Consider the following 57,671-nt stretch of genomic DNA (forward strand, 5'->3'; position numbering starts at 1 on the left):
GCGCCTCAGGCCTGGCAAGGGCAGCACCGATCGCCGCCGGCGGGCCATAGCCGAGCGCGCCGAAGCCGGTAGCGGCGTTGAACCAGCCGCCCGGCCGGTCGTGATCGTAATAGAGGTTGGCGGCGTAGACCGGCTGGGTCGAATCGCCGACGATGATCGAGCCAGGCAGCGCATCACGGATCGTCTCGACGGCGCGCAATTGCGCCTGCATAGCTGGGCCAATCTCGGCAAAGGCCGCTTGCCGCGTCGCGGCCGCGCGAGCGGCGCCGTCGCCTGATTGCGCCTGGCCCATGCCGAGTTCGGCATGCAGCGCCTCGAGCGCTGCGCCACAATCGGCCTGGATCGAAATCCGGGCCGGCCGCCTGGTAAGTTGGTCGGCGCCGATGTCGATGCGGATCAGATTGGCGGGCAGGACAAAACCGCCGTCGCCATAGCCGTCATAATCGGTCGGACCGAATTCGGTACCGGCGGCGATGACCAGGTCGGCATCGGCCATCAGCGCACGCACCGCCTTCAGGCTGGGGCTGGCCGGCACGCCAAGCGGATGGCGATAGAGCAGGCCGCGCGCATTGGCGGTCTGGACGACCGGCGCTCCCAACCTCTCGGCCAGGCGCTGCAACGGCGCTTCGGCAGCTTTGGCGCCGCCGCCGGCCAGGATAAGCGGCCGGCGGGCGGCAGCGCAAAGCCTGGCTGCCTCAGCGATCACCGCGGCGCCCGGCTCGGGCGGGGCCGAATTCCGCAGCAGCGCCACGATGCCGGTGGCGGGCATGGTCATGACATCGGTCGGGATCTCGATATGCACTGGCCCCGGACGCGAGGATGAAAAAAGTGCAAAAGCGCGGGCGAGCACGCCGGGCAATTCGCCGGCCTCGGTGACACGGTGCGAAAACAGCGCCACCTTCTCCATCATGCCGCGCTGGTCCGGCAGTTCATGCAGATGGCCAAGGCCCTTGCCCAGCGTCGGCGTGGCGTTGACGCCCGAGATTACCAGCATCGGCACCGAATCGGCGCGCGCCTGGCCCATGGCGGTGATGGTGTTGGTCAGCCCCGGCCCGGTGATGACGAAGGCGACACCCGGCTTGCCGCTGGCGCGCGCATAGCCGTCAGCCATGAAGCCGGCGCCCTGCTCGTGGCGCGGCGTGACGTGACGGATCTTCGACCGCGCAAGCCCGCGGTAGAGCTCGACCGTGTGCACGCCGGGAATGCCGAAGACGGTGTCGACGCCGTGCGCTTCCAGCAAGGTGATGAGCGCTTCGCCGATCGTCGTCATTGTCTTAGCACCGGGCGCGTGAGGCAGGTTGGGCCGCCCTCGCAGGCAATGCACAGCGCATCGGCCTCGAATGTCGAGACCGTACAGCCGGCGGCCTGCATGGCAGCCGCCGTCTTCGGAAAACCGGCAACGGCGATAACCTGGCGCGGCGCGGTCGGCAGGACGTTCAGGCTGAGCCCGCTCGAGGCGAAGAATTCGTCGGCGTCGCCCTCGACCAGGCGAATGCCATGCGCACGCAGCATCTGGTGGAAGGCGACCGGCAGGAGCGGCCCATAGACCAGCGCCAGATCGTCGGCGAGCGGGCTGATCACCGACATCAGATGCAGGCAGGCGTCCTCGCCTTGCCAGAGCGGCAGGTCGAAGCCATAGACCTGGATGCCTTTGGGTGAAAGCAGGTTGGAGAGCTGCTGGATGCCGTGCTGATTGGTGCGTACGCCGCGGCCGACCGCCAGTGTGTTTGCATCCATCCACACGCAGTCGCCGCCCTCGACCTGGCCGGGAGTCTCGATACGGCCGAGGACAGGTATGCCCATGCGCCCATAAGCTGCCTCGTGCAGGCCGGGCTCGGGCCGGCGCAGCGCCTTGCCCATGGCAAGGATGACCGCGCCATGGTCGGTCATCAGCGAGGGATCGTGGGTAAAGACAGAATCGGCAAGCCCGTCATCGGCGTCGCTCAGCCATTCGATCTCGGCGCCTGAGCCGGAAATCAGCCCGGCCAGCGCTTCATGCTGGGCCGCCGCTTTTTGCGGATCGAAGCCGGGACCGTAGTGCCATTCCAGTGCTTCGGCCCGATGCATGGCGCTGGCGGCGGAGCGCATCAGCACGCGCTGCAGCGGCCCGGCCATCGACTGCGACCCGTATGCTTTGCCCACTAAATTCTCCTGAAACGCGCTCCCTCCTGCCAATAGCCACTCGGCAGGCCGTGATCAATGGTCCAAAAACTGCGGTTGACGGAGGCAAGCGGAACGGTCCATCTTGAGAATCGGAACGCTGTCCAGTGACGGGTAATGGGTAATAAATTCCAGCAAGGACTGCCTCGGCTGCTCCGCGGGGCACCGCGACGATGACAGCGCCGGCCACCGCCCTGAAGCATACGGTGCAGAACGGCGCCGCCGAAGCCATCCACGTCGAGAACCTGCACAAGAATTTCGGCAAGCTGCACGTATTGAAGGGCGTTTCGCTGTCGGCGCGCGATGGCGAGGTGATCGCCATCATCGGCGGCAGCGGCTCGGGCAAGTCGACGCTGCTGCGCTGCATCAATTGCCTGGAGAACCCGACCAGCGGCATCATCCGCGTCAATGGCGAAGAGATAAAGCTGAAGGCCGACAGCCACGGCCACACCGTGCCCGCCGACCGCAAGCAGATCGAACGCATCCGCTCCAAGCTCGGCATGGTCTTCCAGAACTTCAATCTTTGGAGCCACATGACGTTGATCGAGAACGTCATCGAGGTTCCCGTGCATGTGCTCGGCGTCAAGCGCGATGTAGCGATCGGCGAGGCGGAAAAGCTGCTCGCCCGCGTCGGCCTGGCCGAAAAACGCGACGTCTACCCCGCCTATCTGTCGGGCGGCCAACAGCAGCGCGCAGCGATAGCCAGGGCGCTGGCCATCAATCCGCGCGTCATGCTGTTCGATGAGCCGACCTCGGCGCTCGACCCGGAGTTGGTCGGCGAAGTGCTGAAGGTGATCGGCGACCTGGCGCGCGAAGGCCGCACCATGGTGCTGGTCACGCATGAGATGAAGTTTGCCCGCGAGGTGGCGACGCATGTCGTCTATCTCCATAACGGGCTGGTCGAGGAAGAAGGGCCGCCGGAACAGATCTTCGGCGCACCAAAATCCGAAAGGCTGAAGCAGTTTCTGCGCAATGTTGGATGACTTGCGAGAAAAGCAGACGGGAACGTCAAAACCAAAAAACGGGAGAACTGAAAAATGAAACCTTTTCTCAAAACGGCGCTCGCGGCCACGCTGATCGCATTGTCGGGCGCATTTTCGGCAAGCGCCGAACAGATCAAGGTGGGTTTTTCGCCGGAAGCCTATCCGCCGTTTTACTCGCAGGATGCTTCCGGCAAGTGGGGTGGCTGGGAAGTCGACATCGTCAACGCCATTTGCGGCGAAGCCAAGCTGGATTGCGCATTGACGCCAGTCCCGTGGGACGGCCTCATCCCGGCGCTTAAAACCAAGAAGATCGATGCGATCATGAATTCGATGTCCATTACCGACGAGCGCAAGAAGGAAATCGACTTCTCCGACAAATACTATAACACGCCGACTGCGGTGATCGGCGCCAAGGATCAGAAATTCGATGCGACGCCAGAGGGGTTGAAAGCCAAGATAGTCGGCGTTCAGGCGTCTACGGTGCACGCCGCCTACGCCAAGAAGCACTTCACCGACGCTGCGGAAATCAAGGAATACCAGACGCAGGACGAGGCAAATCAGGATCTCGCCGCCGGCCGGATCGATGCCACTCAGGCCGATTCGATCGCGCTCGACGCGTTTTTGAAGTCGGACCAAGGCAAGGCGTGCTGCGACCTCAAGGGTTATGTCGCGCCGGACCGTGAAGTGCTCGGGCCGGGCGTCGGCGCCGGCATGCGCCAAGGCGACACCGAGCTCAAGGACAAGATCAATGCCGCCATCAAGGCCATTCGGGCCAATGGCAAATATGCCGAAATCACCAAGAAGTACTTCGATTTCGACATCTACGGCGAAGCGTCGCAGTCCAACTGACGGCAACGGCGTCAAGCCGGGCATGCCTAGCCGCCGTCGTCGCGGTGGGCATGTCCGGCTTGACGCATCATTGGCGCCTCAACCCGCAAGTCCAGGGGACATAAGCTGAGCGACGTTCTCGCCACCATGTTCGGAGCCAGTTCGCTGGAATTGCTGTCCTTCGAACCGCCGAACGGCAGGGGTCTCAGCCTTCTGCATGGGCTGGCAAACTCCGTCGGAATTGCTTTCGGTTCCTTTGGGGTTGGTCTTTTGATCGGCGTCGGCGGCGCCTATGGCAAGCTCTATGGCGGGCCGGTGGTCCGTGACCTGCTGGAAGTTTACACCACAGTGGTCCGCGCCGTGCCCGAGCTGGTGCTGATCCTGCTGCTTTATTTCGCTGGTACCGACCTCATCAACCAGTTGCTTACCGCGCTCGGCTATGCCGCGATCGACATCAACGGGGTTGTCGCCGGCATAGGCGTGCTCGGGGTCGTGCAGGGCGCCTACTCCACCGAAGTCTTGCGCGGCGCAATCCGCGCCGTTCCGCAAGGCCAGATCGAAGCCGCGCGGGCCTATGGAATGCCTCCCGGCCTGCTTCTCAGGCGTATAACGCTGCCGGCGATGCTGCCCTTCGCCATTCCGGGGCTGGCAAATTTGTGGCTGATCGCCACCAAGGACACCGCGCTTCTCGCGATCGTCGGCGTCAATGAACTGACCCAAACCACACGGACGGCAGCCGGCGCGACGAAGGCTTATTTCACCTTCTTCATGGCGGCGGGCGCGCTTTATCTCGTTCTGACCCTCGTCTCCAACGTCGTCATCGGGCGGGTTGAGCGCTGGGCGCGACGCGGCATGCCGTCGATCGCGGGATCGCACTGATGGCGACCGAAACCCCGGTCATTGACGCCGCCGCACGGGCCTCGCTCTGGATGCAGCCACACCGCATAGCTCTGATCCTGATCGCGCTGGTTGTCGTACTGGCATCGATTTTCCTCATGCGCTGGGATTGGCTTCCCACATATCTGCCGCTGGCTTTGCAAGGCATATGGCGGACCATCTGGCTGCTTGTGGTAACGTCGGCTCTGGGCATCGCGCTCGCCATCCCCCTCGGCCTGGCGCAGGTGATCGGCCCGCCGATCTTGAGCGTGCCGGCCAAGGTGTTCTGCACGATTGTTCGCGGCACGCCGCTGCTGCTCCAGCTCTGGCTGCTCTACTACGGACTGGGTTCGCTGTTTCCGCAATTTCCGTGGATACGCGAGTCGTTCCTCTGGCCCATTCTAAGGCAGGCATGGCCCTACGCCGTTCTTTCTCTGACGATCTCGTATGCCGGCTATGAAGGTGAAGTGATGCGTGGCGCCTTCGCCGGTGTACCGCACGGCCAACTCGAGGCGGCCCGCGCTTTCGGCATGAGCCGTTGGAAAATCTTCGGGCGAATATGGCTCCCGCAGGCGATCAGCCGGGCGCTGCCGACGCTGGCGGGTGAAACCGTTCTCCAGCTGAAAGCAACACCGCTGGTGGCAACGATAACCATGGTCGACATCTATGCCGTAGCCTCGCGGGTGCGCCAGGATCTCTTCGTCACCTACGAACCCTTGCTGCTTCTGGCGTTGGTCTATATGTCCATCACCGGTATCCTGGTGTTCGGCTTCCGCCGGCTCGAGGCACGGATCCCGAGCAAGCTAGGCTAAAGCTGTTAAAGTCGCGAATTCAGGGCAGCTACCATGCAACTCAGTCTCGACCAGGCGACAGGGCTGTGCCGGATGGCCGCACTTGGCGCCGGCGCCAACGAAGAGGCGGCGCAGTCGCTGGCTGCCTCGATCGTCGCGGCCGAGGCTGAAGGACTATCGACCGTCGGGCTGTCGCATTTCATTGATTATCTCGAAGCGCTGGAAGCCGGCCGTATCGACGGCAATGCCGATCCTGTCATCACCAGGCCAGCGCTCGCGGTTTATCTCTCCGATGCCCGCGGCGGACTGGCGCATACCGGTTTCGACCGCACGATCGATGACCTCGCCAAGGCGGCGCGGCTGTTCGGCGTTGCCATCTTTTCGCAGAAGAATGCCTATACGTGCGGCGCGCTCGGCTATTTCACCGGACGGCTGGCCTCGCAGGGATTGGTATCGTTCGCCGCGACCAACGGCCCGGCCGTGCTTGCCGGCTCGGGCTCGGTCAAGCCGGTCTACTGCACCAACCCGATGTCCTTTGCCGCACCGGCCGCGGACGGGGCGCCGCTGGTCATCGACCAGTCGTCGAGCGCCACCGCCTTCGTCAACATCCGCAAGGCGGCCGAGGACGGCAAGAAGATCCCCGAAGGCTGGGCACTGGACGCCAGCGGCAATCCAACCACGGACCCGGCAGCCGCCATGAAAGGCGCCATGCTTGCCTTCGGCGGCCAGCGCGGCGCCAACATCGCGCTGATGGTCGAGGTGCTGGCTGCCGGCCTGTCGGGCGCCAACTGGTCGCTCGATGCGCCATGGTTCGACGGCGGGCAGGACAGTCCGGGGACCGGCCTGTTCGTGCTCGCCGTCGAGCCCAAGCTGCTCGATCCGGACTTCGAGAAACGGATGAAGGACCAGCTCGACCGGTTGCGGCGGCGCTATGGCGTGCATGTGCCGGGGCGTGCCCGGGCCGAGGCCGCGGAGAAGGCGGCGGCGCGCGGCATAAGCGCGCCGAAAGCTGTGGTGCAACGCATTTCCGAATTCGCCGCGCGCTATTCGTCCTGAAGAAATTCGTTTGTCCGATGAGCGGCTGAGGAGGCCGGCCGATCCGGCAGCGCGAGCCTACTTCCCGCAATAATGATCGTTGATGACGTTCGCCGCATTCGCGTCCGGTCCTACCCTGTTGTAGGAGCAGGGTTCGGCGGCTGTCGTGAACAGGTGGTTGTCATAGTAGCGCGGGCCACCGAACAGGAACTCGATGATGTCGCCGTTGGCGGGAACATAGCGTTTGGGTTGAGCTTGGTGGTGATGCCGGTTTCCGGCGAATGCCGAGGCGCCAATGCTGCAGCCTGCTGCTAATGCCAGAGCGAAGATCGCAACGCGTTTTGTCATTGGCAATATCCTTCATTCGGAATCAAACCATACATCTAAAATCGCCGACCGAACAAAGGTTCCTGTTTCGAATGGAGTTACCGCAAAGCCGGGCCTCGGCGGAGTTTTCTGCCGTTTCGAGCGGATCCGGAAAATCATGCTTCAACAATGCCGGGCGACCTATGGTCGCCCTTTGCCTTTGGCGCGAAACGGACTATGAAACGGCTTCAACCAAGCCATCTGGATAGCCCGCCGGAGCCAGCCATGACCGAAATCCTGCAGACTCCAAAGCTCGTCGTCGTGTTCGGCGGCTCTGGCTTTGTCGGTCGTCATGTCGTGCGGGCGCTGGCCAGGCGCGGCTACCGCATCCGGGTCGCCTGCCGTCGGCCCGATCTCGCCGGCCACCTGCAGCCGCTCGGCAATGTCGGGCAGATCCAGCCGGTGCAGGCCAATGTCCGGGTGCGCTGGTCGGTCGACCGCGCCGTGCAAGGCGCGGACCATGTCGTCAATCTGGTGGCGATCGCGCATGAGGCCGGCCGGCAGAAATTCACTGCCGTCCACGAGTTCGGCGCGCGCGCTGTCGCTGAAGCGGCGCGCGCCGTCGGCGCCGGCCTCACCCACATCTCGGCTCTGGGCGCGGATCTCCACGCACAATCGGACTATGCGCGCACCAAGGCGCTTGGCGAAAAGGCCGTTCTTGAGACGGTCCAGGACGCTGTGATCCTGCGGCCATCGATCAATTTCGGGCCGGAGGACGGTTTCTTCAACCGCTTTGCCAACATGGCCCGCTTTTCCCCAGTCCTGCCGCTGATCGGCGGCGGTCAGACGAAATTCCAGCCGGTCTATGTCGGCGACGTCGCCGAAGCGGTGGCGCACTCGGTCGACGGCAAGGTCCAGGGCGGCCATATCTATGAGCTCGGCGGGCCGCAGGTGCTCACTTTCAAGGAATGCATGCAAGAATTGCTTGTTATCATCGAACGCAAGCGGTTTTTGCTGCCTATGCCGTGGTGGCTGGCGAACCTCCAGGCATCAATTCTCGGGCTGCTGCCCAATCCGTTGTTGACCAAGGACCAGGTCCTGCTGTTGCGCCAGCACAATGTCGTGTCGGATGCCGCCGTCAAGGACAACAGGACGCTCGCCGGCCTCGGAATCCAGCCACGGTCGATCGGAACCATCCTGCCCAGCTATCTCTGGCGCTACCGCGCCGCGGGCCAGTTCCAACGCAAGTCCGCCGCATAATACCGGCGCGAATGGACGTTCAGCCGCTTACGAGGCCCGCCGGGTGACTTGCATCGGCAGCCCGCCTTGCGGTTGCGTCGTCAGCTTCTGCACCGGCCAGGGGCGGGTCTCCGCGGTGGTGTCGAAACGGTAGCGCGACAGCATGATCGCCAACGCAATGATCGCCTCCTGCATGGCGAAGCTGGCACCGATGCAGACGCGGGGGCCGGCGCCGAACGGCAAATACTGGAAACGGTCGATCTTTTCGCGATTCCCCGGATGAAAGCGCTCCGGCATGAAAGCGTCCGGCCGGTCCCATAATTTCCTGTGGCGATGGACGACCCACGGCATCACCAGCACCGCGGCGCGTCGCGGTATATAGAGGCCGTTCCAGGTTTCGGGTTCGATCGGTTCGCGGTTGATCGAGGGCGCCGGCGGATAGAGCCTGAGCGCCTCGTCGAAGGCGGCACGGGTCAGCGGCATGGCGTCGAGCCATTTCGTCGGGTCGGGCTCACGCGCCAGCACAGCATCGATCTCGTGCTCGATCTTTTCGCGCTCCCATGGCGCTTCGGCGAGACAGTAGAGCGTCCAGCCGAGCGCCCTGGCTGTAGTCTCGTGGCCGGCGCCGATGAAGGTGATGATGTTGTCCTCGACCTCGGCCCGGGTCAGCCCGCCCGGTCCTTCCGCCTTCAACAGCAGCGTGAGAAAATCCTGCGGCACCGTGTCCGGAGCGCGCCTCAGCCGCGCCTCGCGCATCTGCACCGTGTCGGTGACGATCTTGCGGAAGTAGGCCATGGTCTTGCGGCCGCGGATGCGGGTCAGGCGCGGCAGCCAATCGGGCGCACGCAAAAGGTCGAGCGGATCGACCCGGCCCATCGTCTCGAACAGGCGGTCGATCTCCTTGGCGAAGCTGCCCGGCTCGCCCGATATCTCGCCCGAAAACAGCGTCTCAGCCAGGATGTCGAAGGTGAGCAGCGTCATGTCGTGGGCGATATCCGACGTGCCACCTTGCTCGTAACGGGTGACGAATTCGAGCGTGCGTTTCAGCATCGGCTCGGCGAAGCCGAAAATGTGACGCGGCGTGAATACCGGCGCCATCGCCTTGCGCGAACGCCGCCACACCTCGCCTTCGGCGGTCAGCAGCCCGTCGCGCAGGATCGGCCGCAGGATCTTCTGGCGCACCGTCGCCATCTTGTAGTTCTTGGCGTTGTCGACCAGCACATGGCGGATGAGGCCGGGATCGTTGGCGATGACCAGCGGCCCACCGACGCCGTTCACCGAAATCCAGGGCTCGTTGTAGGTCGCCTCGCCCCACAGTTCGAGCGGATTGCGATAGACGATGCGGATCATCTCCAGCGTCGAAGGCGGCGCGGTGCGCGGCTTCGGCGCCGGCGGGACGAAGGGGACGGGCTGACTGTCCATGGCTTGCTCCGCTGACCCCTCAATGTAGTGGCTGGCAAGGCAAGCGTCCATGTGGCCGGACGACAAGGCGAAGCATCCGCTCTCTGGAATGTGACCGGGGCACCGGAAAGTGCCTGCTTGCTGTGTCCGGCTGTGTGTCTTAGGTGGCAGCACCACAGATGCCACTAACCGGCGGGAGCCTGCCTTGAAGCACCAGTTGAACGTCATCATCGGCAGCACGCGGCCGGGCCGCGCCGGACCCGTTTTCGCAAGGTGGTTGGAAAGTTTTGCGCGCGAACACGGCAAATTCGAGCCATTGCTCACCGATATCGCCGCCTTCAACCTGCCGGTGCTGGACGAGCCGCATCATCCTAGACTCGGCAGATACGAAAACAGCCACACGAAAGCCTGGTCGAAAGCAATCGACGCCGCCGACGCGTTCGTCTTCGTAGCGCCGGAATACAATTATTTCGCAGCCCCCGCGATCGTCAACGCGGTCGACTACCTGCTCAGGGAATGGCGATACAAGCCGGCCGCCATCCTCAGCTACGGCGGTGTCTCCGGTGGCTTACGAGCGGCGCAGGCGGTCAAACCGTTGCTGACCGCGGTCGGCGTCATGCCGATTCCGGAAGGCGTGGCGCTCCCGATGTACCAGAAGCTGCTCGACGAGACCGGCGCCTTCCTGCCCAGCGAGCAGGTGCTCGGCGGAGCCAAGACCATGCTGGACGAGCTGTCCCGCTGGAGCGAAGCGCTGAGGCCGATGCGCGCCAGCTAACAACGCGAACGGCCGGGCTTGCCGATGCCATAACTTGCTCATGCCATAAAGAGATGGAATGCTCCGGGAAATGACCGGGCCGGGGCGGTTCGATTTGCGTCTTCTGTTTGCTTTGCTGCTGATCCTCTCGACGGCCTCCGGTGCCATGGCGGAGCGGCGCGTTGCGCTGGTCATCGCCGAGAACGACTACCGGCTGATCCGGCCGCTCGCCAATCCCGTCAATGACGGCGAGGTCATGGAAACGGTGCTGAGGAAGCTCGGTTTCGAGGTCTTCCTCGAAACCAACCGCGACCTGCGGCGCATGCGCCGGGCGCTCGACGATTTCCGCGAGGATGCCAAAGGCGCCGACGTGGCACTGGTGTTCTTCTCCGGCCACGGCGTCGAGATCGCCGGCGAGAATCGGCTCCTGCCGGTGGATGCAGACGCGTCGTCGCTCGCTACGCTGGAAGGGACCAGCCTGCCGCTGGAGGAGATCCGCGCGGCCGTCGCCGCCACCAGCAAGGTCGGACTGATCGTGCTCGATGCCTGCCGCAGCGATCCGTTTGCTGCCACGGGCGGCGAAGGCCGCGGCGCAACGGCGCTGGTAAAAGAGGTCAGCGACAAGGTCCGGCCGGGTCTTGGCCGCATCGGGCGGGCAGAAAACATCCTGTTTGCCTTCTCGGCGGCGCCCGGCGAGACCGCCTCGGATGGGACCGGCCAGAATTCGCCGTTCACCGCGGCGCTGACGAAATACCTCGGCACCGAGGGTCTTGAGATCCGCTCCGTGCTGACGCTCGTGCAGCAGGAGGTCTACGATCTCTCGCGCGGCAGGCAATTGCCCTATGTCGAGAGCGGCCTGCCGCAGTTGTTCTTTGCCACGACAGCCAAGGAGAAACTGCCGGAGCGCGAACGCTTGTTGCTGGCCATGGCCGAGGTGACGCCCGCGATGCGTGGCGAGGTGGAAAAGATCGCCAGCGACGCCGACATGCCGCTGGCACCGCTCTATGGCGCGTTGATCAGTTCCGATGCCGGCCGCCTCTCCGCGGACAGTCTGAACGCCAGGCTGCGTGAGGCAGCCGACGCCTTCGTCAAGGTGCGGAGCGAAATGCAGACGCTTTCCTCCGACGATCTCAGAGTGGCAGCGTTGCGCCGGCAGGCGGAAGAGCAGCTTTCGCTGGGAGCGTTCGATGCCGCGCGGAAAAAGCTTGCCGAAGCAGCCGAGATCGACAATATCTCGCGCAACGCGCTGAAGGCCAATTTCGTCAGTCGCACGCTTTCCGAAGCCGCGACGCGCTATTTGTCCGGCGGGGCAGCGCGCGCCGACCTCGACTACGCCACAGCCATCAAGGATTATGAATCCGTGCTCACGCTTTATGGCGAAGCCGGACAGGTGGTGCTGTCGCTCGACGACGCCGACCGCTTGATCCGCACGCTGGATGAGCTCGGCAAGCTCTATACCACGGTCGGCAACATCGATGCTGCTGGCCGCGCCTTCGAGGCGCTGCAAGCCGATCTCGAGCGGCGGTCGCGCCACGAAACCGATCCCAACGTGAAGCGCGACTTCGCCGTCAGCCACGTCAAGCTCGGCAACGTGCGGATGGCGCAAGGCAATCTGCCGGCAGCGCTGCAAAACTATGAAACGGCCAAGACCATTCTGCAGGACCTGACCGAGGCAGGGCCGGACAATCTGGAGTGGTTCGGCGACCTCGCCATGACCGACGACAAGATCGGTAACGTGCTGGCGACGCAAGGTGATCTGGCCGGCGCCGCACAGGTCTATCAGGAAAGCCTGTCGATCAAGAAACAGCTCGCTGCCGGAGAGCCCGACCGTGCCGAACTGCAGCGCGACCTGACCATCACCTATGATGAGATCGGCCACCTTGCCCATGTCGCAGGTCAACTGGACAACGCACAGGCGGCCTATCAAGAGAGCCTGAAGGTGCGGCTGGCGCTGGCGGCGGACAGACCGGGAGACGCCGATCGGCAGCGTGACGTCTCGGTCAGCCACGATACGATAGGCGACCTGCTGCGCGAACGCGGCGACGCCGCTGGGGCGCTGACGGCCTACAAGGAAGGCCTGGCGATCGTCAAGCAACTGGCGAAACGCGATCCGGACGACACCGAGCTGAAACGCGACCTGTCCGTCGGCAACGCCAAGGTCGGCAACGCGCTGAGCGACCAGCAGAATTGGCCGGCGGCACTTTCGGCTTATCGTCAGGCACTCTCGCAAGCCAGCGCGCTCGCCGCCGGCGACCCGAACAACACCGATTGGCAGCGCGACCTGTCCGTGTGCCTCGAGAAGGTCGCCGGCGTCCTGGCGATACAGGGCGACCACAAAGGCGCACTGAAAGCCTATCTGGACAGCTACGCGATTGCGGAGAGGCTGGCGAAGCTCGATTCCGCCAATTCCGACTGGCAGCGGGACTTGTCGATAACGCTGTCCGAAGTCGCCACGCTCCGCCTCAGGCAGCGCGACGTCAGGGGAGCCCGGCAAGCCCTTCAGGACAGCCTTGCCATTCGCGAGAAACTTGCCCAGTCAGATCCGGACAACGCCACCTGGCAGCGCGACCTGGTGGTTGCCTATATCGACTACGCCCAAGTCGCAAAGGACCCGAAAGCCGTCCTTTCCAAGGCACTCGACATGACGCTGGAGCTCGACCGGACCGGTCGGCTGGCGCCGCGATACAAGTTCATGATCAAGTTTTTGCGTGAGCGGCTGGCCAGGATCGAAGCCAGGCGCCGGTAGCGGGTTCACGCGACGGTCATTCCGTTCGGAAATGCCTGCAAACCTTGGAAAAACCGCCTTTTGCGCCTATATCTACGACATTAGGAATGCGCGATTCGACGCCGATTTTTCGCGCTCTGCACACGGCACCAATCAGACAGGTTTTCATGAGCGACCAGACCGACATCGCCAACGGCGTTGAAGCCGAATACGGCGCCGATTCCATCAAGGTTTTGAAGGGCTTGGACGCCGTTCGCAAGCGGCCGGGCATGTATATCGGCGACACCGACGACGGCTCGGGCCTGCACCACATGGTTTATGAGGTGGTCGACAACGCCATCGACGAAGCACTGGCGGGCCATGCCGACCTGGTGACGGTGACGCTCAATCCGGACGGCTCGGTGACGGTCATCGACAATGGCCGCGGCATTCCGACCGATATCCACACCGGCGAAGGCATTTCGGCGGCCGAAGTGATCATGACGCAGCTGCATGCCGGCGGCAAGTTCGACCAGAACTCCTACAAGGTGTCGGGCGGCCTGCACGGCGTCGGCGTGTCGGTCGTCAACGCACTGTCGGCCTGGCTGAAACTGAAGATCCGCCGCAACGGCCAGATCTACGAGATGAGCTTCACGCATGGCGACGCCGACGCACCGCTGCGCATCACCGGCAGTTATGAACAAGACAAGGTCCCCGGCACCTATGAAGGGCGCAGCGGCAGCGAAATCACGTTCTTGCCGTCGTCCGAGACCTTCACCATGGTCGAGTTCGACTATGGTACGCTGGAGCACCGGCTGCGCGAGCTCGCCTTCCTGAACTCCGGCGTGCGCATCGTTTTGACCGATGCCCGCCATGCCGACATCGTGCGCCATGAACTGCACTATGATGGCGGGCTGGAAGAGTTCGTCCGATATCTCGACCGAACGAAGAAGCCGTTGCTCGACAAGCCGATTTCGATCCGCGCCGAGCGCGACGGCATCACCGTCGAAGTCGCCATGTGGTGGAACGACAGCTACCACGAGAACGTGCTGGCCTTCACCAACAACATCCCGCAACGTGACGGCGGCACGCATCTCGCCGGTTTCCGGGGTGCGCTGACACGCCAGATAACCGGCTATGGCGACTCCTCGGGCCTGACCAAGAAGGAAAAAGTGGCGCTGATCGGCGACGATTGCCGCGAAGGCCTGACCGCGGTGCTGTCGGTCAAGGTTCCCGACCCGAAATTCTCCTCGCAGACCAAGGACAAGCTGGTGTCGTCCGAGGTTCGCCCGGTGGTCGAAGGGCTCGTCAACGAGGCGCTCGGCACCTGGCTCGAGGAGCACCCGACCGAGGGCAAGGCGGTCATCGAGAAGGTCATCCAGGCCGCTGCCGCGCGTGAAGCCGCGCGCAAGGCACGCGACATCACCCGCAAGAGCTCGCTCGGCGTCACCTCGCTGCCCGGCAAGCTGGCCGATTGCCAGGAGCGCGATCCGGCGAAATCCGAGATCTTCATCGTCGAGGGCGATAGCGCCGGCGGCTCGGCCAAGGGCGGCCGTTCGCGCCAGAACCAGGCCATTCTTCCGCTGCGCGGCAAGATCCTCAATGTCGAGCGCGCCCGCTTCGACCGCATGCTCGGCTCCGACATGATCGGCACGCTGATCACTGCGCTCGGCACCTCGATCGGCAAGGACGAGTTCAATGCCGACAAGCTGCGCTACCACAAGATCATCCTGATGACCGACGCCGATGTCGACGGCGCCCACATCCGCACCTTGCTGCTGACCTTCTTCTTCCGCCAGATGCCGGAACTGATCGAACGCGGTCATCTCTACATCGCGCAGCCGCCGCTCTATAAGGTGACGCGCGGGAAGAGCTCGCAATACATCAAGGACGAAGCCGCCTTCGAGGAATTCCTGATCGGCTCCGGGCTGGAAGAAGCGTCGCTTGCACTCAGCACGGGCGAGGTGCGCGCCGGGCAGGATCTGCGCAGCGCCATCGACGATGCCCTGGCTGTCCGCCAGCTCATCAACGGATTGCATACGCGCTATAACAGAGGCGTGGTGGAGCAGGCAGCGATTGCCGGCGCGCTCAACCCCGAAATCTTCACCGACCTCGGTCGCGCCAACGAGATGGCCGAGCGCGTTGCCCGCCGTCTCGACATTATCGCCGAGGACACCGAGCGCGGCTGGACAGGCCGCATGTCGACCTCCAACGAGGGCGTCGGCGGCTATGTATTCGAGCGCACGGTGCGCAGCGTCAAGGAGTTCGCGCATCTCGACCTGGCGCTGATCAATTCCGCCGACGCACGCCAGCTCGACCGCTATGCGCCGCGCCTGGCAGAAATCTATGGCGAGCCGCCGGTGCTGCGCCGCAAGGATGTCTCCGAAACAATTTCGGGGCCGCTGGCACTGCTCAATGCCGTGTTTGCCACCGGCCGCAAGGGTCTGACCATGCAGCGCTACAAGGGCCTTGGCGAAATGAACGCCGAGCAGCTCTGGGAAACGACGCTCGACCCGAATGTGCGCTCGCTCTTACAGGTCAAGGTCAATGACGCGACTGACGCGGACTCACTGTTTTCGCGACTGATGGGCGACGAGGTTGAGCCAAGGCGCGAATTCATCCAGGAAAACGCGCTGTCGGTCGCCAATCTGGACATCTGAGCCGCCATCCAGAATACCAAGCCTGCAGGCATGAAGTGCATTGGTGCATCTTGGCGCACCGACGCCGACTGCTGCACCGCAACAAAGATCACCGAGGATCTCCCGGAACGGAAAGTCTTTCAAGGCATTGTAGTTGATCACAATCGCCGCAGGAGGCATTCATGGGACGTGGCATTTTGCTCTGGCTTCTCGGAGTCCCGATTCCGATCATTATTCTGATTCTGCTTTTTGCAAGGTAGGAGGCTTCCATGCCGTCCACCCTAACGACTACCGAGGTTTCCGCACCGACGGAATCCTCATCCCCCGCCGTCAGCTGGGGACCAATCGTCGCCGGCGCCTTTGCTGCGTCGACGCTTACCTTCATCTTGATGCTGCTCGGCTCCGGGCTTGGACTTAGCATGGTGTCGCCATGGTCCGGCTCGGGTGCGTCAGTCACAACTTTCGCCGTTTCCACCGCCGTCTGGCTGATCGTCGTGCAGTGGCTGTCGTCGGCCCTCGGCGGCTACCTCGCCGGACGCCTGCGCACCAAATGGGTCGGCATCCACACCGATGAAGTCTTCTTCCGCGATACCGCTCACGGCTTCCTGGCCTGGGCGCTGGCGACGCTGCTCGTCGCCGGCGTGCTCGGCACGGCGCTTTCGGCCGCGATAGGTACCGGTGTCCAGGCCGCTTCGACTGTGGCATCCGGCGCGGCAATGGGCGCTTCGGCAGGTGCTGCTGCAAACGCTGGTGGCGCCTCGACTGACAACGCCACATCGTATTTCGTCGATACGCTGTTCCGCCCGGCCGATCCGGCAAGGCTCGCTGCCGCCAATCCGGAGAGCGACGCCGCGGCAACGGCGCAGGCATCGCGCATTCTGATCGCGAGTGCCGCAGCAGGCGAAATATCGGCCGACGACAAGACCTATCTGTCGCGGCTGGTGGCCGCCCGGACAGGCCTGTCCGAAGCCGATGCCACCGCTCGCGTCGATGCGGTAATCGCCAAAGCGCAGGAGGCCAAGGTCAAGGCCCAGCAGGCGGCCGACACCGCCAGAAAGGCAGGCGCCACCTTCTCGCTGATTGGCGCGCTGTCGCTGGTCGTCGGGGCTTTCATTGCCAGTGCGGCTGCAGCACTTGGCGGCAGGCAGCGCGACGACGAGGAAGCGATTTTCCTGACCAATCGCTGATCGGCGCCTAAGCGAACTCGGTCCGCTTCGAAGATTACCCCGAAGCGGACCTTGCTTTGAGCTGTCGGCGCAGCATTGTCGTGCGTTGCTCGCCACCGACAGCTCAGTCCCCCAGCTTGCGGCCGAGATCGACCGCATCGCGCAGCACGGCAAGGTGCGAGCGCGGCACGCCGGACGGTGCGTTGGCCTCGACGCCGCTCGCCGTCAACGACCAGTAGAGCGTGTGTGTGAAGACGCGGCCGAGCGAGCCGCGCAGCTCGACCTGGATGTTTTCCACGCCCGGACCAAAGTTCTCCGTCATCGGCCCGGAGATCGGGTCGCCGGTCAACCAGCCATTGCCTCTGTCGAAAATGTTGGTCCAGCGCATCGCGGCAAACATCGCGCCATGATGCACCGCCCGCTGTGGCTTGCCCGAATGGCTGCGGCCTTCCTGATAGAGCATAGTCCCGCCCGCCGCCCTGTCGGCGATCGGCGGGCATGCCGAGAACAGCCGCTCGGCGATGCCGCGCCTGAACTCGGCAAGATTGTAGGTCACCAGAAACTCGCTGTGGGTCAGCGGACTGCCGAGCGTGACGAAATCGCTGATCTTCCACGGCAGCGGATGATCGGCGTCACTGTCGCGAAGCTGCCGGTAGAGTTCCCATTGGCCGCGCCGGAATGCGGGGAGGTCATCGAGGCGGTCGGGCCAGGCGGAAGCATCGGCGGCCAGCGTCGCCTTATCGACGGCGTGGATCGCCTTCAGCCTCGCTCTGTCGCGAATGGCTTCCAGCTTTCGAGGCCTGAAATCGGCCCACAATATCTGCAACAGATCATAGGCTATGATCGACCCCAGGCTGTGCGAGACCAGCACGATGCGGTCGTAGGCGTCGTCCACCATAAGGCGCTTCAGCAGCTTGAGGCCACGCTCGCGGACCAGCGCGCGCTTCTCGACCGTCGCCGCTTCGGCCCGCACATAGGCGGCGACATCGCCGAAATAGGGCAGGCCAAACTGGTCCACCGACCAGATAACGAACGACGCCAGGACGGTGACAAGCACGCCGGTCGTCCAGGAGATATAGCCTTGCCAGGCCGACGTTGCGAGCGCCAGCGCCGCGCCAAGGACGACGATGGTGGCCAAAAGCGTGACGACATAGAGTTTGCGCACATCGCGCGGAATATCGGCGGGCTTGCGCCAGAGCAGGGTCGTCACCCAGGCAGCAAGGCGGCTCCGGGTCGTGCCCTGGGTGATGTCGGCCCAGTAAAGCTCGTAGAAATCGGTGCGGCGGCCATCGACATCATACGGTGTGGTGATCCGGCGAAGCTCGTGCGAATTGGTCCGGCTGTCGGGCGTGATCCAGCTCTGGTTGATCTTCGCACCCATTGGGTCGGCCGGATCAGCGACATGGGCATAGAACGGAGCACGGGCCGGATCGTGGCTCCAAACGGCCTGGACAAATCCCCTCAACGTGTCCATGGGCCGCTGTTCGCCCATACCGTGCACGACCACCACCGCCTGGCTGCGCTTGCGCGGCACCTTCTCTGCTGCGGTCAGATCGGCGGCCGGCGACGCGGCAGAACCAGGGTCGGGCACCAGCACCTCCACCGATGACGCCGTTAGACAAGACGACGGGTCGCTATCGTAGCTTCAGAACCGGTAACAGCCAAGAAAAAGCCCGGCGCGGAGCCAGGGCTGTATTTCGACGACCGGCAGTGAGTTGGCAACGACGCCGTTTCAGTGATCAATCGCCTTGACGATCTCCTCGGTCATCTTCTTGGCGTCGCCGAGCAGCATCATGGTGCCGTCCTTGTAGAACAGCGTGTTGTCGATGCCGGCATAGCCGGACCCGAGCGAGCGCTTGACGAACAGGCAGGTGCGCGCCTTGTCGACGTCGAGGATCGGCATGCCATAGATCGGCGACGATTTGTCGTCGCGGGCGGACGGATTGGTGACGTCGTTGGCGCCGATGACATAGGCGACATCGGCCTGCGCGAACTCAGAGTTGATGTCCTCCAGCTCGAACACTTCGTCGTAAGGCACGTTGGCTTCCGCCAAGAGCACATTCATGTGGCCGGGCATGCGGCCGGCCACCGGATGGATGGCGTATTTGACGTCGACGCCGTTGGCCTTGAGCTTGTCGGCCATTTCGCGCAGCGCGTGCTGCGCCTGGGCGACGGCCATGCCGTAACCCGGCACGATGATGACCTTTTGCGCATTCATCATCAGATAGGCGGCATCCTCGGCAGAGCCCTGCTTGACGGTGCGCTCGATGCCGTCGTCGGCAGCGGCTGATGTCTCGCCGCCGAAGCCGCCGAGGATGACCGAGATGAAGCTTCGGTTCATGCCTTTGCACATGATGTAGGACAGGATGGCGCCCGATGAGCCGACCAGCGCGCCGGTGATGATCAGCGCCAGATTGCCGAGCGTGAAACCGAGTGCCGCCGCTGCCCAGCCCGAATAGGAATTGAGCATCGATACGACCACCGGCATGTCGGCGCCGCCGATCGGGATGATGAGAAGGACGCCGAGCACGAGCGAGGCGGCAACGATCAGCCAGAACACCAGCTTGGACTCGGTGGTGACGAGCAGCATGATCAGCACAATGAGCGCTATGCCCAGGGCTGCGTTGATGAAGTGACGGCCGCCGATCATGATCGGCTTGCCCGACATGCGGCCGTCGAGCTTCAAGAAGGCGATGACCGAGCCGGTGAAGGTGATGGCGCCGATGGCAACGCCGAGGCTCATCTCGATCAGCGCCTGGGCATGGATATCGGCGACGGTGCCGATGCCGAAACTTTCCGGCGCATAGATGGCGGCGGCCGCCACCATGACCGCGGCAAGACCGACCAGCGAGTGGAAGGCGGCGACCAGCTGCGGCATCGAGGTCATGGCAATGCGCCGTGCCGTGACCGCACCGACCGAGCCGCCGATGGCGAGGCCGAGCACGATCAGCGCAAAGCGGCCGGCGGAAGGGGTGGCCAGCGCCAGCGTCGTGACAATGGCGATGCCCATGCCGATCATGCCGTACATGTTGCCCTGGCGGCTGGTGGTCGGATGCGACAGGCCGCGCAATGCCAGGATGAACAGGATGCCGGAGACCAGATAGAGGAAGGAGGCGAAGTTGGCGTTCATAGCGGCCTACTTTTCCTTCTTCTTGTACATGGCCAGCATGCGCTGGGTGACGAGGAAGCCGCCGAAGATGTTGACCGATACCAGCATCAGCGCAACAAAGCCGAAGCCGGTGGCGATGCCCGAGGCCGAGATGCCGACGGCAAGCAACGCGCCGACGACGATGACGGAGGAAATGGCGTTGGTGACCGCCATTAATGGCGTGTGCAGCGCCGGCGTGACCGACCAGACGACGTAGTAGCCGACGAAGATCGCCAGCACGAAGATGGCGAAGCGGAAGACGAAGGGATCGATCGCGCCGCCGGACAGCGCGTGCGCGGCGTCACCAGCGGCCTCGGTGCCGGGCGCGGTGGCCAGGTTCTGTACCGCAAGGCGGACGGCAGCTGTGGCCTGGTCGAGCTGGTCGAGGGCTTTCTGCAGGGTCTGATCCATCACGCGATCCCTCCGGTGGTCTTGGGCTTCCTCGAAGCGGCCGGCCTCTTCGCAGCCGGCTTCGCCGAAGCCTCGGCAACCATCGTCTTGGCCGGAATGGCCGGCGGTTCGACATGTTGGCCCTTTGGCGGCTCCTGCTCAGCCCTGACGAAGGCGGGATGCACGACCTTGCCGGCATCGGTCAGCATGGTTGCCTTGACCAGCTCGTCGTCGCGGTTGATGGCAAGCGTCTTCGTCGCCTTGTCAACCAGCGTCTCGAGGAAGGCATAGAGGTTTCTCGCATAGAGCAGCGAGGCGGAGGCGGCGACGCGACCGGGAACGTTGAGATGGCCGACGATCTTTACCCCGTTGGCGGTGGTCACCACCTGCCCCGGAACGGCGCCCTCGACGTTGCCGCCACGCTCGACCGCAAGGTCGACGATCACCGAGCCGGGTTTCATCGAGGCGACCATCGCCGCCGAAACCAGCTTCGGCGCTGGCCGGCCGGGGATGAGCGCCGTGGTGATGACGATGTCCTGCTTGGCGATGTGCTCGGCGGTCAGCGCCGCCTGCTTGGCCTGATACTCCTTCGACATTTCCTTGGCGTAGCCGCCGGCCGTCTCGGCCGCCTTGAATTCCTCGTCCTCGACCGCCAGGAACTTTGCGCCGAGCGAAGCAACCTGCTCCTTGGCAGCCGGGCGCACATCGGTGGCGGTGACCACGGCGCCGAGGCGGCGCGCGGTGGCGATGGCCTGCAGACCGGCGACGCCGACGCCCATGATGAAGGCCTTCGCCGCCGGTACCGTGCCAGCCGCCGTCATCATCATCGGCAACGCCCGGTCATATTCGGCAGCCGCGTCGATCACCGCCTGATAGCCGGCGAGGTTCGCCTGGCTGGATAGAACGTCCATCGACTGGGCGCGGGTGATGCGCGGCATGAACTCCATGGAAAAAGCAGTAGCACCGGCCCTGGCCAACGCGGCGACGCCGGCATCGTTGCCATAGGGATCCATGATGGCGATCACGGCAGTGCCCGGCCGATAGACTTTCAGCTCGGCATCGCTCGGCCGGCGCACCTTCAGCACGACATCAGCCCTGGAAACATCGCCGGCCTTGCCGATCGCGGCGCCGGCCTTGGCAAACTCCTCGTCGGGAATGCGCGACGCCGCGCCGGCGCCAGCTTCGACGACCACGTCGAAACCCAGCGCCGCCAGCCGCTTCACCGTGTCGGGCGAGGCCGCGACGCGCGGCTCGTTCGCGTCGAGCTCACGAGGGATGAAAACCGTCTGTCCCACCGCATGATCCTTTCGGCCGCAACCCGTTACCGCAAGACGCCGGCCGGCCCCCGGCGGCGTCCTCGACAAAAATTGGAGGAGTTATCGGAGAATAAAGGCGCCGACGGCCAGGATCAGAACGAACAGGATGGTCCCCGAGAAGAAGCCGCCCACAAAGAAGCCGAACGCCATGGCCAGAAGCACTGCGGCGCAAAACAGCGACCCGTATTTGGCCAGCATCAGGAAGCCGGCATAGGTGCGGTCGTGCTCGGCATAGTCCATCTTCGCGCCCAGTTCGACAGGACCGGTCGGCGTGTGTTCAGCCATAGGAATACCCCTTCGAAGACATCTTTCAGGCACATAGCGAAAAGCCGCGTTAAGGGCAATGGCGCTATTGCCGCATCGCCGCAGCGCCGCAGCCAACAGTCTCAAGCGAAACTTGAAATCGCTGCGTCAATGATGTGCCGCAACGTGCGCAGCGGCTATGACTGACCCAACCCCTGAAACGAGGCGGGTCGGAGCGCGGCGATACCAATCACAATGGATGGCAGGTCCGCTATTGCCGATGTCGTTAGCTGGCGAGATGCGGGAACAGCCCGAGCAGGCCGACAACGATCAGATAAAGGGCGACGATATAATTGAGCAGCCGCGGCATCACCAGGATCAGCACGCCTGCAATCAGCGAGATAAGCGGGGTAAGGGCGAGTGTCGAAATGGTCATATCGGTTCCTTGGATCGGATCGCTATCGAAGCGATGCTTGGCGGATGCCAGCCTACCACCAGCACCTTGCCCAGAACGCCGAAGCTACCGGAAGGCTCCATGGGCTCGTTCAGGCGGCTTCGCGAAAATACTTGGCGGTAGGCAGGATGGTCAGCGGAGCGAGTTCGCCGGCACCGGGCGCATTGAATAACATACGCTGCTCCATTGGCGTCGAACGGAAGAATGGAAAGCGCGACAGCGACCGTTCGCGAATAGCGCCAACATCAGCACGGTAGAGCACGACCTTGTTATAGACGCCAGGATAGGCACGAGGCTCACTGATCTTCTCGGCGTAGTAGATCCGCTTGTAGAAGCCGGCGTGATCCTCGCGGATGGTCGAAAGGCAATAGGGCGCGTTGAAGTGAAAACATGCCATGCCGGCGAGCCGCAGCGTGAGATAGGGTATTTGCGGATAGACGCGCGACCATTCCGGGTCGGAGGCGAACCGACTGGGGCAGACGAAGCTCATGCCCTCCTCGAGCATCGGCATGACGATGTCACCGAAAGCTTTGGTGGAAGGCGATCTTGGCGTCGACAGCGTTACGTGATGAATACGCAGTGTGCTGACGAGTTCCTGGTCGATGTAGACACCGAACCGGAAGACGTTAGGCACCTCGTCGAGTTCGTCGTGAATGGTGTGGTTCTCGTTATCGGGAACCATATCGTTGGAACGGTACGACTTGTAGCGCAGGCGATAGATGTCCTCGAGATCCTCGCCCTTGTCGCAACGGCGGTATTCCGTCCGCTCCAGCATCGCCGAAACATTCCTGGCGAAACTAGACATAGTTTCGGACGAATTTTCACCGCCCGCGCTCGCCGCATGGCCGAGCGAACTCAACTGGGCACACATGAACTTTATTCCCCGCGATTACCGCCACCAGCCGACACTACGGCCGGGTCATGAGATGTAAAGATGAAAATAAGTACGAGCTCGTTTACCGCTCGTTAAGGTTAACAATTAATAAAATTATACTAAAATACGCGGTTTTCAGCGCAAATCAGCGCCGCGGCGCCTTCCTTGCGGTCTGGATGTCTTTGGCGAATGGCCAGACGGTGCTTGACATCGTCTCGATGCCGGACGCGCTGAGTGCCGACCCGAACAGAAAGCCCTGGACCAGGTCCGGCTTGACCTGCAATGCTAGGATCTTGAGCTGTTCGAAGGTCTCGACACCTTCGACGGTAACCGAAAGTCCCAGCGGCCGTGACAGGTTGACGATGCCCTTGAGCAATTCGAGCGACCGGCTGTTCTGGGTAACGTCGATCAGGAACGAGCGATCGATCTTGATCTTGTCGAGCGGCAGTTTGTGGAGATAGCTGAGGCTCGAATAACCGGTACCGAAATCGTCGAGCGCGATGCGAACGCCGAGCCGCTTCAATTCCTCGATATATTGGCGTGTCAGCGACTTGTCATCGAGCAGCGCCGTCTCGGTGACCTCGATCTCGAGGCGGTCGGCCGGCAGACCGGAACCGGCCAGCGCATCGCGAACCTTCTGGATGACATCACGATTGCGGAAATCCTTGGCCGAGAGATTGACCGACACGCTGGTCTGGGCCGGCCATTTGGCGCATTCCGTGCAGGCCGCATGCAGGACGAAAGTGCTGATGTCGGAAATGATGCCCATTTCCTCCGCAAGAGGAATGAAGATACCGGGGGAGATCGGCCCGAGGTCGGGATGATCCCAGCGGCACAGCGCCTCGCAACTGGCGATCCGCATCGTGTTCATCGCGACGATCGGCTGGTAGACGACTCGCAGCTCCTTGTTTTCCACCGCACTGCGCAGATCCGCCTTCATCAGCTGGCGGCTGCGGAAGGCAGCGTCCATGGAGGCCTCGAACAGCCGCCAGCCGTTCTTGCCAAGCTCCTTTGCCTTGTAGAGTGCAAGGTCGGCCTTGACGATCATGGCATCGACGTCGGTATCCCTGACCCGCGAGAGCGCCGCACCTCCGCTGGCCTGGATGCGCAATCCGTGGCCGGCGACATCGACCTCGCCCTGTAGATTGACAAAGATCTCATCAACCTGGCCGGTCAGATGGCTTTCATCTTCGATGCGTTCGAAGAAGATCATGAACTCGTCGCCGCCGAAGCGGCTGACGGTGATACCTGGCCCGGCGATCGCGGCCAGCCGCTCAGCGACGGCGTAGATCAAACCGTCACCGACCGGATGGCCGAGCGTATCATTTACGCTCTTGAAATCGTCGAGGTCGAGCACGACCAGCCCGCAGAGACGGTCCGGATCGCCCGAGGCCATGGCCTCCACGACCAGCTCATGGAAATAGGCGCGATTGGGCAGACCGGTGAGACTGTCGTAGCGCGCCATGAAGCGGATCTTGTCCTCCGCCTCGACGCGGGCGGTCACATCCTCGAAAGTGATGACGCCCAGTTCCTGGCTGCCTTCCCGGGCAGAAAATTCATAGTGCTGGCCGTTGGCGAGCGAGACCAGAACCTTGCGGTCGCGGCCCTCGCGCAGGGCGCGCGTCAGTTGGGCTTCGATGTAGCGGCAATCCTTCGGCGCCAGCATGCCGCCGGCAACGCCGCGCATCAGCAGACCGTGGATCGACCGTCCGAGCAAGGCATCCGGCGATTTGAGCGACATCAGGTGCGCGGCTTCGGCATTGGCCACCGCTACCCGGCCGTCCGGACCGAGCATGACAAGACCATGCGACATGGTGTTGAGGGCGCGGTTGAAACGCTGTGCGATGCGGTTCGCCTTTTTTTCCTCCGAGACGGCGGCAAAAAGCACGTCGCGGACCGTGTCGGCGAATTTGCGAATAGCAAACAGGAATGGGGCGGACAGGAGCCCGAGAAGGATGTGGTAGATATCGCCACGTAAAAGGAACCCCAACGAGATCGGCCACGTCAAGGCAAGCGTCAGGATGGTGACCATGCGCGGGGAGCCATAGTTGCGCCCGGCAATGGAGGTGGCCGTGGCCAGCGTCAGGCAGACGGAGGCGATCTCAGCGAAATTGTCTCGCGCAAAATAGATGCCAAGCAGGCAGAAGGCGCCAAGCGTGAGCCCGTGCAAGGAGCCATAGAGGATGTAGTCGTTCTCGCGCTTGTGCGCCTCTTCCCAGGTCGCCGGCGGGGGCAAGCTGTTGTATTTGCGGAAGTTTCTCATACGGAAGATGCCGACGAGAACCATCGCGATCGCGACAAGCAGATAAAGCGGGTCGCCGCTTTTCCACCAGACAAGGCCGATCAGGAAGGTCTGCGCGACAATGCCGATCGAAAGCGTAACGCCGTCGCGAAACAGAGTTTCCACGAACGGAATGTAAACGTCGACCGGAATCTCGTTTTGTCTTTTCAGATTCACGCCTGGATCCCAACCCTTGGGAACCCAGCAGTGTCACATTGGCCTTAAGAAAGGTTTAGAGAGGCGGTTAGAGACCTGCCGGGATCCCCCGCTGACGCTGCGGACACAGGGAAACTACCGTTCAGGTAAACAAGGCGTATCACGGTGCGGAATCATTCGGCGGCTTGAAGCTGCGGCCGCAGTGGCGCCGTCGAAAGGCGGTCGAGCAGACGCTGGCGTTCGCCGGCGGCTTTTTCGGCACTGGCCCGCTTGACGTGGCCATAGCCGCGGATGAGCGCCGGCACCGAGACAAGCGCGGCAGCGGCCTCGATCTTGCCCGGTGCCAGCGCGCCGGCGACAAGCTCCAGGTCGGCTTCATAGATGGCAAGAAGCTGCCGCTCCATACGCCTCTCGGCGCTGTAGCCGAACAGGTCGAAAGCGGTGCCGCGCAGGCCCTTCATCGCCGCCAGCAGGCGGAACCCGTTCATCATCCACGGACCAAAGCTCGATTTCTTCGGCTTGCCGTCACTGCCGCGCCTGCCCATGATCGGCGGTGCGAGATGGAATTCGAGCCTGTCGTAACTCTGGAACTGCTTTGCGAGATCTGCGGCAAAGGAGCCGTCGGTATAGAGCCGCGCCACCTCGTATTCGTCCTTGATAGCCATCAGCTTGAACAGGTTCTTTGCGGCAGCTTCGGTCACCACGGTCGAACCGGGCACGACCTTGGTTTCGGCCTTACGCAGCGCTGCCAGTCTGTCGGCATAGCGCTTGCCATAGGCGGCGTTCTGATAGGCGGTCAGGAAGGCGACGCGGCGGGCAATGATGTCGGCCAGCGTCTCGGCAATCGCGGCAGGCTGCGTGGCCTTGCCCGGCTGGGTGAGAAGGCCGCGCACGAAATCCGGCTGGTGGGCGGCGCGGCGACCCCAGCGAAATGCCGCGATATTCATCGCCACCGCCTCGCCGTTGAGCTCGATTGCCTTCTCGACCGCCTCGTCCGACAGCGGCAAGCCGCCATGCTGGAAGGCAAAGCCGAGCATAAACATGTTGGCGCCGAGCGAACTGCCGAACAGCGCGGTGGCGGTGCGGGTGGCGTCGAAGAAATGCGCCTTGTCGTCGCCCGCGGCAGTTCTTATCGCTTTCTTCAGCCGCTCGATAGGCAGCGAGAAATCGGCCGAACGGGCGAACTCGCCCGGCATGATCTCGGCGGTGTTGGCGAGGAAGATGGTATAGCCTTCGCGCACCGCGGCCAGCACCTTCTTTGCACCCGAAACGACGAGATCGCAGCCAAGCACGAGATCGGCCTTGCCGGCCGATACGCGAATGGCGTGGATGTCGTCCGGCGTGCGGGCAATACGGACATGGGTGAACACGGAGCCGCCCTTTTGTGCGAGGCCGGCCATGTCGATCATGCCGCAGCCCTTGCCTTCGAGGTGGGCTGCCATGCCGAGCACTGCGCCAATGGTGACGACGCCGGTGCCGCCGACACCGTCTATGATTGCCGCCCAGCCTTGTTCACCGAGCGTAAATTGCGCCGGCGCCGGCACCCCCGCGAGCGGGTCGGCCGCGCCGGCTATGCCGTCGGCTTTCCTGATTTTGGGGCCGTGGATGGTGACGAAGGACGGGCAGAAACCATTGACGCAAGAGAAGTCCTTGTTGCAGCTCGACTGGTCGATCTTGCGCTTGCGGCCGAATTCGGTCTCGACCGGCTGGATCGAGACGCAATTCGACTGCACGCCGCAATCGCCGCAACCTTCGCAGACCAGCTCGTTGATGAAGATGCGCTTGTCGGGATCGGGGAAGGTGCCGCGTTTGCGGCGGCGGCGCTTCTCGGCGGCGCAGGTCTGGTCGTAGAGCAGCACCGAGACGCCCTTGACCGAACGCAACTCGCGCTGGACGAGATCGAGGTCGTCGCGGTGGTGGATGGTGGCGCCGGCGGGAAATTCCACCTTGCCGGTATATTTGTCCGGCTCGTCGGTGACGATGGCGATGCGCTCGACGCCCTCGGCGCGCACCTGCCTGGCGATCATGTCCACCGTCAGGCCGCCCTCGTGCGGCTGCCCGCCGGTCATCGCGACGGCGTCATTGTAGAGGATTTTGTAGGTGATGTTGGCGTCGGTCGACAGCGCGAAGCGGATCGCCAGCACACCCGAGTGGTTGTAGGTCCCATCGCCCAGATTCTGGAAGATGTGCTCGCGCTTCGAGAACGGCGCCTGGCCGACCCACTGCGCGCCCTCGCCGCCCATGGCAGTGAAGCCGACGGTGTTGCGGTCCATCCACAGCGCCATGAAATGACACCCGATTCCGGCGGCGGCGAGCGAGCCGTCCGGCACCTTGGTCGAGGAATTGTGTGGGCAGCCGGAGCAGAAGAAGGGCGTGCGCGAGGCGATGTCTGACGTGTCGGCCAGCATCGCCTGGAACTGGCGCAATTTCGCCACCCGCGCGGCAATTTCTTCCGACGGGCCGATCGTTAGCAAGATCCTCTCGCCGAGTGCGATGGCAATGTCGTTGGGGTCGAGCGCGCCCTTGGCCGGGAACAGCCAGTCGCCGCGTTCGTTTTTCTTGCCGACGATGACCGGCTGCGTGGCGGTGCCGTAAAGGTTCTCGCGCAGTTGCACCTCGATCAGCGAGCGTTTCTCCTCGACGACAACGATGGTGTCTAGGCCGCGAGCAAAGTCGGCGATGTGCTGCAGGTCGAGCGGCCACGGGCAGCCGACCTTGAACAGCCTGATACCGATACGATTGGCGGCCACTTCGTCGATGCCTATGTCTTCGAGCGCCTGCCGAACGTCGAGATAACTCTTGCCGATGGTGACGATGCCAAGCTTCGGGCTGCTGCCGCCTGAATAGACGATCCGGTTCAGCCCGTTGGCGTGGATGAAGGCCGAAGCAGCGGCGCGCTTGTATTCATGCAACCGCTCCTCCTGGCCGAGCATGTCGATCTCGTTACGGATGTTGAGGCCGCCGGGCGGCATGTCGAAGTCCGGGATGACGATATCTAGCCGGTCGAGCGCGGCATCGACCGAGGCCGTCGATTCGATGTTGTCCTTGACGCATTTGATCGCCGCCCAGGTGCCGGCAAAACGCGACATGGCAAAGCCGTGGAGGCCGTAGTCGATGATCTCCTGGACACCGGCCGGATTGAGGATCGGCACCATGGTGTCGACAAACAGGAACTCGGTGGCATGCGCGTTGGTCGAGGATTCGGCCATGTGGTCGTCACCCATCAGGGCCAGCACGCCGCCATGTTTCGACGAGCCGGCGAGATTGGCGTGACGGAACACGTCGCCGGAGCGGTCGACGCCCGGACCCTTGCCGTACCAGACCGAAAAAACGCCGTCACGAGTGCCCTCGCCCAGCAATTCGGCCTGCTGCGAGCCCCAGCAGGCGGTGGCGGCGAGCTCCTCGTTGAGACCGGGCTGGAAGACGATGTCCGACTGCGCGAGCTGGTCCCGGGCCTTCCACAGCTGCATGTCGAGGCCGCCGAGCGGCGAGCCGCGATAGCCGGAGACGAAACCGGCGGTGTTCAGGCCAGCCCGGCGGTCGCGCTCGCGTTGCATCAGAAGCATGCGGATGACTGCTTGGGCACCCGACAGGAAGATGCGCTCCTTTGCCAGGTCGAACTTGTCGTCGAGCGCGACATTGTGCAGCGTCATCAGGCATTTCCTGTGCGGAAGCCGCACCTGGAGGGTGCGCGGCCAACGTCGGAGTCAAGTACCTATAGTCTTTCTTCCCTTGCCGGGGAGGTCAAACAAAATCGAAGCCGCCAGGCGGTCCGCAACAAATCATCAACGCCGCGCCCGCCGGCGTAAGAAACCGCGCGTCGGCTGTTTTCGACAGCAATAAAATTCCGCGCCATCCGATGCCGTCGAAAAATGCGTCAGAGACCTTTCGAACAGTCGGGCTTAGGTTCGTTCGGCAACTTGCCGTCCGGGTGGCCGGCAAGGTCCGGATTGGGCGTATAAAGCTGATCGATGACCAGCGGCCGGTCGGGCAGGACGGACTGGTCCTCCGTCGACATCAGAGTGGTGTCGATCTTCTGGAGGATCGTGCCGTCAGCGTCCTTGATGCTGATCGCGATCGCGTAAGGCTTGTCCTTGACGACGCATTGAAGCGCCGGACTCTCCAGCGTCACCTTGTCGAGCTTCGGCCAGATTTTCTGCTCGACTGCCAGCGGCTCGCCGCCGGCCGGGTTTTGGAAGCTGGCGACCGCGACCTGCCCCTCCCCCATCGGCCGCAACGGCCGCAGCGTAACGAGGTAGGTCGCCCTGGCGAGGCGATAGTTGAACACGAATATCTTGCCTGAAATCTCGAACAATTTGCCATCGCCGTTGTCGTCCGTGCCCGTCTCGCGACAGGCGCCGAGCGCTGCAGCCACAATCAGCGCAACCCCGACAACGATCGAGCGCGAAAACAGCCTAGCCATTCTGGACCTCGCCATTGTGGACCTCGTTCGCCGCCGTCCGGCGGCGATAGTGACGGTTTGCCTTCTGGCGGTTGCCGCATACCGCCATGTCGCACCAAAGGCGGCTGGAATTGCGGCTTCGGTCGACAAACAGCCAGCTGCAGTTGGGACAAATCCTCAGCCTGGCGATGGTGTCGCCGCGCAGCAGCGACAGCGCCGAGACCGCCAATGCCGCCTCAAAGGCGATCGGCGTCGCCGGGTCGCCGAACGGTTTTCCAAGCGTCCCGATTTCGGTGCGGCCATGGGCGAGGCCGTCGGCGCAGGCTTCCAGGAATTCAGGCATGTCGGCGGTGGCGATCGCACCTTTCGACACCGCGCGGCGAAACAGCCGATCGGTGGTTTCGCGGATCGACAGTACCACCGGCGCGATCTTGTCCGGCGACGGGGCCTCCAGCCGCCTGCCGCCGAGCTCGGCGGCGCGAAAGCCGCTGGCGGCTTCGGCAAAGCGGGCAATCTCGGCGGGATCGTCGAAACGGTCGAAGGTCTTCTCCGGATGGTGCCGCAGCACAACGGTGTTCGCCGTGTCGAGCGCAAGCATGCCGCCGGTGAAGCGGTGCGGAGTCCAGGATACCGTCATGCGATGAAATCTAACCGATAAATCGCATTTGACAAGTTAGATTCCGAGTGCAACGCTCTTCACGGCTGCGAGCGCCGCGGCTTGTAGCACTTTGATTTTGTGCATGATCCCAGCGAAAGTCGATTTCCGATTATTCGGAGCCATGCACCGAGGATTTTGCATGCTCTATTTCTTCCAGCAGGTTCTGAACGGGCTGCATTCGGGCGCGCTCTACGCACTGCTTGCCTTCGGCTATGTGCTGACTAACGGCATCCTGCACCGCACCAATCTTGCCTATGGCGCGCTGTTCGCCTTTTGCGGGCAAACGATGATCCTCACCGCGGCATTCGGCTATCAGGCACTGTGGCTGACGCTGCTTGCATCGGTCGCGCTCGGCATAGTTGCGGCGTTTCTCTACGCGGCGCTGATCAGCCACGTTCTGTCACGAAGCATCTTCGAACCCTTGGCCGACCGCTCGCCCAATGCGATCGTGGTGACAACGCTCGGTATATTGCTGGTCTTGTCGGAAGCCAGCCGCATCGCCGCCAACACCCACGATCTGTGGTTGCCACCGATGCTGGCCCAGACCATCGTCTTCGCGCAGAGTGCCAGCTTCAAGGCGACGTTGACGCTGATCCAGTTGCTCGATTGCGCTGCCGTGCTGGCGGCCATTGCGCTGGCTGCGTGGGGCTTCACACATTCGAGCTTCGGCCGCAGTTGGCGCGCCGTTTCCGACGATCCCAAGGCTGCTGCGATGTGCGGTGTCGATGTCCGCGCGGTGTTTCGGCGTGCGGTGCTTTTCGGCGGCCTTTGCGCTGCGCTGGCCGGCGTGCTCGCCGGCTTCTACTACGGCAACATCAGCTTCGGCACCGGCCTGGTCTACGGGTTGAAGATCCTGTTCGTGACGGCAGTAGGCGGCTATCTTTCGCCGCTGCGGGCGGCACTGGGCGCCGCCGCTTTCGGCATGGCCGAATCGCTATGGGCCGGCTATTTCCCGCTCGAATGGCGCGATGCCTGGATGTACCTGTTCCTCGTCGCCATGCTTGTGCTGATCGGCGCCGGCCGCGACCAACAGAAGATCGCCTGAGCCGCACCCGACTTTGGTTGGTGAAAGAGCCGCATGTCCTTGGACATGCAAAGGACGCGGCAGCTTTTTTGCCGGTCGTCACCTCACAACTGTGTTTATGCGGGCAGGCCCGTGTTGACCCGCCGAACCACGCACTGCATACCGTTGGTCCACAGCGGCGCAACGGACAGGGAACCGCCGCGCTCTGACACAAGGGAGGAATGCATGGCAGGGCTTCTCGCTCTTTCCAGAACCATTGACCGTTTGAACGAATTCATCGGCAAATGGGTATCGTGGCTGATCCTGCTCGCAATTCTGGTAAGCGCCGCTAACGCCGTCATCCGCAAGCTGTTCGACATGTCCTCGAACGCCTGGCTGGAATTGCAGTGGTATCTGTTCGGCGCCGCCTTCATGCTGGCCGCCGCCTACACGCTGAAGCAGAACGACCATATCCGCATCGACATCGTCTACGGCATGTTCTCGCGCCGCGTGCAGCACTGGATCGACCTTTTCGGTCACGTCTTCTTCCTGATGCCGTTCGTGACATTGATGGTGGTCTATTTCGTTCCCTATGTGTCGCTGTCGTATCGCAGCGGCGAGATGTCGAACAATTCCGGCGGGCTGATCATCTGGCCGGCGAAGGCGATCCTGCTGGTCGGCTTTTTCCTGCTTGCGCTGCAGGGCATTTCCGAAATCATCAAGAAAATCGCCATCATGCGCGGTCATATGGACGATCCCACTCCATTCATATCGGTGCATGAACAGGCCGAGCTAGAAGCCAAGGCGCTCGTCGAAGAGGTGCGCTCGTGATCGAGTTCATCGCCCAGAACATGGCGCCGATCATGTTCGCCTCGCTGATCTTCTTCCTGCTGATCGGCTACCCCGTCGCCTTCTCGCTTGCCGCCAACGGCCTGATGTTCTTCTTCATCGGCGTGCTGCTGTCGCCCTATTCGGGCGGCTCGATCAACCTCGCCTGGCCGTTGCTGCACGCGTTGCCGGACAATTTCTACGGCAGCCGGGTGATGTCGAACGACACGCTGCTGGCGATCCCGTTCTTCACCTTCATGGGCATCGTGCTCGAACGATCCGGCATGGCCGAAGACCTGCTCGACACGATCGGCCAGTTGTTCGGACCGGTTCGTGGTGGCCTGGCCTATGCCGTGATTTTCGTCGGCGCGCTGCTGGCCGCGACGACCGGCGTGGTGGCGGCTTCCGTCATTGCCATGGGGCTGATTTCGCTGCCGATCATGCTGCGCTACGGCTACGACCGGCGGCTGGCATCCGGCGTCATCGCAGCATCGGGCACGCTCGCCCAGATCATCCCGCCGTCACTGGTGCTGATCGTGCTGGCCGACCAGCTCGGCCGCTCGGTCGGCGATATGTACAAGGGGGCGCTGATCCCCGGGCTCATTTTGACCGGCATCTACATGCTCTACATCCTGCTCATGTCGATCGTCCGGCCGAAGTCGATGCCGGCACTGCCGCTGGAGGCCCGCACGCTCGGTCACGGTGTGCTGTCGCTGCTGGCGGCGCTGCTGGCGGCGGTGGTGGTTTCCTATGCCGCGTATCGCTACCTCGCGCCAAACCATGGCGGCAATGCCGATATCCTCGGCGCCACCATCGGCGTGATCTTCATCTATGTCGTGGCGATCATCGACCAGCGCCTGAAGATCAACCTGATGTCGAGGTTGGCACAGCAGGTGATCATCGTGCTGATCCCGCCGCTGGCGCTGATCTTCCTGGTGCTGGGTACCATTTTCCTCGGCATCGCCACGCCGACGGAGGGCGGCGCCATGGGCGCCGTCGGCGCGCTGGCGATGGCGGCGATGAAGGGGCGGCTGTCGCTCGACGTGGTCAAGCAGGCGCTGGCCTCAACGACGCGGCTGTCGTCCTTCGTGCTGTTCATCCTGATCGGCGCGCGGGTGTTCTCGCTGACCTTCTACGGCGTCAATGGCCACATCTGGGTCGAGCACCTGTTGACGTCGCTGCCGGGCGGTGAAGTCGGTTTCCTGATTGGCGTCAACATCCTCGTCTTCGTGCTCGCCTTCTTCCTCGATTTCTTCGAGCTCGCCTTCATCATCGTGCCGCTTTTGGCGCCGGCGGCCGACAAGCTCGGCATCGACCTGATCTGGTTCGGCGTGCTGCTCGGGGTTAACATGCAGACCAGCTTCATGCATCCACCGTTCGGCTTCGCGCTGTTTTATCTGCGCTCGGTCGCCGCACGCGTGCCCTATCTCGACCGGCTCACCGGCAAACAGATCGCGCCCGTCACCACCGGGCAGATCTATTGGGGCGCAGTGCCGTTCGTCTGTATCCAGGTGATCATGATCGGCCTGACCATCGCCTTCCCGCAGATGGTGATGCACTACAAAGGCGCCGTCGTCGATCCAGCGACGATCGACATCAAGGTGCCGGAGATGCCCAGCCTGTCGCCGCTCGGCACGCCGCCGGCCGGTGGCAGCACGGCACCCGCTGCGCCCGGCGCGCAGGACCTGTCGCAGCCGCCAAGCTTCGACGAAAAGCCGCCCGCGAAACCGGCGGCACCGGCAACCGATCTGTCGCAACCACCGAGTTTCAATTGACGAAGGCCCGGCAGCCATGAAGGCGGTGCGACTGGAGCGAGTGGGCGGCCTCGCCGTGTGCGAGGTCGAGAAACCGACTGCCGGACCGGACGAGCTGCTGGTGCGGATCGAGGCGTGCGGCGTCTGCGGCACCGACCGGCATCTTTTCCATGGCGAATTCCCGTGCACGCCGCCGGTGACTCTCGGCCATGAATTCTCCGGCATCGTCGAGGCGATCGGACCTGCCGTATCCGGCTTTGCCGTCGGCGACCGCGTCACCGGCGATCCCAACATCGCCTGCGGCCGGTGCGCGCATTGCCAGGCCGGCCGGGTCAACCTCTGCGGCAATCTGCGTGCCATCGGCATCCATCGCGATGGCGGCTTTGCCGAATATCTTGCCCTGCCGCAGAAACAGGCTTTCGTCCTGCCAGGCGATCTGACGCCGACGCATGGTGCGTTCTGCGAGCCGCTCGGCTGCTGCCTGCATGGCGTGGACCTTGCCGCGATCAGACCAGGTTCGTCGGTTGCCGTGCTCGGCGGCGGCGTGATCGGCCTGCTCACCGTTCAACTGGCAAAGCTCGCCGGTGCGACGACCATCATCCTGTCGACGCGCCAGGCCTCGCGGCGCGCCCTTGCCGAGGAACTTGGCGCAACGGCGACGGTCGATCCCAGCGCTTCCGACATCACCGACGCGATCGTCGGCCGGTCGGGTTTGATGCCGGGCGGCGTCGACGTGGTGTTCGAATGCGCCGGCGTGAAAGACACCGTCGAGCAGGCGATGCGGCTGGCCAAGGCGGGCGGCACAATTGTCGTCGTCGGCGTCATGCCGCAAGGCATGAAAGCGGCGTTCGAACCGTTCGACCTGCTGTTCCGCGAGTTGAAGGTCCTGGGCTCCTTCCTCAATCCCTTTACCCATCGCCGGGCCGCCGATCTCATCGCCTCGGGTGCGATCGAGGTAGACCGGCTGATATCGCGACAAGTCGACCTCGACGAGGCGGTGGCGATCATTGCCAACCCGTCGGCACCAGGTGAGGTCAAGGTCCTGGTAGTGCCTCAGGGCTGATCGATCGGGCCAGTTGCCACCGGCGGGGCGACCGGTTACAGAAACTACGCCGAAAAAGACATTGCCGGTTCGGTAGTCCGGCTCTTCCCGTCCTGAGCACGATGCTCGGGGAAGCCTGTTCGCCACATTACTTGTGGGAGAACCCGCGGCCGGCAAGCGAGGCGAAACTCGCGAGCCGGTCGGGTCACGTCCGGATTTTCGGATGTAGCGGTCCCGCCGGTTTGCGCTCTTCGGTCGAAGCCTGTCCGCATTCAACCCGTGGCAGGAGACGCATCATGAAACTGAACCACATAAATCTCGTCACCACCGAAGTTGCCGGCCTTGCCCGCTTCTTCACCAGCCATTTCGGCTTTGAATTTGTCGCCGTGCGCGGCAAGGACGCCTTCGCGGTTCTGCGTGGCATCGATGGCTTCATCCTCAATCTGATGAAGCCGGGGAAAGGCGAGCCCGCCAGCTATCCGGACGGCTTTCACGTTGGCTTCTTCGTCGGCAAGCCGGAGTTTGTGCATGCAAAGCGAGCCGGGCTTGCCGATGCCGGCCTGCAACCGGGCGAGGTCCAGCAGCTAATGCGCGGCCGCATCCAGTCGAGGACGTTCTATTGCCATGCGCCGGGTGGAGTACTGGTCGAAGTCAGTGCGTCCGAAGGCTGACAGGGAAGGACCGCGGGGCGTGGCTCGCGGTCCTTTGACGAGATCCATCAAACGCCTGGAGCGGAATGCATTTCAAACCAAACGGGACATCCGCTTTGTTTTAGCCCTTTTCTGCGACGCCGAGTGGAGCCACTCGGCGTCGCAGAATATTCTAGAGCTTGCCGTTGCGCTGCTGGACCATCATGAAGGTGTCGTAATTGTACTCGGCCACCTGCGCCCAGAGATAATGCTCCTTGCGGAACGCCTTGATCGAGTCCCAGATCTTCTTGAACGGCGCGTTCGAGGCTTCCATCTCGGCATAGACTTCGTTGGCCTTTTCGAAACAGGCGGCCATGATCTCCTGGCTGAACGGGCTCAACTTGGCGCCGCCGGCAACCAGCCGCTTCACCGCCGCCGGGTTGAGGTAGTCGTATTTCTGCAGCATGTTGGCGTCGGCCGCTTGGGCGGCAGTGTGCACCAGCGACTTGTAAGCCGGCGAAAGTTCGTCGTATTTCGCCTTGTTGAACATCAGATGGACGGTCGGTCCACCTTCCCACCAGCCGGGATAGTAGTAATAGGGCGCAACCTTGTAGAAGCCGAGCTTCTCGTCGTCGTAGGGGCCAACCCATTCGGCGGCGTCGATCGTGCCTTTTTCCAGCGCCGGATAAATGTCGCCACCGGCGATCTGCTGCGGAACTACGCCGAGCCTTTGCACCACTTTGCCGGCAAAACCACCGATACGCATCTTGAGGCCGGAAAGGTCGGCGACCGTTTTGATCTCCTTGCGGAACCAGCCGCCCATCTGCACGCCGGTATTGCCGCCCGGCAGCCCGAACAGACCCTGCGTCGCCAGGAACTCGTTGAACAGATCGATGCCGCCGCCATGATAGTGCCAGGCGTTTATGCCGCGCGCGTTGAGCGAAAACGGAACCGCCGCCCCCAGCGCCCAAGTCGGGTCCTTGCCCCAGTAATAGTATGCCACCGTATGGCAGGCCTCGACGGTGCCGGCAGTGGTGGCGTCGGCGGCCTGCAGGCCGGGAACGAGTTCGCCGGCGGCGAAGACCTGGACCTGGAAGTTGCCGTCGGTCGCCTCCGACAGCATCTTGGAAAACACTTCGGCGCCACCATAGATCGTATCGAGCGACTTCGGGAAGGACGACGCCAGCCGCCAGGTCACTTTCGGGTTGGACTGGGCGATGGCCGGCGCAGCAAGTGTCGCGGCAGCGGCCGCGGCGCCGAAACCGGTGGTGCCGGCCTTGCGGATGAACGAACGACGATCCATGAAGTTCCTCCCTTTTGGATCAACTGACCGACATTCAGGACGCTTCGGGGCCCGGATCGGCTTCGAGCCCGACAATACACAGGCAAGGAGTCGAGTCCAGCGTGGCAGCCCGGTTTGAGTGGCGCATTTCGGGGAAATTCACGGCGTTGGGGCAGATCTTGCAACTATAGTCTAAGGTCGATTAACTGGCCTACGCGACACGCCGAAACTTGCCATGGAAATGCGCCTTCGGATCGCCTATTTTGCAGGCAGATAATTCGTTGCACCCGATGGGATCCGGACCAAATGCACCAGCCGCTCGTCGCCATATCGACCGATGTCCGCCAGTTCGACAATTACATTTGGCATGCCACGCCACAGCAATATCTTGAAGCGGCGCTTTCGGGTGCAGGCGTGTTCCCGCTGCTGGTACCGTCCTTCGGCGACCGGCTCGACTTCGATGAACTGCTTTCCGCCGTCGACGGCGTCATGGTCACCGGTTCGAAGTCCAACGTTCATCCCTCGCTCTATGGCGGTGACGCCAGCGAAGCCAATGGTCCTTACGACTCCGCCCGCGACGCGACGACGTTGCCACTGATCCGCCGGGCGGTGGAGCGCGGGGTACCGCTGCTCGCCATCTGCCGCGGAATCCAGGAGATGAATGTGGCACTGGGCGGCACGCTGGCGACCGAAATCCAGGAACGCGCCGGTTCGCTCGACCATCGTGCGCCGGCAAGCGACAATCAGGACGAACGCTTCGCCATCCGCCAGAGCGTGTCGATAAAACCCGGCAGCTGCCTGGCCGGGGTCTTCGGCGCCGGCGACATCCTGGTCAATTCGGTGCATCGCCAGGCCATCGATCGGCTTGGCCCGAAGCTGCAGGTCGAAGCGGTCGCCGCCGACGGCACTGTCGAGGCGGTTTCGGTCAAGGACGCCCGCGCCTTCGCTGTTGGCGTGCAGTGGCATCCAGAGTACTGGGTCGAATCTGACAACATCTCGGCAAAGATTTTCCGCGCCTTCGGCGACGCTGTACGTCTGCATCAGGCGGCGAAATCGGGCGCGCGCGCAGCGGCAGAATAGCGCTCGTCAGTTGCCGGCCGACGGCAGCGATAGCAGCGGCAGCGCCGGCGCGTAGGATTCGTAACCGTCGCCATCGGCGACTGAGAACATGACGATTGGATCGGTGCCGTTGGCGCTGAATGTGACCGTGCCGTCATTCTGCTCTCGCCAGAACTTCGCCTGCTCGACACCGGGCAACACCCGGCGGCAATTCGCGGCGACCGTCAACAGCGACAAGCCTTGCGAAATCTCGGCGCCACGGCTGACCGCACAAGACGCCTCGTCACCATGGGCTACCAGCCGGTAGTTGCCGGATGAAGGTGGTGACTCACTGGCTGCACGGCTTTCACCGCTACCGGCATAAAACAGCTGGACGCTGCCGAACAGCACAGCAACCGCCATCAATGCAGGAAGCGTTTTCATCCTGTTTCTCCGCGCATTTCAAGCGCGCCGCGTTCGAAGAGATCAGGAGGCGCGCTTCATCTTGCTGTCATGTGCTGTCAGGCGGACAGACACTAGGAAGGGACCAGAATGATTCCGAAGGGTTAAGCTGAAGTTAATAGATATGGCAGCCCGCTTACGGCCTTGCCTTGACATTTGCCGTCTCCGGCACCGGCGTCAGTGCCTTGCGCTGCGAAAACCACGAGACCAGATTGTCGACGCATAGGTCCGCCATGGCGCGGCGGGTGTGCTGCGAGGCGGAGCCGACATGTGGCAAAAGCGAGGTGTTGGGCGCGGCAAGCAACGCCGCTGGCACATTCGGCTCGTCGGCAAAGACGTCTAGCCCGGCAGCGGCGATGCTGCCGCTGGCAAGTGCGGCGGCAAGGGCTGGCTCGTCGACCGTGCTGCCCCGGCCGATATTGACGAAGACGCCGTTCGGCCCAAGAGCCGAGAGGATTTCGGCATTGACTGCCCTTTCCGTCGCGGCCCCGCCGGGCGCCACCGAGATCAGTGTGTCGACCGCCTCGGCGAGACCTTTCAGCGTCGGGTGATAGTCATAGGACAGGCCTTCGACGCGGCGCCGGTTGTGGTAGGCGATGGGCAGCCCGAAAGCGTCGAGCCGGCGGGCAATGGCGAGGCCGATGCGGCCCATGCCAAAGATACCGACATGGCGCCCGCGCAGGGTCAGCCGGCTCAGCGGATAGTTGCCTTTGCGCAGCCAACTTCCGTCGCGCAGCCAGGCCTCGGCGCGCGGCAGTTCGCGGATGGTGTTGATCAGCAAGCCGAGCGCCGTATCGGCGACCTCTTCGGTCAGCACATCCGGGGTGTTGGTGACCATGATGCCGCGCTGTACGGCGTGGCGGACATCGACAGAATCATAGCCGACGCCGAAATTGGCGATGATCTCGAGCTTTGGCAGCGCGTCCATCAACGCGGCGCTTATGCCGCCGAAGGCGGCTATGCCGCGCACCGTACGGCGCATGTCGTCGGTGACCAGCGACGGATCGGCGCCTTCGATCCGGACGCGGCTGAACGCCCCGTCGATGCGGCCGACCGCATGGTCGTTGAACTGGCCCGGCACCAGAATGGCGACAGCTTGCTGTTCGGTTTTTGTCATGCACGTTCCACCGGTTTGCCGGTCGACTGGCGCACATGCAGTTCCGGCTTGATCAGTTCCTGCGACGGCCGCACCGTCTGTCCGTTGAGTTTGTCGAGCAGCGCGCTGGCGGCGCGGCGGCCAACCTCGCGCTGGCCGTTCCAGACCGTGGTCAGTGCCGGCGTCGCGATCGCCGCTTCCTCGAGGTCGTCATAGCCGGTAACGGAGATGTCGATGCCCGGCACCAGCCCCGCGCGCGCAATGCCGTTCATCAGGCCGATGGCGACGAGGTCGTTCCAGCAGCAGGCCGCGGTAGGCCTGTCTTTCAGCGCCAAGAACTGCCCGGCAGCCTCGAAGCCGGCCTGCTTGGTGCGCGGGCCGGCGATACGCCATGACGGCCTGACCTCGAGCCCTGCCGCCTCCATGGCGTTGACATATCCCTGATAACGGTCGCGGCCGGTCGACGTCTGGTCGGTACCGCCGATCATGGCGATGCGCTTGTGGCCAAGCGAGATCAGATGATTGGTAGCAAGCCCGGTGCCATAGGCATCGTCGCCGCGAAACACCGGCACGTCGGCACCTTCGACGGTGCGTGCAATCAGCACTGCCGGGAGACCGTTCTCCTCGGCCATGATTATGTCTTCGGGCGGTGTGCCGATGGCCGGCGACATGATGACGCCGTCAGCGCCGAGCTGCAGAAGCGTGTCGATGAAGGTGCGCTGTTTCTCGAGTTGGTCGTAGTGGTTCGACAGGATGAAGGTCTGCCGGCTGCGGTCGAGTTCGCTCTCGATCGAACGCAGTATCTCGGCAAAGAACGGGTTCATGATGTCGTGGACGACGACGCCGACAATGCCCGAGCGTGAGGTGCGAAGGCTGGCGGCACGGCGGTTGTAGATATAGCCGATGGCGCGTGCATGTTCCTTGATACGGTCGCGGGTGCCGCCGGCGACCAGCGGGCTGTCGCGCAAGGCCAGCGAGACCGTGGCCGTGGACACGCCGAGCGCATCCGCGATGGTCGAAAGCTTGATCTTCTGTGCCAGCGCCCTGCGCTCCCGAAGCAATTTAAACTGTTTAAAGGCCGGCTCTTATGCCATCGATCCCGAGCAAATCAAAGTTTTTTTGCCAGCGCTTCCGCCTCCGCGTCCAGCGTCGCGCGGTTGTGCAAGCGAAGCCGGTGCTCGCGGTGGACGATGTAGAGGCCGCTGGCGACGATGACGGTGGCACCGACCAGCGTCCAGCGGTCGGGAAACTGGTTGAAGACGATCAGGCCGGAGATGATCATCCAGATCATCTGCGAATAGGGATAGGGAGCCAGGGCCGTGGTGGTGGCAAGGCGATAGGCCTGCACAAGAAGCCAATGGCCGATGGCGCCGAAGACGCCAAGCATCAGCAATATGAACCAGTGCCAGCCATCCTGCGGCAGCGAAAGCGAAAACGGCAGTGTCGGCAGCAGCAGCACGGCCGGCGCCAGCGCCGAAAACAGGATGAGACTTTCCGAGGTTTCCGTCGCCGACATACGGCGCGTCATGATGACGTAGAAACTGTTCGATAGCATCGAGCCGAGCGCAAAGAGATGGCCGACGCCAAAAACCCCGATGCCCGGCCGGGTGATGATGAGGACGCCGACAAAGCCGCTCATGATCGCCAGCCAGCGCCGCCAGCCGGCCCATTCGCCGAGCAACGGACCGGCAAGCGCGGTGATCACCATCGGGCCGAAGAAGTAGATCGAGGTGGTTTCCGCCAGCTGCAGCATCCGCAGCGCCAGAATGTTGAACATGGTCGATCCGAACAGGAGCAGACCGCGCGTGAGATGCGCCGGCAGGTTGGCGGGACGAAAACGCAACGGCTCACGCCATCCGCGCAGAAAGACGCCGACAAGCAGGACATGGACCGCGAAGCGGGTCCAGGCGACGATCAGCGCCGAGACGCCAGCCAGCACAAGGTACTTGCTGCTGGTGTCGAGGAAGGTGAAAAACACATAGACGGAAAGCATGCACAGGATCGCCGCCGGCGACGTAGCGCTTTCGTCTTGTCTTGGGGGAGCATTCAATTTCAGGCCGGACGGGAAGCAAGGCAGTCCCTCACCAATGCGGGAATTGTCGCCAGCGGGCAAGCCAAAAGAGGCTGGCACACCGACAGGCGACGACAGGCTCAGTTTTGTTCCTGGTGGCCGGAGAGTCAGGTGTGCATGCGGGCACCCTTGGTGATCTTGTCGACGAGCTTCTTTTCGGCGCGAAGCGCGATGCCGACCACCTTGGCATCCTCCGGCGCAAATTCGGCAAAGACGGCACGGTTGGCCAGATCGTACCCAGTCGAAAACATTTCCTCGACATAGAGCGAAACCGTCACACCACGCTCCAGCGCCCGCCGCTGGATCGTTCCGAGCGCCTGGCCGTCTGCCGAAAGCACGATGACCGGCTGGATCGATAGCGGGTTGTAGATATTGCCGGCGCGGTCACGGTAGGGCTCGCCGATGAGGTCGGGAAACTGCGCGACGATGCCGCTGGTCAGAAAGGCGGTGACGTTGAGCTTCTGCCAGACGGGAAGATCGTCCCTGAGCACGATTGCAAATTTCGTATCGAACATGCGACAGTTTCCAATCCGAAAGGGGGCCAATCCGAGGCTGCGAGTGAAGCGATGCCGCACGGTCTAGACGGGGAAGCCTTTCAGGGTCTTGGACGTTTGTGCGTGGATGCAGCCGAGAACTGCATCGTATCGGCACCCGGTACTGCCGGCATGGAACGCATCGAGGCCCGGTTCCACGGCAACGCCTTCGATCTCCATCGCCACGACACCTATGCAATCGGGGTGACGCTTTATGGCATACAGAGCTTCCGCTATCGCGGCGCGACGCATCAGAGCCTGCCTGGCCAGATCATTATCCTTCATCCCGACGAAATGCACGATGGCGGCGCCGGCACAGAAGACGGATTGCGTTACAGAATGCTATATTTGGAGCCGTCCCTGATGCTCGATTGCCTCGGCGGCGGGTCACTGCCGTTTGTCGGGGATGCCGTGATGACAGACCGCGATTTCCGCGCGACGCTGCTTTCGGCGCTCGGGCCGCTGGATCAGGAACTGGACGAGCTGTTTGTGGTCGATTTCATGACGCAGCTGATGCAAAGCCTGGCCCGGCACGCCGGTCAGCCGGCGAAACCGATAGCGAAAACTGCGTGGCGTGCCGCCAGTCTGGCGCGCGACTATCTGGAGGAAAATGTCGCGCGGATTGTACGTTCGGATGAATTGGAGGCGATCACCGGATTGGACCGTTATGCCCTGTCGCGGCATTTCCGCGCCACCTTCTCCACCAGCCCGCACCGGTTCCTGTTGATGCGCCGGCTTCAACGAGCCCGTCGGATGATCGAATGCGACGAGCCGCTGGCGCAAATCGCCATCGCAGCCGGCTTCAGTGACCAAAGCCATTTCAATCGGCATTTCAAGAAGGCGTTCGGCGTCACACCCGGACGCTGGTCGGCACTGACGCGGCGGCCGTCAGCGGCGAACGCGTGACCTATTCAAGGATCTTGTCCTCGATATCCAGTTCGTCATCGGGGAGCACCATTTCGCCGTTCGAAAGATTCGCTTCGACACGGGCAAGCAGCTTGAACAGCGATTTCTGATCCTTCTTGTCGAGACCCTTCAATGCCTGCTTTTCGGTCTTCTTCACCGATTTCTCGATGGCGTGGATGATTTCGCGGCCGGTGTCGGTGAGGAAAATATGCGCCTGGCGGGCATCGGCGGAGGAGGCCCGCTTTTCCAGAAAACCCTGCGCCTGCAGCCGGTTGATGGTCTTGGTGATGGTCGGCGGACGCACGCCGAGGCGGCCGGCAAGATTGCCGGGCGTCTGCCCGTCCTCGCGGTCGAGCGCCAGCATGATCTGGTCCTGACCGGCATAGAAGCCATGCGCCAGAAGCCGGGCGGCGAGCGCCGTGCGCGCCAGCCGCGCCGCCGAATGCAGCCGGCTCATTGTTGCAGTCTTGTCCGCCTTGGCCATGCTCATCCCTCCTCGGCCGAACCGGTGCGGACAGCATAGAAGCAGGCCGCCGATTGGCAATGACGATCGAAAACATTCCGGCTCGGAAAATAGCTTTGCCGGCAAGCATCGCGGTGTTCGCCGTGGCTAATGCCAGATGTTTATTTCAGTTAGATGACAAACGACTTTCCGCGACGGCTGGATGGCGACGTGACGAGGCGCCCTCAACCGGCCTTCACCGCGACCACCATCAAGGCCTGATAGGCGTCCGCCATTTCCCGCAGCGCTGCCTGTGACAGCGGCCCGGCCTGGCGGGCAATGCCGTCCCGCGTGTTCGATGTATCGCGTTTGCCGGGGCGATCGTTATAGGGCGCGACGGTGGCGAATATCTGCTCGCTCAAGCTGTCGGGGAAGAACATCTGGCCGGTCATCGCCGAGCGGTCGTCGGGGAAGATCTTGAAATGGATGTGGGTGGTGCGGCCGCGATACCAGCCGGGATAGATGGTGGCGAAAGAAGCGATGCCGCTTTCATCGGCTCTCTGCCAGCCGCGCAGAAAGCTCTGGCCGGACGTGTCGATATCCTGCCCGTCGCCCTGTCCGGGATAGCCGGAATAGGCGCCCTGGGCGTCGCAATGCCAGATATCGACGCGTGCGCCGGGAAGCGGCCGGCAGGCGGCGTCGACGATTTGCAGCCGCACATTGAGGGCGACGCCCTTCTTGCCCTCGGTGATATCGGCGCGTTCGAGCTTCGGGTCGAAATAGAACGGTCCTTCGGTGACCTCGGGCGTCATGGTGCAGACGCCGGCACCGGCTTCGAACAAAGCAAGCCCGGCATAGGGCGAGACCTGCCCGGCCCTTGCGCCGGCGGGCAGGAATATGCCGCCCGTGGTGACCGCTACAAGACCGAGAGCCTGCCGCCGGCTTAATGGCAAGGACTTGTCGGACATCTGGCGCCTCCTCAGTGCGAACAACCCCTCGCCCTATCTAGGCCCCACCGCCAGCCCGCGCCAATGAACGTTCGGCAATGTGAGGAAAGTTCGGCAATAGCGGCCTCTTTGGCCCATCGGTTTGCCTCGTGCAAAAGCCGAGCACACATCCTATATGGAGCCGACAATCCCTATTCGAGGCACAATATGAGCGACGCACAGACGCAGATCCCCGTTACCGTCCTTACCGGCTATCTCGGCGCCGGCAAGACGACACTGCTCAACCGCATCCTTTCGGAAAACCATGGCAAGCGCTACGCCGTCATCGTCAATGAGTTCGGCGAGATCGGCATCGACAACGAGTTGATCGTGGAATCCGACGAGGAAATCTACGAGATGAACAATGGCTGCATCTGCTGCACCGTGCGCGGCGACCTGATCCGCGTCGTCGAAGGTCTGATGCGCAGGCCCGGCCGCTTCGACGCCATCGTCGTCGAGACCACAGGCCTCGCCGATCCCGTGCCGGTAGCGCAAACCTTCTTCATGGACGACGATGTGCGTTCCAAGACCAGGCTCGATGCGGTGGTGGCGCTGGTCGACGCCAAGCACCTGCCGCTGCGCCTCAAGGATTCCCGCGAGGCCGAGGACCAGATCGCCTTTGCCGATGTCGTCGTGCTCAACAAGACCGACCTGGTCACCCCCGAAGAGCTGAGCAAGGTAGAGGCGACGATCCGCGCCATCAACCCGGCGGCACGCATCCATCGCACCACACGCGCCGGGGTGGCGCTGTCCGAGGTGCTCGATCGCGGTGCGTTCGACCTGTCCCGGGCGCTGGAGAACGATCCGCACTTCCTCGAGGCGCATGACGATCACGACCATCATGATCATGATCACCATGATCACGAGGGCCATGATCATCACGATCATGACGGGCATGACCATCATCACGCGCACCCTTCCGACATCCATGATGTGACGGTGCAGTCGGTGTCGCTGCGCGGCGGCGAGATGGACCCGAAAAAGTTCTTCCCGTGGATCGAGAAGGTCACCCAAATGGAAGGCCCGAACATCCTGCGGCTGAAAGGTATCATCGCGCTGAAAGGCGATGACGAGCGCTATGTCATCCAGGGCGTGCACATGATCATCGAAGGCGACCACCAACGCGCCTGGAAGGACGGCGAGAAGCACGAGAGCCGGCTGGTGTTCATCGGCCGCGAACTCGACGCCGAGCGGCTGAAGACAAGCTTCCAGGCCTGCCACGCCGCTTGATTTAGCTGCCCTTTCCCCCTTCTCCCCTTGTGGGAGAAGGGGCGCCCGCAACGCTGGCGCTCTCTCCTCACGACGATCCGAAGCACGGGTTGAGACCCGCAGCTCAACCCCTTAAGGGTGGGGCAGCAGAAATCTCGAACGGAATGGTCTCTCATGCCGACAGTCGCCCCGCTCGATCTCGAAGGCCACTGCCTCGCCGCCGTGTTCCTTGGCGACGTGCCGCATTTCGCGCTGGCCGACGGCACAATCCATCGGCTCGACCATGGGCACAAGACGGTGCAGGCCAATGACGGGCTGCTCGCCGCCCTTCACGATGGCGCAAACGACCGGCTGATCACCGGCGGTGAGGACGGCAAGATCTTTGCCGTGACCGCAGGCGGCAATACTGCGGAATTGGCGACCGCAGGCAAAAAATGGATCACCAGCGTGGCCGCCGGGCCGCAAGGCGCTGTTGCCTATGCTTCGGGCAAAATTGCCTATGTGCGTTTTGCTGACGGCAAGACCAGGGAATTCTCGCATCCGCGCTCGGTCGAGGGGCTGGCCTTCTCGCCCAAGGGCATGCGCTTCGGCGTTGCTCGCTACAATGGCGCGACGCTGCATTTCCCGGCCGCCGACGGCAAGCCGGTCGAGCTCGAATGGGCCGGCGCCCACACCGGCATCACGTTTTCGCCGGACGGCGGCTTCGTCGTCACCACAATGCAGGAAAACGCGCTGCATGGCTGGAAACTCGCCGACGGCAAGCACATGCGGATGTCCGGCTATCCCGGCAAGGTCAAAAGCCTGTCGTGGAGCGCCAAGGGCAAATGGCTGGCGAGTTCCGGCGCGCCGGCGGCGATCGTCTGGCCGTTTTCGGGCAAGGATGGGCCGATGGGCAAGGCGCCGCTGGAACTCGGCACGCGCGGCAGTGCGATGGTCACCTCCGTCGCCTGCCATCCGAGCCAAGATGTAGTGGCGGTAGGGTATGATGACGGCATGGTGATGGCGGTGCGCTTCGCCGACGCCAGGGAAGTGCTGCTGCGCCGGCCAGGCAAGGGCGCCATCACATCGATGATGTGGGACAAGGAAGAGCGCCGCGTCGCGTTCGGCAGCGCCGCCGGCGATTGCGGCGTCATCGACATTTCCGCCTAGCCCGTTAGTCGGCTCCGCAAGATACTTTGCCGGTCAATTCAGCCGGCTTGCCATCCTTTTCGGCATCGTCCGTTACATCATAGATTGAGAGCAAATAGCGGCCGTCATAGACGCCTTCGTCGCTGGCCTTGGTCAGGATCGCCAGTTCGACATAGTCGTAGGCGTTTTCGACCTGCCGTTCGCGATAGACGAGCAGCCGCAATTCCTTGTTGTCGAGCCAATATTGCGTGAGGTTCTGATCCTCGAACACAGTCTTGCGCAGACTGTCGCCGACTGGCCTGCCCAGAATTTCGAGCTCGCCGCGAAAATTGAAGGTCGGCCCGCCCATGCCTCTGGTGACCCCGGCATCGACCTCAAATTTGACGGCTGCATCCTCGGCGGAACACCAGATGCCGCCGGATGCCAAAGCCGCACCAACCGACGACAGCAGCGTTGCCGCGCAGATGATCGCCCGCACCATCGTGTCCCCTCCAGCCGAAGTGCCATTGGCGCCCGAAGGCGGCTCGCGGTCAAGCGCCTGTTCCATTCAAATGACCGCTGACCCAACACAGGGCAGCCGCCCGCCAATTGCGGTGGCGGATGCCGATTGTCTAAAGTGCGGCGGAGAGGGCCGCCATGAACGTCATCGACCATTCAAAGACCTCCATCGGCGGCATCGGCCCGGCCCGGATTGCCGAGTTGCGCGAGACCGAGGCAGAAGCCTTCCGCCAGGCGCGGCCGAAATCGATGGCGAAAATCGGCAATGGCCTGCCCGGCTTCTTCGGCGGCGTGCCGATGCACTGGATGAACGACTGGCCGACGCCGTTCCCGATCCTCGTTGATAAGGCCAAAGGCACCGCCATCAGAGATATCGACGGCAACCGGCTCGACGATTTCTGCCTCGGCGACACCGGCTCGATGTTCGGTCATTCGCCGCCGCCGGTCGCCCGCGCCATCCGCCGGCAGGCCGGACGCGGTCTGACCTACATGCTGCCTGCCGAGGACGCGCTCGCCATCGGCCCGCTGCTGCAACAGCGCTTCGGTCTGCCGTTGTGGCAGATCGCGACGACGGCAACCGACGCCAACCGCTTCGCGCTGCGGGTTGCCCGTGCCGTTACCGGCCGGGAGAAGATCCTGGTCTTCAACGGCTGCTATCATGGCTCGGTCGACGAGACGATGGTCCGGCTGGTCGACGGCAAAGCGGTGAACCGACCGGGACTGGCCGGCGAATTCCGCGACCTGACGCGGGCAACTGATATCGTCGAGTTCAACGATCTGCCGGCGCTTGAGGCCGCACTTCAGGGCAACGATGTCGCCTGCGTCATCGCCGAGCCGGTGCTGACCAATTCCTGCATGGTGCTGCCCGAAGCCGGCTTTCATGACGGCTTGCGGCGTCTCACCCGTGCGACCGGCACGCTGCTTCTAATCGACGAGACGCATACGATCTCGACCGGTCCCGGCGGCTATACAAGCAAATACGGGCTGGAGCCGGACCTGTTCGTGCTCGGCAAGCCGATTGCCGGCGGCATACCGGCGAGTGTGTGGGGCATGAGCGAAGGCGTTGCGGCGCGCTATGCCGCTTATATCAGCCGGAAAGAGCCCGGCTATTCCGGCATGGGGACAACGCTGTCGGCCAATCCGCTGCAATTCGCGGCGATGCGTGCCACGCTCGAAGACGTCATGACCGACGAGAACTACAGCCATATGGACCATCTGGCGCGGCGGCTCGACGCCGGGCTGACTGCCGTTATCGATCGCTATCGCCTGCCCTGGCATGTTGCTCGGGTCGGCGCCCGCGTCGAGTTCATCTGCGCGCCAGGCCCGCTGAGGAATGGCGGCGAAGCCGAGAGGGCGCATGCGCCGGAGCTCGAAGCGGCGATGCATGTCGCGCTGGTCAATCGCGGCGTGCTGATCGCACCGTTCCACAATATGATGCTGATCTCGCCGGCAACTCGCGCCGCCCAGGTGAACCGGCTGATCACCGCCTTCGGCGCGGTTGCGGCAAAGCTTACGGCATGAGACAAGCTGGCAGCATGAAACAAGCGCCCAAGCAAAGTTTGAACCTGGTCACGGCATCCCCTTCGGGCTCGACGCCCGCCGAGGCGCAGGCCTTTCTCGACGCCCATCCGGAGATCGAAGCGTTCGACATCGTGCTGACCGACGCCAATGGCGTGGGGCGCGGCAAGATCGTGCGCCGACATGAGTTGATGAGCATCTTCGAGGGCGGCCGGCACATGCCGATCTCGATCCTCGGCCTCGACATCACCGGCGAGGATGTTCACGAGACCGGGCTGATCTGGACGACCGGCGACGGCGACCTGCGGGCGTGGCCGATCCCCGGCACGCTGGTGCCGCTGTTCGGCACCCAGCCGCCGCGCGGCCAGGTGTTGATGGCGATGTACCATCTCGATGGCCAGCCGATGTCGTCCGACCCGCGGCTGGCGCTCGCCCGCCAGGTAGATATCCTCGCGGCCAAGGGCCTGCATCCGGCCGGCGCCTTCGAGCTCGAGTTCTTCCTGCTCGCCAATGAGCGCGATGCCGAAGGCAAGGTGCAGCCGGCGCATGCGGTGCTCGACGGCCGCCGCTCGGCCAAGACAGAGGTCTATTCCGTCGACCATCTGCACGGCATGGAGCCGCTGTTTTCCGACATCTATGCCGCGGCCAAGGTGCAAGAGATCGGAAGAGCACACGTCTNGATGCGGGCGGCCGACGATCTCGTCATGCTCAAGCGGCTGGTGCGGGCGCAGGCACGCCGTCATGGTGTCACCGCTTGCTTCATGGCCAAGCCGATCGAGAAGTATGCCGGCTCTGGCATGCATTTTCATGTCTCGCTGCTGGATGATGCCGGCAAGAACGTCTTTGCCGAAGCCGGCGGCGAAAGCTGGTCGCTGCCGCTGCTGCGCGGTCTCGGCGGACTGATCCAGACGATGGCGGAATCGATGCTGGTGTTCGCGCCGCACGCCAATTCATGGCGGCGCTTCGTATCGCAATCCTATGCGCCGGTGGCGCCGACCTGGGGCGTCAACAACCGTTCGGTGGCGCTGCGTGTGCCAGCCGGCGATGCCAAGAACCGCCGCATCGAGCACCGGCCATCGGGCGTCGACGCCAACCCTTATCTAGTCGCGGCAACGGTGCTGGCCGGCATCACTAGGGGTCTCGACGAAGGTCTTGACCCCGGCCCTGAAACCACCGGCAATGGCTACGAATCCGCCGTCACGCGCACGACGATGCCGGTCGACTGGCGTGCCGCGATCGAGGCGGCAAGGGCGTCGACCTTCCTCAAGGGCGCATTGGGCGAAGACCTGCACCGGACATTCGTGGCGATCAAGCAGTCGGAATATCTGCGCGTGGCGCGCACGGTCAGCGAACTGGATTATCACCTCTATCTGCACGAGGTTTAGGGCTTCACATCGTCGGCCATCTGCCGGTGAAGGCCCATGCGGAATAATTTCAGCGGAACCTTCGGCGGGCTTTGCTCATTGCGTGTCTGATTGCAGGAGCGAACAAGGCCGCCTTAGTCATGATCGCCAGGATGCAGACAACCCCGACGCCGCACCATGCCAAGGTGCAGTCGAGAGGCTTGCCTGCAAGCAAGTCCCCGGACACGACAGAAATCGACGCCAGGACGATTCCTGAACTGCGCGAAACGGCCAAGATCTGCCGCCGCTGTCCGCTATGGCGCGATGCCACGCAGACCGTGTTCGGTGAGGGTCCTGATAAAGCCAAGGTGATCTTCGTCGGCGAACAGCCGGGCGACCAGGAGGACCTGGCGGGCAAGCCTTTCGTCGGTCCGGCCGGGAAGGTGTTCGACGCGATCCTGGATGATGCCGGCGTCGATCGGCTGAAAGTCTACGTCACCAACGCGGTTAAGCATTTCAAGTTCGAGCCGCGCGGCAAGCGGCGCATCCACTCCAAGCCGAATGCCGGCGAGGTGCAGGCTTGCCGCTGGTGGCTGGACAAAGAGATCGATCTGATCAAGCCCAACCTGGCGGTGGCACTCGGCGCCACTGCAGCGCAGGCGCTGCTCGGCAAGGTGGTGCCGATCATGAAGATGCGCGGGGCGGTAGTGGAGCGCGACGATGGCTTGCGTGTCTTCGTCACCATCCACCCGTCCTTCATTCTGCGCATTCGCGAGCCGGCGGACAAGCGGGCCGAACGCGAGCGGTTCCTGCAGGATATGAGAGCGGTGAAAAGGCTGATGGCGGCCTGAGCTATTTGATCAATATCGCCCGGAGATCGTTGATGTTTGTGCCGGTCGGACCGGGTACGAAAAGGTCATCTACGGCATTGAATGCCGTCCAGGCGTTGTTGCCGGCAAGCATGGCCTTGGCATCGACGCCCGCCGCGCGCATCCGCGAAACTGTCGAGCCGTCGGCGAAGGCGCCGGCATTGTCTTCCGAACCGTCAATGCCGTCGGTGTCGGCGGCCAGTGCGTGCACGCCCGCCATGCCGGTGATGCCGATGGCGAAGGCGAGCAGGAATTCCGAGTTACGGCCGCCTTTGCCTTTCGCGCGCAGGGTCACCGTCGTCTCGCCGCCCGACAGGATCAGCACCGGCTTTGCAAATGGCCGGCTGCGCGTCGCCACCTCGCGCGCGATTGCGGCGTGGATGCCACCGACCTCGCGTGCCTCGCCCTCGATGGAATCGGAGAGAATGACGGCCTGAATACCTCGGCGCTTCGCTTCGGCCGCTGCTGCTTCCAGCGAGACGCCGGCCGAAGCGATCAGATGCACCTCGTTGCGGATAAAACGCGGATCGTCCGGACGTGGCGCATCGGCCGCCGGCGACTTGATATGCGCCATGACCGAAGCCGGCAGCTTCATGCCATAGGCAGCGATCGACGCCAGTGCGTCCTCACGGCTGCCTATGTCCGGCACGGTCGGACCAGAAGCGACCAGAGCCGGATTGTCGCCCGGAATGTCTGATACCACCAGCGAGACCACCTTGGCCGGATATGCGGCGGCCGCCAGCCTGCCGCCCTTGATGGTGGAAAGGTGCTTACGGATCGTGTTCATCGCGGCGATCGGCGCGCCGGAGGCGAGCAGCGCCTCGTTGACGGCGATCTCATCGGCCAGCGTCAGACCTTCGGCGGGTGACGGCAGCAGCGCCGAGCCACCGCCGGAAATGAGCGCTACGACCAGGTCGTCCGCAGTCAGTCCCTGGACTTTTTCGAGCAGCCGTCGCGAAGCTTCCAGCCCGGCGGCATCCGGCACCGGATGCGCCGCCTCGATGATCTCGATGCGCCGGCAGGCCGCGCCATAGCCGTAGCGGGTGACGACCAAACCTTCGATCGGCCGGTCCCACACTTTCTCGAAAGCCGCCGCCATCTGCGCCGAGCCTTTTCCTGCACCGATGACGATCGTGCGGCCCTTCGGCCTTGCGGGCAAATGATTCTTGATCGTCCTCTGGGGATCGGCGGCGGCAACGGCGGCGTTGAAGATGGATATAAGGAAGGATTTCGGGTCGAGAATGGTCATACTGAGCTGCCACCGACGTTCTGCGAACTTCTGCGGCGTTTGCGCTGCCCCTCACCCTTACCCTCTCCCCGTCTAGAGACGGGGAGAGGGGGTAGCCAGCGTTGGAGCGCTTCCCTTCTCCCAGTCGCTAGACGGGGAGAAGGTGCCGGCAGGCGGATGAGGGGCGGCGCCAACGTCACGATGTTGCTTCCGGCGGCAGGACCAACTCCTGGTTATCCACGCCCAAATAGGCACAGAGCGCATCGACGACCACACCATGGTCCTCACGCTCCGGCAGGCCCGAGACGGCGATCACGCCGATGACACCGGCGCCCTTGACAGTGATGGGAAAGCCGCCGCCGGCCAGCACGTAGTCGACAATGTCCAGCCCCTCGCCAGGCTTGAAGCTGCGGTCGGGGCGCTGCTGCTCCAGCACCATGCGGTAGGTGCTTTTCAGGAATCGCCGCACGACGTTGATCTTGCGCCGCGCCCAGTCCGCATTGGAAGCGTTCGAGCCGGGCATTGCCGCATAGAACAGCGGCCGATCGAAGGTTCTGATATCGATGATGATCGGCAGGTTCTCGGTCAAAGCCCGGTCGCGGATCGCCGAGCCGATCTCGAAAGCGACAGCCTCGTCGAAGGCGGAGAAAACAAGCGCGGCTTCCTGTTTCTTGATCAGAGCGATGTCGTCCGCAACGGCCATGTCGTTCCCCTGTCAATCTCGCCGCACGCTTTGGCCGATGGCTGCCGTTCGGTCAAGCCGGGACGCCGGGACCAGCTAGGTCGCCATGTCCGCCTTAGCTGCCCGACCGGCGACATAGACCTCGTGCACGGCGCGGTCGTCGCCGAGCGTCTGCAGCAGAAACAATTCCTCGGCGAGCGTGTCCGCCGTCTCCACCCGCAGCCGCATCGCCGGCGTGGCGCGGGCGTCGAGCACGACGATATCGGCGTCGCTGCCTTCCTCCAGAGTGCCGATCTTTTCCACAAGCGACAGCGCCTCAGCATTGCCGCGGGTCAGTTGCCAGAATGACTGAAACGGATTGAGCTTCTCGCCATTCAGCGCGATCACCTTGTAGCCCTCGTCCATGGTGCGCAGCATCGAATAGTTGGTGCCACCGCCGACATCGGTGGCGGCGGCGATGCGGAGCGGCTTCTCGCGGCGGCGATAGCGCTGATAATCGAACAGGCCCGAGCCGAGAAACAGGTTGGAGGTCGGGCAGAACACCGCCACCGAGCCGCTATCGGAAAGCGCATCCGCCTCGCGTTCCGACAGATGGATGCAATGGCCGAACAGGCTTCTGCGCCCGAGCAGCCCGTAATGCTCATAAACATCGGTATAGTCGCGCGCCTGCGGATGAAGCTGCTGCGTGAAGGCGATCTCGGCGTGGTTTTCCGACAGATGCGTCTGCATATGCAATTGCGGATATTCGCGGCAGAGCGCGCCCGCCGTTTCCAATTGCTCGGGTGACGAGGTGATGGCGAAGCGCGGGGTGATGGCATAGTGCTGGCGCCCCTTGCCGTGCCACTCCTCGATCAGCGCCTTGCTGTCGTCATAACCCGATTGCGGCGTGTCGAGCACGCCGTCCGGCGCGTTGCGGTCCATCATCACCTTGCCGGCGATGTTGAGCATGTTGCGGTCATGCGACTCGGCAAAGAACGCCTCGGCCGATTCCTTGTGTACCGAGCAATAGGCGGCGACAGTCGTCGTGCCATGACGCAATACTTCATCCAGGAACAGCCTGGCGATACGGCGGCCATGCTGAGCGTTCCCGAATTTTGTCTCTTCCGGAAAAGTGTAGGTGTTCAGCCAGTCGAGCAGCTCGGCGCCGAAGGAAGCGATGACCTGCATCTGCGGAAAATGCGCGTGCGCATCGATGAACCCGGGCAGCAGCAGATGCGGCCGATGGTCGACCTTTCTTGTTCCCTCGCCCGCCTTTTTCTCGACCTCGGCATAGGCGCCGGCGGCAATGATCCTACCGTCGCGGAGCAGCAGGCCGCCATCTTGCTCGTAGCGCCAGGCGGAATGGTCGTCGACGGTTTCGGGCCAGCGCAAAAACGACAGCGTGCGGCCGCGCAGGAGCGTGCTGGTCATTTCCTTGCGCCTTCGAACCATGCCACCAGCAGCGCCCGTTCCTTGTCGGTGATCTGGGTGACGTTGGCGGGCGGCATGGCGTGGCTGCGGCCGGCCTGCAGGTAGATCTCGCCGGCGTGCTCGGCGATGCCGGCATCGGTGTCGAGCATCACGCCCTTCGGCGCGTGGTAGATGCCCTCGTAGGACGGCTCCGCGGCGTGGCACATCGAACAGCGGCCAAGCACCGTATCGCGCACGGCAGGGAAATGCGCCGAGGCAACGTAGACCTGGGCCGCCGCCGACGCCTTCGCCTCGCCGGTCAGCAACTTCGGCACCGTCGACAGCCAGATGATGACCAAGAACAGCACGGCCGCCGCCAGCCAGGTCCAGGTCGGATTGCCTTTGCGCGCATGCCTGGTGTTGAAATAGTGCCGGATCAGCACGCCGATGATGAACACCAGCGAGGCGATGACCCAGTTGAACTCTGTCCCGAACGCCAGCGGATAATGGTTCGACAGCATCAGGAACAAAACGGGCAGCGTCAGGTAGTTGTTGTGCAGCGAGCGCTGCTTGGCGATCTTGCCGTATTTCGGATCGGGCTTACGGCCGGCGATCAGGTCGGCGACGACGATCTTCTGGTTGGGGATGATGACCATGAAGACGTTGGCCGACATGATCGTCGCGGTGATGGCGCCAAGATGCAGGAACGCGGCGCGGCCGGTGAACAGGTGGGTCAGTCCCCAGGCCATGAATACCAGCACCCCATACAGCACCAGCATCAGGCCGGTGTCGCTGTTGCCGAGCGGCGAACGGCACAGGAGATCGTAGACCACCCAGCCGACGCCGATCGTCGCCAGCGACAGCAAGATGCCTGTAGGCACCGACATGGCAAGCACATTCGGATCGATCAGGAACAGGTCCGCCCCGGCATAATAGACCACGCACAGCATCGCGAAGCCTGACAGCCAGGTGGCGTAGGATTCCCACTTGAACCAGGTCAGGTGCTCGGGCATTTCGGCCGGTGCCACCAGATATTTCTGCACGTGGTAGAAGCCGCCGCCATGCACCTGCCATTCCTCGCCGAAAGCGCCTGCAGGCATGCCCGGGCGTTGGCGCAGGCCGAGGTCGAGCGCGACGAAATAAAAGGACGAGCCGATCCAGGCGATGCCGGTGACGACGTGCAGCCAGCGCACGGCGAAACTCAGCCAATCCCAGAATATCGCGAAATCCATCATGAAAAATCGTCCCTGCCGATCGACTGATTTTACGGACTGGAGCGCAAACGGAAAGGGCTGAGGTGCACGATGACTTTCAAAAAAAATTGGAAAATACTAGGCTGATCATACGCAGCCACATGAGAGCCCCGAAAGCCGCATGGCCTATCTCGATAACATCGCCGTTTTTGTTCGCGTCGTCGAACTCGGCAATTTGTCGGCGGCTGGGCGCGACATGCGCATTTCGCCGGCGGTCGCTTCCAACCGGATCAAGGAGCTCGAGAAGCATCTCGGTGTCAGGCTGTTCAACCGCACGACGCGGCAGTTGATGCCGACCGAGCACGGCACGGTGTTCTATTCCGGCGCCAAGCAGGTGCTCGAGGCGGTCACCGAGGCCGAAGCTGCGGTCAGCGCGTTATCCGGCCAGCCGCGCGGCACCATAAAGGTGACAGCGCCGCTCGGCCTCGGGCGGAGACTGGTGGCATCCGGCATCCCGGATTTCCACGACAGATACCCAGATATCGAGGTGCGGCTCCGGCTTTCCGACCACAATGTCGATATCATGAAGGAAGGCATCGACGTTGCGTTCCGGCTGGGCATCATCGAGGATTCCAGCCTCAGGATGCGCGGCATCATGGACTGCGAGCGAGTGCTGGTGGCGGCTCCGCAATATCTGGAGGCGCGCGGCGAGCCGAGCGAGCCGAGCGAGTTGATCGGCAAGAAGCACGATTGCCTGATGCTGCGCTATTCCGGCGCGCGCGAATATGTCTGGACCCTGCAGACGCGGAACGGGCCGCAAAAGTTCGAGGTGCACGGCCCCTACGATACCGATGACGGCGACGTGCTGACCGGCTGGGCGCTGTCCGGCCGCGGCATCATCAACAAGCCGCGCTTCGAGGTCGAGCCGTTTATCCGCGACCAGCGGCTGAAGGTGATCCTGAGCAAAACGCCGCCGACGCCGGTGCAATTCGCCGCCGTCTACCCGCATAAGAAGCTGCAGGATCCGAAGGTGCGGCTGCTGCTCGACTTCATGGCCGAGCGCTGCCAGCGGCTGATCAGGGATATTCTGGCCGGCAAATGATCGCCGGCTGGCCGGTTGCTTTCCGTCCAGCCGGCGAAGATATTTCTTATGGAATCTCACTCACCAGGGAAGACCGATGGCCAGCGGCGCCACAATGCATCTAGCCGTTTCACTAGCTCCGGAAACTGCTCCCTCCTCTCCGTCCGACGTCGTTCCGGATTTCAGTCTGCTGACGCGGTCCGTGCAAAAAGCCGAAGCGGCCGGCCTGGATATGGTGTTGCTCGCCGATTCCGCGCCGGTTGCAGGCGGACCGAACCGGCAAATGCGCTTCGAAGCAACGACCTTGCTGGCAGCGCTGGCGACGGTGACAAGCAGGATCGGTCTCATCGCCGCGGCGTCAATGGTCGCCCACCAGCCCTATAATCTCGCGCGCCGTTTCGCTTCGCTCGACATTATCAGCCATGGCCGCGCCGGCTGGAACGCCAGCATGATGCCCGACCCGCGCGAGGCGGCCAATTTCAGCCGACCGGAAGGGTTTTCCGGCGACGCATTCCGCCTGCGCGCCGAGGAATTCGTCGGCATCGTGCAAGGCTTGTGGAAAGGCTGGGACGCAGACGCGCTTCTGTTCGACAAAAGTGGCGGCCGCTTCTTCGATCCCGAGAAGATGCACCTTCTCGACCACAGGGGCGAATATTT

Annotated in this window: 52 protein-coding genes (2 of these 52 running past the window's edge); 24 read left to right on the forward strand and 28 right to left on the reverse strand. The window is 63.2% G+C overall.

The features are described 5' to 3' along the window. Positions 1-1,270: the 5' portion of a 5-guanidino-2-oxopentanoate decarboxylase gene (locus X760_RS48775; protein ID WP_023718024.1), read on the reverse strand. It extends 311 nt beyond the left edge of the window; 1,270 of the gene's 1,581 nt are visible here — the first part of the coding sequence; its start codon is at positions 1,268-1,270; its stop codon lies off the left edge, out of view. Continuing rightward, positions 1,267-2,115: an arginine deiminase family protein gene (locus X760_RS48780; RefSeq protein WP_031193690.1), complete on the reverse strand. Its 849-nt coding sequence runs from the start codon at positions 2,113-2,115 to the stop codon at positions 1,267-1,269. The genes X760_RS48775 and X760_RS48780 overlap by 4 nt, the downstream gene beginning before the upstream one ends. 218 nt (positions 2,116-2,333) lie before the next feature. Between X760_RS48780 and X760_RS48785 the strand changes: the two genes are divergently transcribed. The 5 genes from X760_RS48785 (at position 2,334) to X760_RS48805 (ending at position 6,694) form a co-directional block, all read left to right on the forward strand. Then, positions 2,334-3,143 carry an ABC transporter ATP-binding protein gene (locus tag X760_RS48785; RefSeq protein ID WP_023718026.1) on the forward strand — a complete coding sequence of 270 codons (810 nt, stop codon included), beginning with the start codon at positions 2,334-2,336 and terminating at the stop codon, positions 3,141-3,143. 54 nt (positions 3,144-3,197) lie between these two features. Continuing rightward, on the forward strand, positions 3,198-3,992 hold the full coding sequence (locus X760_RS48790) for a transporter substrate-binding domain-containing protein (protein WP_023718027.1): 795 nt from the start codon (positions 3,198-3,200) through the stop codon (positions 3,990-3,992). A 126-nt stretch (positions 3,993-4,118) separates the two neighbouring features. Continuing rightward, positions 4,119-4,850 (forward strand): ABC transporter permease, encoded by a 732-nt coding sequence (locus X760_RS48795; RefSeq protein WP_036244431.1) that lies wholly within the window; start codon positions 4,119-4,121, stop codon positions 4,848-4,850. Next, positions 4,850-5,659 (forward strand): ABC transporter permease subunit, encoded by an 810-nt coding sequence (locus tag X760_RS48800; protein ID WP_023718029.1) that lies wholly within the window; start codon positions 4,850-4,852, stop codon positions 5,657-5,659. Before X760_RS48795 ends, X760_RS48800 begins: the two co-directional genes overlap by 1 nt. A 33-nt stretch (positions 5,660-5,692) precedes the next feature. After that, on the forward strand, positions 5,693-6,694 hold the full coding sequence (locus tag X760_RS48805) for an Ldh family oxidoreductase (RefSeq protein ID WP_023718030.1): 1,002 nt from the start codon (positions 5,693-5,695) through the stop codon (positions 6,692-6,694). 57 nt (positions 6,695-6,751) lie between these two features. Here X760_RS48805 and X760_RS48810 read toward each other — a convergent pair whose 3' ends face one another. After that, a complete protein-coding gene (locus X760_RS48810; protein WP_023718031.1) occupies positions 6,752-7,021 on the reverse strand; it encodes a hypothetical protein in 270 nt (89 codons plus the stop codon). Between the two features lie 243 nt (positions 7,022-7,264). On the opposite strand from X760_RS48810, the gene X760_RS48815 reads away from it, so the two are divergent. Beyond that, complete coding sequence (locus X760_RS48815) at positions 7,265-8,239, forward strand: complex I NDUFA9 subunit family protein (RefSeq protein WP_023718032.1); 975 nt, start codon at positions 7,265-7,267, stop codon at positions 8,237-8,239. Positions 8,240-8,266: 27 nt separating this feature from the next. Here the strand turns inward: X760_RS48815 and X760_RS48820 are convergent, their stop codons facing one another. Continuing rightward, the gene (locus tag X760_RS48820; protein ID WP_023718033.1) at positions 8,267-9,640 is read right to left on the reverse strand and encodes a cytochrome P450; all 1,374 of its coding nucleotides are present in this window, start codon (positions 9,638-9,640) and stop codon (positions 8,267-8,269) included. Positions 9,641-9,824: 184 nt separating this feature from the next. Between X760_RS48820 and X760_RS48825 the strand changes: the two genes are divergently transcribed. The 4 genes from X760_RS48825 (at position 9,825) to X760_RS48840 (ending at position 16,903) form a co-directional block, all read left to right on the forward strand. Beyond that, positions 9,825-10,394 carry an NADPH-dependent FMN reductase gene (locus X760_RS48825; protein WP_023718034.1) on the forward strand — a complete coding sequence of 190 codons (570 nt, stop codon included), beginning with the start codon at positions 9,825-9,827 and terminating at the stop codon, positions 10,392-10,394. Between the two features lie 58 nt (positions 10,395-10,452). Next, on the forward strand, positions 10,453-13,119 hold the full coding sequence (locus X760_RS48830) for a caspase family protein (RefSeq protein ID WP_245278537.1): 2,667 nt from the start codon (positions 10,453-10,455) through the stop codon (positions 13,117-13,119). A gap of 146 nt (positions 13,120-13,265) precedes the next feature. After that, positions 13,266-15,737: a DNA topoisomerase (ATP-hydrolyzing) subunit B gene (gene gyrB, locus X760_RS48835; protein ID WP_023718036.1), complete on the forward strand. Its 2,472-nt coding sequence runs from the start codon at positions 13,266-13,268 to the stop codon at positions 15,735-15,737. A gap of 248 nt (positions 15,738-15,985) precedes the next feature. After that, a complete protein-coding gene (locus tag X760_RS48840; protein ID WP_023718037.1) occupies positions 15,986-16,903 on the forward strand; it encodes a hypothetical protein in 918 nt (305 codons plus the stop codon). Positions 16,904-17,006: 103 nt separating this feature from the next. Here X760_RS48840 and X760_RS48845 read toward each other — a convergent pair whose 3' ends face one another. From X760_RS48845 to X760_RS48890, 11 genes are all read right to left on the reverse strand, one after another. Continuing rightward, positions 17,007-18,473 (reverse strand): hypothetical protein, encoded by a 1,467-nt coding sequence (locus tag X760_RS48845; protein WP_036244458.1) that lies wholly within the window; start codon positions 18,471-18,473, stop codon positions 17,007-17,009. A gap of 141 nt (positions 18,474-18,614) precedes the next feature. Further along, on the reverse strand, positions 18,615-20,012 hold the full coding sequence (locus X760_RS48850) for an NAD(P)(+) transhydrogenase (Re/Si-specific) subunit beta (protein ID WP_023718039.1): 1,398 nt from the start codon (positions 20,010-20,012) through the stop codon (positions 18,615-18,617). A 6-nt stretch (positions 20,013-20,018) separates the two neighbouring features. Further along, positions 20,019-20,444, reverse strand: a complete 426-nt coding sequence (locus tag X760_RS48855; RefSeq protein WP_023718040.1) for an NAD(P) transhydrogenase subunit alpha — start codon at positions 20,442-20,444, stop codon at positions 20,019-20,021. After that, on the reverse strand, positions 20,441-21,715 hold the full coding sequence (locus tag X760_RS48860) for a Re/Si-specific NAD(P)(+) transhydrogenase subunit alpha (protein WP_023718041.1): 1,275 nt from the start codon (positions 21,713-21,715) through the stop codon (positions 20,441-20,443). Before X760_RS48860 ends, X760_RS48855 begins: the two co-directional genes overlap by 4 nt. An 81-nt stretch (positions 21,716-21,796) precedes the next feature. Beyond that, complete coding sequence (locus tag X760_RS48865) at positions 21,797-22,021, reverse strand: aa3-type cytochrome c oxidase subunit IV (RefSeq protein ID WP_023718042.1); 225 nt, start codon at positions 22,019-22,021, stop codon at positions 21,797-21,799. A 244-nt stretch (positions 22,022-22,265) separates the two neighbouring features. Beyond that, entirely contained in the window at positions 22,266-22,415 is a 150-nt protein-coding gene (locus tag X760_RS74480; protein ID WP_023718043.1) for a DUF3096 domain-containing protein, read from the reverse strand. A 109-nt stretch (positions 22,416-22,524) separates the two neighbouring features. Beyond that, positions 22,525-23,208 carry a hypothetical protein gene (locus X760_RS48870; RefSeq protein ID WP_245278538.1) on the reverse strand — a complete coding sequence of 228 codons (684 nt, stop codon included), beginning with the start codon at positions 23,206-23,208 and terminating at the stop codon, positions 22,525-22,527. Positions 23,209-23,452: 244 nt separating this feature from the next. Next, on the reverse strand, positions 23,453-25,765 hold the full coding sequence (locus tag X760_RS48875; protein WP_023718046.1) for an EAL domain-containing protein: 2,313 nt from the start codon (positions 25,763-25,765) through the stop codon (positions 23,453-23,455). Between the two features lie 152 nt (positions 25,766-25,917). Next, positions 25,918-29,397, reverse strand: a complete 3,480-nt coding sequence (locus X760_RS48880) for an indolepyruvate ferredoxin oxidoreductase family protein (RefSeq protein WP_023718047.1) — start codon at positions 29,395-29,397, stop codon at positions 25,918-25,920. A 224-nt stretch (positions 29,398-29,621) separates the two neighbouring features. Continuing rightward, complete coding sequence (locus X760_RS48885) at positions 29,622-30,167, reverse strand: hypothetical protein (protein WP_023718048.1); 546 nt, start codon at positions 30,165-30,167, stop codon at positions 29,622-29,624. After that, the gene (locus X760_RS48890; RefSeq protein ID WP_023718049.1) at positions 30,160-30,783 is read right to left on the reverse strand and encodes a CGNR zinc finger domain-containing protein; all 624 of its coding nucleotides are present in this window, start codon (positions 30,781-30,783) and stop codon (positions 30,160-30,162) included. The genes X760_RS48885 and X760_RS48890 overlap by 8 nt, the downstream gene beginning before the upstream one ends. A gap of 160 nt (positions 30,784-30,943) precedes the next feature. Between X760_RS48890 and X760_RS48895 the strand changes: the two genes are divergently transcribed. The 5 genes from X760_RS48895 to X760_RS48915 all read left to right on the forward strand — a co-directional run bounded on the left by X760_RS48895 (position 30,944) and on the right by X760_RS48915 (position 36,102). Then, positions 30,944-31,849, forward strand: coding sequence for a branched-chain amino acid ABC transporter permease (locus X760_RS48895; RefSeq protein ID WP_023718050.1), 906 nt, complete (start codon positions 30,944-30,946; stop codon positions 31,847-31,849). A 204-nt stretch (positions 31,850-32,053) separates the two neighbouring features. Beyond that, the gene (locus tag X760_RS48900; protein WP_023718051.1) at positions 32,054-32,638 is read left to right on the forward strand and encodes a TRAP transporter small permease subunit; all 585 of its coding nucleotides are present in this window, start codon (positions 32,054-32,056) and stop codon (positions 32,636-32,638) included. Further along, positions 32,638-34,410, forward strand: a complete 1,773-nt coding sequence (locus X760_RS48905; protein WP_031193698.1) for a TRAP transporter large permease subunit — start codon at positions 32,638-32,640, stop codon at positions 34,408-34,410. Before X760_RS48900 ends, X760_RS48905 begins: the two co-directional genes overlap by 1 nt. Positions 34,411-34,426: 16 nt before the next feature. Next, positions 34,427-35,452 carry a zinc-dependent alcohol dehydrogenase family protein gene (locus X760_RS48910; protein ID WP_023718053.1) on the forward strand — a complete coding sequence of 342 codons (1,026 nt, stop codon included), beginning with the start codon at positions 34,427-34,429 and terminating at the stop codon, positions 35,450-35,452. Positions 35,453-35,727: 275 nt separating this feature from the next. Continuing rightward, entirely contained in the window at positions 35,728-36,102 is a 375-nt protein-coding gene (locus X760_RS48915) for a VOC family protein (RefSeq protein ID WP_023718054.1), read from the forward strand. Between the two features lie 151 nt (positions 36,103-36,253). Here the strand turns inward: X760_RS48915 and X760_RS48920 are convergent, their stop codons facing one another. Continuing rightward, on the reverse strand, positions 36,254-37,363 hold the full coding sequence (locus X760_RS48920) for a TRAP transporter substrate-binding protein (protein ID WP_023718055.1): 1,110 nt from the start codon (positions 37,361-37,363) through the stop codon (positions 36,254-36,256). A 285-nt stretch (positions 37,364-37,648) separates the two neighbouring features. On the opposite strand from X760_RS48920, the gene X760_RS48925 reads away from it, so the two are divergent. Then, complete coding sequence (locus tag X760_RS48925) at positions 37,649-38,422, forward strand: gamma-glutamyl-gamma-aminobutyrate hydrolase family protein (protein ID WP_023718056.1); 774 nt, start codon at positions 37,649-37,651, stop codon at positions 38,420-38,422. Between the two features lie 6 nt (positions 38,423-38,428). Here X760_RS48925 and X760_RS0137390 read toward each other — a convergent pair whose 3' ends face one another. The 5 genes from X760_RS0137390 to X760_RS48945 all read right to left on the reverse strand — a co-directional run bounded on the left by X760_RS0137390 (position 38,429) and on the right by X760_RS48945 (position 42,524). Then, complete coding sequence (locus tag X760_RS0137390; protein ID WP_031193699.1) at positions 38,429-38,824, reverse strand: hypothetical protein; 396 nt, start codon at positions 38,822-38,824, stop codon at positions 38,429-38,431. Between the two features lie 154 nt (positions 38,825-38,978). Then, positions 38,979-39,959, reverse strand: coding sequence for a 2-hydroxyacid dehydrogenase (locus X760_RS48930; protein WP_023718057.1), 981 nt, complete (start codon positions 39,957-39,959; stop codon positions 38,979-38,981). Then, positions 39,956-40,978 (reverse strand): LacI family DNA-binding transcriptional regulator, encoded by a 1,023-nt coding sequence (locus X760_RS48935; protein WP_023676245.1) that lies wholly within the window; start codon positions 40,976-40,978, stop codon positions 39,956-39,958. Before X760_RS48935 ends, X760_RS48930 begins: the two co-directional genes overlap by 4 nt. Before the next feature lie 68 nt (positions 40,979-41,046). After that, positions 41,047-41,931, reverse strand: a complete 885-nt coding sequence (locus X760_RS48940) for a DMT family transporter (protein WP_036244435.1) — start codon at positions 41,929-41,931, stop codon at positions 41,047-41,049. A gap of 185 nt (positions 41,932-42,116) precedes the next feature. Continuing rightward, on the reverse strand, positions 42,117-42,524 hold the full coding sequence (locus tag X760_RS48945) for a DUF2000 family protein (protein WP_023718059.1): 408 nt from the start codon (positions 42,522-42,524) through the stop codon (positions 42,117-42,119). Between the two features lie 51 nt (positions 42,525-42,575). On the opposite strand from X760_RS48945, the gene X760_RS48950 reads away from it, so the two are divergent. Then, positions 42,576-43,448 carry an AraC family transcriptional regulator gene (locus X760_RS48950; RefSeq protein ID WP_023718060.1) on the forward strand — a complete coding sequence of 291 codons (873 nt, stop codon included), beginning with the start codon at positions 42,576-42,578 and terminating at the stop codon, positions 43,446-43,448. Position 43,449: 1 nt separating this feature from the next. On the opposite strand, the gene X760_RS48955 is transcribed toward X760_RS48950, so the two are convergent. After that, positions 43,450-43,932 (reverse strand): MarR family winged helix-turn-helix transcriptional regulator, encoded by a 483-nt coding sequence (locus X760_RS48955; RefSeq protein WP_023718061.1) that lies wholly within the window; start codon positions 43,930-43,932, stop codon positions 43,450-43,452. Positions 43,933-44,135: 203 nt separating this feature from the next. Next, positions 44,136-44,858, reverse strand: coding sequence for an intradiol ring-cleavage dioxygenase (locus X760_RS48960; protein ID WP_023718062.1), 723 nt, complete (start codon positions 44,856-44,858; stop codon positions 44,136-44,138). A gap of 186 nt (positions 44,859-45,044) precedes the next feature. Between X760_RS48960 and X760_RS48965 the strand changes: the two genes are divergently transcribed. Both X760_RS48965 and X760_RS48970 read left to right on the forward strand, forming a co-directional pair. Continuing rightward, positions 45,045-46,106 (forward strand): GTP-binding protein, encoded by a 1,062-nt coding sequence (locus X760_RS48965; protein ID WP_023718063.1) that lies wholly within the window; start codon positions 45,045-45,047, stop codon positions 46,104-46,106. A 153-nt stretch (positions 46,107-46,259) separates the two neighbouring features. Then, the gene (locus X760_RS48970) at positions 46,260-47,234 is read left to right on the forward strand and encodes a WD40 repeat domain-containing protein (RefSeq protein WP_023718064.1); all 975 of its coding nucleotides are present in this window, start codon (positions 46,260-46,262) and stop codon (positions 47,232-47,234) included. Between the two features lie 4 nt (positions 47,235-47,238). Here the strand turns inward: X760_RS48970 and X760_RS48975 are convergent, their stop codons facing one another. Continuing rightward, a complete protein-coding gene (locus X760_RS48975) occupies positions 47,239-47,760 on the reverse strand; it encodes a hypothetical protein (RefSeq protein ID WP_348633211.1) in 522 nt (173 codons plus the stop codon). Between the two features lie 89 nt (positions 47,761-47,849). On the opposite strand from X760_RS48975, the gene X760_RS48980 reads away from it, so the two are divergent. The 3 genes from X760_RS48980 to X760_RS48990 all read left to right on the forward strand — a co-directional run bounded on the left by X760_RS48980 (position 47,850) and on the right by X760_RS48990 (position 51,423). Continuing rightward, a complete protein-coding gene (locus X760_RS48980) occupies positions 47,850-49,232 on the forward strand; it encodes an aspartate aminotransferase family protein (RefSeq protein ID WP_023718066.1) in 1,383 nt (460 codons plus the stop codon). A gap of 14 nt (positions 49,233-49,246) precedes the next feature. Further along, the gene (locus X760_RS48985) at positions 49,247-50,614 is read left to right on the forward strand and encodes a glutamine synthetase family protein (RefSeq protein ID WP_031193701.1); all 1,368 of its coding nucleotides are present in this window, start codon (positions 49,247-49,249) and stop codon (positions 50,612-50,614) included. 86 nt (positions 50,615-50,700) lie between these two features. Continuing rightward, positions 50,701-51,423 (forward strand): UdgX family uracil-DNA binding protein, encoded by a 723-nt coding sequence (locus tag X760_RS48990; protein ID WP_280940411.1) that lies wholly within the window; start codon positions 50,701-50,703, stop codon positions 51,421-51,423. A 1-nt stretch (position 51,424) separates the two neighbouring features. Here the strand turns inward: X760_RS48990 and X760_RS48995 are convergent, their stop codons facing one another. The 4 genes from X760_RS48995 to X760_RS49010 form a co-directional block, all read right to left on the reverse strand. Then, positions 51,425-52,690, reverse strand: a complete 1,266-nt coding sequence (locus tag X760_RS48995) for a glycerate kinase (protein WP_023718069.1) — start codon at positions 52,688-52,690, stop codon at positions 51,425-51,427. A 175-nt stretch (positions 52,691-52,865) separates the two neighbouring features. Further along, the gene (locus tag X760_RS49000) at positions 52,866-53,372 is read right to left on the reverse strand and encodes a heme-degrading domain-containing protein (protein ID WP_023718070.1); all 507 of its coding nucleotides are present in this window, start codon (positions 53,370-53,372) and stop codon (positions 52,866-52,868) included. A 75-nt stretch (positions 53,373-53,447) separates the two neighbouring features. Beyond that, entirely contained in the window at positions 53,448-54,761 is a 1,314-nt protein-coding gene (guaD, locus tag X760_RS49005) for a guanine deaminase (RefSeq protein ID WP_023718071.1), read from the reverse strand. Beyond that, a complete protein-coding gene (locus tag X760_RS49010) occupies positions 54,758-55,975 on the reverse strand; it encodes a urate hydroxylase PuuD (protein WP_023718072.1) in 1,218 nt (405 codons plus the stop codon). Before X760_RS49010 ends, guaD begins: the two co-directional genes overlap by 4 nt. A 139-nt stretch (positions 55,976-56,114) precedes the next feature. Here X760_RS49010 and X760_RS49015 point away from each other — a divergent pair, with 139 nt between their 5' ends. Together X760_RS49015 and X760_RS49020 are read left to right on the forward strand one after the other, a co-directional pair. Then, positions 56,115-57,035, forward strand: coding sequence for a LysR family transcriptional regulator (locus X760_RS49015; protein WP_023718073.1), 921 nt, complete (start codon positions 56,115-56,117; stop codon positions 57,033-57,035). Positions 57,036-57,111: 76 nt separating this feature from the next. Then, on the forward strand, positions 57,112-57,671 hold the 5' portion of the coding sequence (locus X760_RS49020; RefSeq protein ID WP_031193704.1) for an LLM class flavin-dependent oxidoreductase. Its footprint extends 448 nt past the window's final position; only the first 560 of its 1,008 coding nucleotides appear in the window; its start codon is at positions 57,112-57,114; the stop codon falls past the right edge of the window.

Origin of the sequence: Mesorhizobium sp. LSHC420B00 (assembly GCF_000503055.1) — a bacterium.
Taxonomy (GTDB): Bacteria; Pseudomonadota; Alphaproteobacteria; order Rhizobiales; family Rhizobiaceae; genus Mesorhizobium.

Coding starts and splice junctions, on each gene's coding strand:
- X760_RS48940 (WP_036244435.1), bottom strand. CDS start 41,931: ATGCTTTCCGTCTATGTGTTTTTCACCTTCCTCGACACCAGCAGCAAG.
- X760_RS49010 (WP_023718072.1), bottom strand. CDS start 55,975: ATGATGGATTTCGCGATATTCTGGGATTGGCTGAGTTTCGCCGTGCGC.
- X760_RS48970 (WP_023718064.1), top strand. CDS start 46,260: ATGCCGACAGTCGCCCCGCTCGATCTCGAAGGCCACTGCCTCGCCGCC.
- X760_RS48815 (WP_023718032.1), top strand. CDS start 7,265: ATGACCGAAATCCTGCAGACTCCAAAGCTCGTCGTCGTGTTCGGCGGC.
- X760_RS48895 (WP_023718050.1), top strand. CDS start 30,944: ATGCTCTATTTCTTCCAGCAGGTTCTGAACGGGCTGCATTCGGGCGCG.
- X760_RS48830 (WP_245278537.1), top strand. CDS start 10,453: ATGCTCCGGGAAATGACCGGGCCGGGGCGGTTCGATTTGCGTCTTCTG.
- gyrB (WP_023718036.1), top strand. CDS start 13,266: ATGAGCGACCAGACCGACATCGCCAACGGCGTTGAAGCCGAATACGGC.
- X760_RS48920 (WP_023718055.1), bottom strand. CDS start 37,363: ATGGATCGTCGTTCGTTCATCCGCAAGGCCGGCACCACCGGTTTCGGC.
- X760_RS48950 (WP_023718060.1), top strand. CDS start 42,576: ATGCCGCACGGTCTAGACGGGGAAGCCTTTCAGGGTCTTGGACGTTTG.
- X760_RS48965 (WP_023718063.1), top strand. CDS start 45,045: ATGAGCGACGCACAGACGCAGATCCCCGTTACCGTCCTTACCGGCTAT.
- X760_RS48930 (WP_023718057.1), bottom strand. CDS start 39,959: ATGACAAAAACCGAACAGCAAGCTGTCGCCATTCTGGTGCCGGGCCAG.
- X760_RS48890 (WP_023718049.1), bottom strand. CDS start 30,783: ATGACGGTATCCTGGACTCCGCACCGCTTCACCGGCGGCATGCTTGCG.
- X760_RS48805 (WP_023718030.1), top strand. CDS start 5,693: ATGCAACTCAGTCTCGACCAGGCGACAGGGCTGTGCCGGATGGCCGCA.
- X760_RS48850 (WP_023718039.1), bottom strand. CDS start 20,012: ATGAACGCCAACTTCGCCTCCTTCCTCTATCTGGTCTCCGGCATCCTG.
- X760_RS48910 (WP_023718053.1), top strand. CDS start 34,427: ATGAAGGCGGTGCGACTGGAGCGAGTGGGCGGCCTCGCCGTGTGCGAG.
- X760_RS48840 (WP_023718037.1), top strand. CDS start 15,986: ATGCCGTCCACCCTAACGACTACCGAGGTTTCCGCACCGACGGAATCC.
- X760_RS48945 (WP_023718059.1), bottom strand. CDS start 42,524: ATGTTCGATACGAAATTTGCAATCGTGCTCAGGGACGATCTTCCCGTC.
- X760_RS48780 (WP_031193690.1), bottom strand. CDS start 2,115: ATGGCCGGGCCGCTGCAGCGCGTGCTGATGCGCTCCGCCGCCAGCGCC.
- X760_RS48955 (WP_023718061.1), bottom strand. CDS start 43,932: ATGGCCAAGGCGGACAAGACTGCAACAATGAGCCGGCTGCATTCGGCG.
- X760_RS48870 (WP_245278538.1), bottom strand. CDS start 23,208: ATGCTGGAGCGGACGGAATACCGCCGTTGCGACAAGGGCGAGGATCTC.
- X760_RS48995 (WP_023718069.1), bottom strand. CDS start 52,690: ATGACCATTCTCGACCCGAAATCCTTCCTTATATCCATCTTCAACGCC.
- X760_RS49015 (WP_023718073.1), top strand. CDS start 56,115: ATGGCCTATCTCGATAACATCGCCGTTTTTGTTCGCGTCGTCGAACTC.
- X760_RS48915 (WP_023718054.1), top strand. CDS start 35,728: ATGAAACTGAACCACATAAATCTCGTCACCACCGAAGTTGCCGGCCTT.
- X760_RS0137390 (WP_031193699.1), bottom strand. CDS start 38,824: ATGAAAACGCTTCCTGCATTGATGGCGGTTGCTGTGCTGTTCGGCAGC.
- X760_RS48960 (WP_023718062.1), bottom strand. CDS start 44,858: ATGTCCGACAAGTCCTTGCCATTAAGCCGGCGGCAGGCTCTCGGTCTT.
- X760_RS48975 (WP_348633211.1), bottom strand. CDS start 47,760: ATGGAACAGGCGCTTGACCGCGAGCCGCCTTCGGGCGCCAATGGCACT.
- X760_RS48785 (WP_023718026.1), top strand. CDS start 2,334: ATGACAGCGCCGGCCACCGCCCTGAAGCATACGGTGCAGAACGGCGCC.
- X760_RS48980 (WP_023718066.1), top strand. CDS start 47,850: ATGAACGTCATCGACCATTCAAAGACCTCCATCGGCGGCATCGGCCCG.
- X760_RS48810 (WP_023718031.1), bottom strand. CDS start 7,021: ATGACAAAACGCGTTGCGATCTTCGCTCTGGCATTAGCAGCAGGCTGC.
- X760_RS48865 (WP_023718042.1), bottom strand. CDS start 22,021: ATGGCTGAACACACGCCGACCGGTCCTGTCGAACTGGGCGCGAAGATG.
- X760_RS48900 (WP_023718051.1), top strand. CDS start 32,054: ATGGCAGGGCTTCTCGCTCTTTCCAGAACCATTGACCGTTTGAACGAA.
- X760_RS48800 (WP_023718029.1), top strand. CDS start 4,850: ATGGCGACCGAAACCCCGGTCATTGACGCCGCCGCACGGGCCTCGCTC.
- X760_RS74480 (WP_023718043.1), bottom strand. CDS start 22,415: ATGACCATTTCGACACTCGCCCTTACCCCGCTTATCTCGCTGATTGCA.
- X760_RS48885 (WP_023718048.1), bottom strand. CDS start 30,167: ATGGCTAGGCTGTTTTCGCGCTCGATCGTTGTCGGGGTTGCGCTGATT.
- guaD (WP_023718071.1), bottom strand. CDS start 54,761: ATGACCAGCACGCTCCTGCGCGGCCGCACGCTGTCGTTTTTGCGCTGG.
- X760_RS48790 (WP_023718027.1), top strand. CDS start 3,198: ATGAAACCTTTTCTCAAAACGGCGCTCGCGGCCACGCTGATCGCATTG.
- X760_RS49000 (WP_023718070.1), bottom strand. CDS start 53,372: ATGGCCGTTGCGGACGACATCGCTCTGATCAAGAAACAGGAAGCCGCG.
- X760_RS48880 (WP_023718047.1), bottom strand. CDS start 29,397: ATGACGCTGCACAATGTCGCGCTCGACGACAAGTTCGACCTGGCAAAG.
- X760_RS48820 (WP_023718033.1), bottom strand. CDS start 9,640: ATGGACAGTCAGCCCGTCCCCTTCGTCCCGCCGGCGCCGAAGCCGCGC.
- X760_RS48795 (WP_036244431.1), top strand. CDS start 4,119: ATGTTCGGAGCCAGTTCGCTGGAATTGCTGTCCTTCGAACCGCCGAAC.
- X760_RS48925 (WP_023718056.1), top strand. CDS start 37,649: ATGCACCAGCCGCTCGTCGCCATATCGACCGATGTCCGCCAGTTCGAC.